General features: G+C 58.0%; 59 protein-coding genes (2 of these 59 cut by a window edge). 14 read left to right on the plus strand and 45 right to left on the minus strand.

Annotated features, from left to right (window positions below; translation table 11 throughout):
• The 30 genes from nuoL to AC2FHX_RS10190 all read right to left on the minus strand — a co-directional run.
• Nucleotides 1-493, minus strand: partial view of an NADH-quinone oxidoreductase subunit L gene (gene nuoL, locus AC2FHX_RS10045; protein ID WP_282021421.1) — the 5' end (the start) only. It extends 1,658 nt beyond the left edge of the window; the window shows 493 of its 2,151 coding nt (coding positions 1-493); the start codon lies at nucleotides 491-493; the stop codon falls past the left edge of the window.
• A 6-nt stretch (nucleotides 494-499) separates the two neighbouring features.
• A complete protein-coding gene (gene nuoK / locus AC2FHX_RS10050) occupies nucleotides 500-805 on the minus strand; it encodes an NADH-quinone oxidoreductase subunit NuoK (protein ID WP_050602759.1) in 306 nt (101 codons plus the stop codon).
• Nucleotides 802-1,293, minus strand: a complete 492-nt coding sequence (locus AC2FHX_RS10055; RefSeq protein WP_496730692.1) for a hypothetical protein — start codon at nucleotides 1,291-1,293, stop codon at nucleotides 802-804. The genes nuoK and AC2FHX_RS10055 overlap by 4 nt, the downstream gene beginning before the upstream one ends.
• A 92-nt stretch (nucleotides 1,294-1,385) precedes the next feature.
• On the minus strand, nucleotides 1,386-1,988 hold the full coding sequence (locus AC2FHX_RS10060) for an NADH-quinone oxidoreductase subunit J (protein WP_480636068.1): 603 nt from the start codon (nucleotides 1,986-1,988) through the stop codon (nucleotides 1,386-1,388).
• Complete coding sequence (locus AC2FHX_RS10065) at nucleotides 1,985-2,395, minus strand: carboxymuconolactone decarboxylase family protein (protein ID WP_496689758.1); 411 nt, start codon at nucleotides 2,393-2,395, stop codon at nucleotides 1,985-1,987. Before AC2FHX_RS10065 ends, AC2FHX_RS10060 begins: the two co-directional genes overlap by 4 nt.
• Nucleotides 2,388-2,624: a hypothetical protein gene (locus AC2FHX_RS10070; protein WP_496689757.1), complete on the minus strand. Its 237-nt coding sequence runs from the start codon at nucleotides 2,622-2,624 to the stop codon at nucleotides 2,388-2,390. The genes AC2FHX_RS10065 and AC2FHX_RS10070 overlap by 8 nt, the downstream gene beginning before the upstream one ends.
• A gap of 12 nt (nucleotides 2,625-2,636) precedes the next feature.
• Nucleotides 2,637-3,131 carry an NADH-quinone oxidoreductase subunit NuoI gene (gene nuoI / locus AC2FHX_RS10075; RefSeq protein WP_496689756.1) on the minus strand — a complete coding sequence of 165 codons (495 nt, stop codon included), beginning with the start codon at nucleotides 3,129-3,131 and terminating at the stop codon, nucleotides 2,637-2,639.
• A gap of 1 nt (nucleotide 3,132) precedes the next feature.
• The gene (gene nuoH / locus AC2FHX_RS10080; protein WP_496690845.1) at nucleotides 3,133-4,170 is read right to left on the minus strand and encodes an NADH-quinone oxidoreductase subunit NuoH; all 1,038 of its coding nucleotides are present in this window, start codon (nucleotides 4,168-4,170) and stop codon (nucleotides 3,133-3,135) included.
• 204 nt (nucleotides 4,171-4,374) lie between these two features.
• Complete coding sequence (gene nuoG, locus AC2FHX_RS10085; RefSeq protein WP_496701748.1) at nucleotides 4,375-6,396, minus strand: NADH-quinone oxidoreductase subunit NuoG; 2,022 nt, start codon at nucleotides 6,394-6,396, stop codon at nucleotides 4,375-4,377.
• A gap of 8 nt (nucleotides 6,397-6,404) precedes the next feature.
• Nucleotides 6,405-6,830, minus strand: a complete 426-nt coding sequence (locus AC2FHX_RS10090; RefSeq protein ID WP_271950187.1) for a DUF5333 family protein — start codon at nucleotides 6,828-6,830, stop codon at nucleotides 6,405-6,407.
• 20 nt (nucleotides 6,831-6,850) lie between these two features.
• Nucleotides 6,851-7,255, minus strand: a complete 405-nt coding sequence (locus tag AC2FHX_RS10095; protein ID WP_271950189.1) for a DUF5333 domain-containing protein — start codon at nucleotides 7,253-7,255, stop codon at nucleotides 6,851-6,853.
• 98 nt (nucleotides 7,256-7,353) lie between these two features.
• Nucleotides 7,354-7,737: a hypothetical protein gene (locus AC2FHX_RS10100; RefSeq protein ID WP_142634885.1), complete on the minus strand. Its 384-nt coding sequence runs from the start codon at nucleotides 7,735-7,737 to the stop codon at nucleotides 7,354-7,356.
• Nucleotides 7,737-8,153: an MAPEG family protein gene (locus tag AC2FHX_RS10105; protein ID WP_496701745.1), complete on the minus strand. Its 417-nt coding sequence runs from the start codon at nucleotides 8,151-8,153 to the stop codon at nucleotides 7,737-7,739. The genes AC2FHX_RS10100 and AC2FHX_RS10105 overlap by 1 nt, the downstream gene beginning before the upstream one ends.
• 5 nt (nucleotides 8,154-8,158) lie before the next feature.
• Nucleotides 8,159-9,457, minus strand: a complete 1,299-nt coding sequence (gene nuoF, locus AC2FHX_RS10110) for an NADH-quinone oxidoreductase subunit NuoF (RefSeq protein WP_496701816.1) — start codon at nucleotides 9,455-9,457, stop codon at nucleotides 8,159-8,161.
• 12 nt (nucleotides 9,458-9,469) lie between these two features.
• A complete protein-coding gene (locus AC2FHX_RS10115; RefSeq protein WP_142634889.1) occupies nucleotides 9,470-9,691 on the minus strand; it encodes a DUF5337 domain-containing protein in 222 nt (73 codons plus the stop codon).
• Nucleotides 9,692-9,723: 32 nt separating this feature from the next.
• Nucleotides 9,724-10,824 carry an NADH-quinone oxidoreductase subunit NuoE gene (gene nuoE, locus AC2FHX_RS10120; RefSeq protein ID WP_496701743.1) on the minus strand — a complete coding sequence of 367 codons (1,101 nt, stop codon included), beginning with the start codon at nucleotides 10,822-10,824 and terminating at the stop codon, nucleotides 9,724-9,726.
• A complete protein-coding gene (locus tag AC2FHX_RS10125; protein WP_496701741.1) occupies nucleotides 10,824-11,240 on the minus strand; it encodes a hypothetical protein in 417 nt (138 codons plus the stop codon). Before AC2FHX_RS10125 ends, nuoE begins: the two co-directional genes overlap by 1 nt.
• Entirely contained in the window at nucleotides 11,237-12,460 is a 1,224-nt protein-coding gene (locus AC2FHX_RS10130) for an NADH-quinone oxidoreductase subunit D (RefSeq protein ID WP_271950197.1), read from the minus strand. The genes AC2FHX_RS10125 and AC2FHX_RS10130 overlap by 4 nt, the downstream gene beginning before the upstream one ends.
• Nucleotides 12,460-12,585: a hypothetical protein gene (locus AC2FHX_RS10135; RefSeq protein WP_496689750.1), complete on the minus strand. Its 126-nt coding sequence runs from the start codon at nucleotides 12,583-12,585 to the stop codon at nucleotides 12,460-12,462. Before AC2FHX_RS10135 ends, AC2FHX_RS10130 begins: the two co-directional genes overlap by 1 nt.
• Nucleotides 12,586-12,592: 7 nt before the next feature.
• The gene (locus AC2FHX_RS10140; RefSeq protein WP_170433422.1) at nucleotides 12,593-12,766 is read right to left on the minus strand and encodes a hypothetical protein; all 174 of its coding nucleotides are present in this window, start codon (nucleotides 12,764-12,766) and stop codon (nucleotides 12,593-12,595) included.
• Complete coding sequence (locus tag AC2FHX_RS10145; protein WP_496701738.1) at nucleotides 12,766-13,371, minus strand: NADH-quinone oxidoreductase subunit C; 606 nt, start codon at nucleotides 13,369-13,371, stop codon at nucleotides 12,766-12,768. The genes AC2FHX_RS10140 and AC2FHX_RS10145 overlap by 1 nt, the downstream gene beginning before the upstream one ends.
• A 10-nt stretch (nucleotides 13,372-13,381) precedes the next feature.
• Nucleotides 13,382-13,915: a NuoB/complex I 20 kDa subunit family protein gene (locus tag AC2FHX_RS10150; protein WP_138842137.1), complete on the minus strand. Its 534-nt coding sequence runs from the start codon at nucleotides 13,913-13,915 to the stop codon at nucleotides 13,382-13,384.
• Nucleotides 13,906-14,271, minus strand: a complete 366-nt coding sequence (locus AC2FHX_RS10155) for an NADH-quinone oxidoreductase subunit A (protein ID WP_496690852.1) — start codon at nucleotides 14,269-14,271, stop codon at nucleotides 13,906-13,908. The genes AC2FHX_RS10150 and AC2FHX_RS10155 overlap by 10 nt, the downstream gene beginning before the upstream one ends.
• Nucleotides 14,272-14,453: 182 nt before the next feature.
• A complete protein-coding gene (locus AC2FHX_RS10160; RefSeq protein ID WP_496701736.1) occupies nucleotides 14,454-15,236 on the minus strand; it encodes a crotonase/enoyl-CoA hydratase family protein in 783 nt (260 codons plus the stop codon).
• A 3-nt stretch (nucleotides 15,237-15,239) separates the two neighbouring features.
• Nucleotides 15,240-16,094: a hydroxymethylglutaryl-CoA lyase gene (locus AC2FHX_RS10165; RefSeq protein WP_496701735.1), complete on the minus strand. Its 855-nt coding sequence runs from the start codon at nucleotides 16,092-16,094 to the stop codon at nucleotides 15,240-15,242.
• Between the two features lie 64 nt (nucleotides 16,095-16,158).
• Nucleotides 16,159-18,090, minus strand: coding sequence for an acetyl/propionyl/methylcrotonyl-CoA carboxylase subunit alpha (locus AC2FHX_RS10170; RefSeq protein WP_496701733.1), 1,932 nt, complete (start codon nucleotides 18,088-18,090; stop codon nucleotides 16,159-16,161).
• 10 nt (nucleotides 18,091-18,100) lie between these two features.
• Nucleotides 18,101-18,769: a hypothetical protein gene (locus AC2FHX_RS10175; protein WP_496701731.1), complete on the minus strand. Its 669-nt coding sequence runs from the start codon at nucleotides 18,767-18,769 to the stop codon at nucleotides 18,101-18,103.
• Between the two features lie 5 nt (nucleotides 18,770-18,774).
• Nucleotides 18,775-20,379, minus strand: coding sequence for a carboxyl transferase domain-containing protein (locus AC2FHX_RS10180; protein ID WP_496690856.1), 1,605 nt, complete (start codon nucleotides 20,377-20,379; stop codon nucleotides 18,775-18,777).
• The gene (locus AC2FHX_RS10185; protein WP_142634912.1) at nucleotides 20,376-20,888 is read right to left on the minus strand and encodes a hypothetical protein; all 513 of its coding nucleotides are present in this window, start codon (nucleotides 20,886-20,888) and stop codon (nucleotides 20,376-20,378) included. The genes AC2FHX_RS10180 and AC2FHX_RS10185 overlap by 4 nt, the downstream gene beginning before the upstream one ends.
• Nucleotides 20,889-20,893: 5 nt before the next feature.
• The gene (locus AC2FHX_RS10190) at nucleotides 20,894-22,420 is read right to left on the minus strand and encodes an AMP-binding protein (protein ID WP_142634914.1); all 1,527 of its coding nucleotides are present in this window, start codon (nucleotides 22,418-22,420) and stop codon (nucleotides 20,894-20,896) included.
• Between the two features lie 136 nt (nucleotides 22,421-22,556).
• Here AC2FHX_RS10190 and AC2FHX_RS10195 point away from each other — a divergent pair, with 136 nt between their 5' ends.
• Nucleotides 22,557-23,162, plus strand: a complete 606-nt coding sequence (locus AC2FHX_RS10195; protein ID WP_271950306.1) for an OmpW/AlkL family protein — start codon at nucleotides 22,557-22,559, stop codon at nucleotides 23,160-23,162.
• A gap of 54 nt (nucleotides 23,163-23,216) precedes the next feature.
• On the opposite strand, the gene AC2FHX_RS10200 is transcribed toward AC2FHX_RS10195, so the two are convergent.
• Complete coding sequence (locus AC2FHX_RS10200) at nucleotides 23,217-24,380, minus strand: isovaleryl-CoA dehydrogenase (RefSeq protein WP_496690857.1); 1,164 nt, start codon at nucleotides 24,378-24,380, stop codon at nucleotides 23,217-23,219.
• A gap of 175 nt (nucleotides 24,381-24,555) precedes the next feature.
• Between AC2FHX_RS10200 and AC2FHX_RS10205 the strand changes: the two genes are divergently transcribed.
• The gene (locus AC2FHX_RS10205) at nucleotides 24,556-25,626 is read left to right on the plus strand and encodes a Hint domain-containing protein (protein ID WP_496690858.1); all 1,071 of its coding nucleotides are present in this window, start codon (nucleotides 24,556-24,558) and stop codon (nucleotides 25,624-25,626) included.
• Here the strand turns inward: AC2FHX_RS10205 and AC2FHX_RS10210 are convergent, their stop codons facing one another.
• Both AC2FHX_RS10210 and AC2FHX_RS10215 read right to left on the minus strand, forming a co-directional pair.
• Nucleotides 25,627-26,817, minus strand: a complete 1,191-nt coding sequence (locus AC2FHX_RS10210) for a DegT/DnrJ/EryC1/StrS family aminotransferase (protein WP_271950215.1) — start codon at nucleotides 26,815-26,817, stop codon at nucleotides 25,627-25,629.
• 40 nt (nucleotides 26,818-26,857) lie between these two features.
• Nucleotides 26,858-27,529, minus strand: coding sequence for an HAD-IA family hydrolase (locus AC2FHX_RS10215; RefSeq protein ID WP_142634920.1), 672 nt, complete (start codon nucleotides 27,527-27,529; stop codon nucleotides 26,858-26,860).
• Between the two features lie 134 nt (nucleotides 27,530-27,663).
• Between AC2FHX_RS10215 and glmU the strand changes: the two genes are divergently transcribed.
• The 4 genes from glmU to AC2FHX_RS10235 are packed head-to-tail and all read left to right on the plus strand — an operon-like array spanning nucleotide 27,664 to nucleotide 32,075.
• The gene (gene glmU / locus AC2FHX_RS10220; protein ID WP_496701727.1) at nucleotides 27,664-29,016 is read left to right on the plus strand and encodes a bifunctional UDP-N-acetylglucosamine diphosphorylase/glucosamine-1-phosphate N-acetyltransferase GlmU; all 1,353 of its coding nucleotides are present in this window, start codon (nucleotides 27,664-27,666) and stop codon (nucleotides 29,014-29,016) included.
• Nucleotides 29,017-29,019: 3 nt separating this feature from the next.
• Nucleotides 29,020-30,840 carry a glutamine--fructose-6-phosphate transaminase (isomerizing) gene (glmS, locus tag AC2FHX_RS10225; RefSeq protein ID WP_281994883.1) on the plus strand — a complete coding sequence of 607 codons (1,821 nt, stop codon included), beginning with the start codon at nucleotides 29,020-29,022 and terminating at the stop codon, nucleotides 30,838-30,840.
• A 3-nt stretch (nucleotides 30,841-30,843) separates the two neighbouring features.
• Nucleotides 30,844-31,389 carry a pyridoxamine 5'-phosphate oxidase family protein gene (locus AC2FHX_RS10230; RefSeq protein WP_496701725.1) on the plus strand — a complete coding sequence of 182 codons (546 nt, stop codon included), beginning with the start codon at nucleotides 30,844-30,846 and terminating at the stop codon, nucleotides 31,387-31,389.
• Nucleotides 31,386-32,075, plus strand: coding sequence for a DNA alkylation repair protein (locus AC2FHX_RS10235; RefSeq protein ID WP_496701723.1), 690 nt, complete (start codon nucleotides 31,386-31,388; stop codon nucleotides 32,073-32,075). The genes AC2FHX_RS10230 and AC2FHX_RS10235 overlap by 4 nt, the downstream gene beginning before the upstream one ends.
• On the opposite strand, the gene AC2FHX_RS10240 is transcribed toward AC2FHX_RS10235, so the two are convergent.
• A complete protein-coding gene (locus AC2FHX_RS10240) occupies nucleotides 32,063-32,479 on the minus strand; it encodes a hypothetical protein (RefSeq protein ID WP_496701721.1) in 417 nt (138 codons plus the stop codon). The two genes, AC2FHX_RS10235 and AC2FHX_RS10240, sit on opposite strands and share 13 nt — an antisense overlap.
• A 90-nt stretch (nucleotides 32,480-32,569) precedes the next feature.
• Between AC2FHX_RS10240 and moaA the strand changes: the two genes are divergently transcribed.
• Nucleotides 32,570-33,577 (plus strand): GTP 3',8-cyclase MoaA, encoded by a 1,008-nt coding sequence (gene moaA / locus AC2FHX_RS10245; RefSeq protein WP_496701719.1) that lies wholly within the window; start codon nucleotides 32,570-32,572, stop codon nucleotides 33,575-33,577.
• Between the two features lies 1 nt (nucleotide 33,578).
• Nucleotides 33,579-34,889, plus strand: a complete 1,311-nt coding sequence (locus AC2FHX_RS10250; RefSeq protein ID WP_496701717.1) for a 3-deoxy-D-manno-octulosonic acid transferase — start codon at nucleotides 33,579-33,581, stop codon at nucleotides 34,887-34,889.
• A gap of 28 nt (nucleotides 34,890-34,917) precedes the next feature.
• On the opposite strand, the gene AC2FHX_RS10255 is transcribed toward AC2FHX_RS10250, so the two are convergent.
• From AC2FHX_RS10255 to AC2FHX_RS10285, 7 genes are all read right to left on the minus strand, one after another.
• Entirely contained in the window at nucleotides 34,918-36,081 is a 1,164-nt protein-coding gene (locus tag AC2FHX_RS10255) for a M20 aminoacylase family protein (protein ID WP_496701715.1), read from the minus strand.
• A gap of 15 nt (nucleotides 36,082-36,096) precedes the next feature.
• Nucleotides 36,097-37,245, minus strand: a complete 1,149-nt coding sequence (locus AC2FHX_RS10260) for an MFS transporter (protein WP_496690867.1) — start codon at nucleotides 37,243-37,245, stop codon at nucleotides 36,097-36,099.
• 68 nt (nucleotides 37,246-37,313) lie between these two features.
• On the minus strand, nucleotides 37,314-38,591 hold the full coding sequence (locus AC2FHX_RS10265; protein ID WP_142634941.1) for a DUF3422 family protein: 1,278 nt from the start codon (nucleotides 38,589-38,591) through the stop codon (nucleotides 37,314-37,316).
• 108 nt (nucleotides 38,592-38,699) lie between these two features.
• Nucleotides 38,700-39,056, minus strand: coding sequence for a VOC family protein (locus AC2FHX_RS10270; RefSeq protein WP_142634943.1), 357 nt, complete (start codon nucleotides 39,054-39,056; stop codon nucleotides 38,700-38,702).
• 160 nt (nucleotides 39,057-39,216) lie between these two features.
• Nucleotides 39,217-40,671, minus strand: a complete 1,455-nt coding sequence (locus tag AC2FHX_RS10275; protein WP_282021433.1) for an NAD(P)(+) transhydrogenase (Re/Si-specific) subunit beta — start codon at nucleotides 40,669-40,671, stop codon at nucleotides 39,217-39,219.
• 13 nt (nucleotides 40,672-40,684) lie between these two features.
• Nucleotides 40,685-42,256: a Re/Si-specific NAD(P)(+) transhydrogenase subunit alpha gene (locus AC2FHX_RS10280; protein ID WP_496701713.1), complete on the minus strand. Its 1,572-nt coding sequence runs from the start codon at nucleotides 42,254-42,256 to the stop codon at nucleotides 40,685-40,687.
• Between the two features lie 128 nt (nucleotides 42,257-42,384).
• Complete coding sequence (locus tag AC2FHX_RS10285) at nucleotides 42,385-42,837, minus strand: methyltransferase family protein (protein ID WP_496701711.1); 453 nt, start codon at nucleotides 42,835-42,837, stop codon at nucleotides 42,385-42,387.
• A 183-nt stretch (nucleotides 42,838-43,020) separates the two neighbouring features.
• On the opposite strand from AC2FHX_RS10285, the gene kynU reads away from it, so the two are divergent.
• Nucleotides 43,021-44,214 (plus strand): kynureninase, encoded by a 1,194-nt coding sequence (gene kynU, locus AC2FHX_RS10290; protein WP_496701709.1) that lies wholly within the window; start codon nucleotides 43,021-43,023, stop codon nucleotides 44,212-44,214.
• Here the strand turns inward: kynU and AC2FHX_RS10295 are convergent.
• Nucleotides 44,207-44,785: a TetR/AcrR family transcriptional regulator gene (locus tag AC2FHX_RS10295; RefSeq protein WP_496730700.1), complete on the minus strand. Its 579-nt coding sequence runs from the start codon at nucleotides 44,783-44,785 to the stop codon at nucleotides 44,207-44,209. The two genes, kynU and AC2FHX_RS10295, sit on opposite strands and share 8 nt — an antisense overlap.
• 102 nt (nucleotides 44,786-44,887) lie before the next feature.
• Between AC2FHX_RS10295 and AC2FHX_RS10300 the strand changes: the two genes are divergently transcribed.
• Together AC2FHX_RS10300 and AC2FHX_RS10305 are read left to right on the plus strand one after the other, a co-directional pair.
• Nucleotides 44,888-45,352, plus strand: coding sequence for a (2Fe-2S)-binding protein (locus AC2FHX_RS10300; protein WP_142634955.1), 465 nt, complete (start codon nucleotides 44,888-44,890; stop codon nucleotides 45,350-45,352).
• 3 nt (nucleotides 45,353-45,355) lie between these two features.
• Complete coding sequence (locus AC2FHX_RS10305) at nucleotides 45,356-47,596, plus strand: xanthine dehydrogenase family protein molybdopterin-binding subunit (RefSeq protein WP_496701705.1); 2,241 nt, start codon at nucleotides 45,356-45,358, stop codon at nucleotides 47,594-47,596.
• Nucleotides 47,597-47,638: 42 nt separating this feature from the next.
• Here the strand turns inward: AC2FHX_RS10305 and AC2FHX_RS10310 are convergent, their stop codons facing one another.
• The 3 genes from AC2FHX_RS10310 to AC2FHX_RS10320 all read right to left on the minus strand — a co-directional run bounded on the left by AC2FHX_RS10310 (nucleotide 47,639) and on the right by AC2FHX_RS10320 (nucleotide 51,222).
• Nucleotides 47,639-48,418, minus strand: coding sequence for a gamma-glutamyl-gamma-aminobutyrate hydrolase family protein (locus tag AC2FHX_RS10310; RefSeq protein WP_496701703.1), 780 nt, complete (start codon nucleotides 48,416-48,418; stop codon nucleotides 47,639-47,641).
• A gap of 220 nt (nucleotides 48,419-48,638) precedes the next feature.
• Entirely contained in the window at nucleotides 48,639-49,064 is a 426-nt protein-coding gene (locus AC2FHX_RS10315) for a GlcG/HbpS family heme-binding protein (protein ID WP_271950308.1), read from the minus strand.
• A 25-nt stretch (nucleotides 49,065-49,089) separates the two neighbouring features.
• Entirely contained in the window at nucleotides 49,090-51,222 is a 2,133-nt protein-coding gene (locus AC2FHX_RS10320; RefSeq protein WP_496701701.1) for a malate synthase G, read from the minus strand.
• Nucleotides 51,223-51,441: 219 nt separating this feature from the next.
• Between AC2FHX_RS10320 and pepN the strand changes: the two genes are divergently transcribed.
• From pepN to AC2FHX_RS10335, 3 genes are all read left to right on the plus strand, one after another.
• Nucleotides 51,442-54,051 (plus strand): aminopeptidase N, encoded by a 2,610-nt coding sequence (gene pepN / locus AC2FHX_RS10325; protein ID WP_496701699.1) that lies wholly within the window; start codon nucleotides 51,442-51,444, stop codon nucleotides 54,049-54,051.
• Nucleotides 54,048-54,476: a hypothetical protein gene (locus AC2FHX_RS10330; protein ID WP_142634964.1), complete on the plus strand. Its 429-nt coding sequence runs from the start codon at nucleotides 54,048-54,050 to the stop codon at nucleotides 54,474-54,476. The genes pepN and AC2FHX_RS10330 overlap by 4 nt, the downstream gene beginning before the upstream one ends.
• Nucleotides 54,477-54,605: 129 nt before the next feature.
• Nucleotides 54,606-55,657, plus strand: the 5' portion of a protein-coding gene (locus AC2FHX_RS10335; protein WP_496701698.1) for a hypothetical protein. The gene runs 208 nt beyond the window's last position; the window shows 1,052 of its 1,260 coding nt (coding positions 1-1,052); it begins with the start codon at nucleotides 54,606-54,608; its stop codon lies beyond the right edge, outside the window.

A 55,657-nucleotide genomic window follows, 5' to 3' on the forward strand; every position in this document is an offset into this window, starting at 1 on the left:
CGCTTGGCTTGCGGTAATAGAACCCGATCAGCAGATAAGACGCGACGCCCACACCTTCCCAGCCAAAGAACATTTGAACCAGATTGTCGGCTGTCACCAGCATCAGCATGGCAAAGGTAAAGAAGGACAGATAGGCAAAGAAGCGTGGCTTATAGCTTTCGCCTTCGCGCCATTGCGGATCGTGATCCATGTAGCCAAAGGAATACAGATGCACCAGCGCCGAGACGGTCGTCACCACGATCAACATAATCGCGGTCAGCCGGTCCAGACGAATGGCCCAACTTGTCGACAGCGAGCCGCTTTCGATCCAGCGCATGATCTCGATCTGCTGGGTGTGGCCGTCGAATGTCAGGAACACGATCCACGACAGCAGACAGGCCAGAAACAGCAGGCCCGTGGCGGTCCACATGGCGGCTTTCTCGCCTATGAACTTCCAGCCGAACCCGCACAGGATCGCGCCCACCAGCGGGGCAAAGAGGATGGTGGTTTCCATGTGCCCTTACCCCTTCATCATATTGACGTCTTCAACCGCGATCGAGCCGCGGTTGCGGAAGAAGCAGACCAGAATAGCCAGCCCGATCGCCGCCTCGGCCGCCGCCACGGTCAACACGAACAGCGTAAACACCTGCCCGACCAGATCGCCCAGGAAGCTGGAAAACGCCACAAGGTTGATATTCACCGCTAGCAGCATCAGTTCGATGCTCATCAGCAGGATGATGACGTTCTTGCGGTTCAGGAAGAGACCGAAGATGCCGATGACGAACAGCGTCGCCGCGACCGTAAGATAGTGTTCAAGTCCGATCATAGCTTCGCTCCTGGCGAGTCGGGGTAGTAGAGTTTGCAGCCGCAAAAAGCGTCCATCTGATTTCGCTTTTTCATGCTACCTATTAGCTCCAGCCGGTTGGTCGAAATCCCGTATCCGTTTTTGTTTGCCAATTCTTGGATTTCAGGAATCGTAGACTTGGAGGTCAATTTTAGATTTCCGTATGGAGGAAACAACAAATCTGCCGACGTCGATTTTCCTTTAAGATCGATGCCAGGGTGATTGTTTTTGTTTGCCGGACATACTCCACTGACTTCGACGACCTCTTTCGAATTACAGTCGGTAATGACTACACTTTCGTAAGTACCACAACCGCTTGATATCCAACGCTGACCAACCCGACCGCCTCCTATGTCGACAGCAGAGCTAGCCTCCAAGAAGTGTCCCCATTCATCACCAGCGTTCTTGAACGAACAGTCTGTCGAAACACGAATCCTCTTATCGACATGCCAAAAAGGTTTGGAGGCCATTTCACAAACAATAACGTTGCAATCCTCCGCCAAAGCTGGACCCACCGACCACAGCATTGGCGCTAGCGCTGCGACTATTTGCAAAGCGCGGTTCACAACCCCTGCCCCGGTTTCACGTCCTTCAACTCCATCGCCTTGGCCGGGTCGCGCATCATCTGGCCGATGATGTCCTGACGCTTGATGTCCTGACGGTGGCGCAGCGTCAGCACGATGGCACCGATCATGGCCACCAGCAGGATCAGGCCCGCCAGTTGGAAAAGAAGGAAGTATTGGTCGTAAAGGATGACACCCAGTGCCTCGGTATTGTGACGATCCACTGGAACCGGCTGTGCCAGATTGGCCGCCGCACCCTGCGCGCTGTCCCAAGCCCCAAAGGCCATGACAAACTGCATCAGGATGACCAGACCGATCAGCAAGGCCAGCGGCATATAGCGTGCCATCTCGGCCTTGAGCTCAGCAAAATCCACGTCCAGCATCATCACGACGAACAGGAACAGAACCGCGACCGCGCCGACATAGACGATGATCAGCAGCATCGCCACGAACTCAGCCCCCAGCAGCACAAACAATCCTGCCGCGGACAGGAAGGACAGGATCAACCACAGCACGGAATGCACCGGCTGGCGGCTGATCACCGTGAACAGCCCGCCGGTGATGGCGCTGATGGCGAACAGATAGAAGGCAAAGACGGTCATTGATCCTCATCCTCGTTATCGCCCATGACCTCTTGCGCCAATTCCAGCGCGCGGGTCATGGCCGGGATGCCGGCAAAGACCGACATCTGACCGATCGTTTCCACGATCTCTTGTTTCTTGGCACCGGCTTCCACAGCGTGGCGCACGGTCTGACGCACCGCCGCATCCGCCTGCGCGCCCTGACAGGTCAGCCCGGCCAGTGTCAGCAACAGGCGCGTTTTGGCATCCAACCCGTCTTTGTTGACGGTGTTGCCGAACATCATCTCCATGACTTCTTTTGGCATGGTCGGCCATAGAGTTTCGAACCCTTTGGGCGAGAAGCTCTCCATCGCAGGGTTCATCGCCTTGGCCATGTCCTGCGCCTGCTTCATCATCAGCTCAAACGGATTTGTCGGGGCGTCATTCATTGATCAATTTCCCATCAACCTTGGGCCAGGGAGAGTTCGCAAAAACCCAAATGACAATGATGTTCACGAATGGGATACACATCAGAAGTGCCAGCCATTTCGATGAACCTGTTCTTTTCGCAATCTTTAGCGAGGGAATACCAACGGCCAAAAATGCTATGCCCAATATTAACAACAGCGCCGGCAGACCGGACACATGAAATTGGAAACTTTCTGTTGCGTCATTCATTAGTTTTCTCGCTTAGCGATACGGCGCGTCTATTTCCAGATTGCGGGCGATCTCGGCTTCCCAGCGTTCGCCGTTATCCAGCAGTTTTTCCTTGTCGTAGAACAACTCTTCGCGGGTTTCCGTGGCGAATTCGAAATTAGGACCTTCGACGATGGCATCGACCGGGCAGGCCTCTTGGCAGAAACCGCAATAGATGCACTTGGTCATGTCGATGTCATAGCGCGTGGTACGGCGGCTGCCATCTTCGCGCGGTTCGGCGTCGATTGTAATGGCCTGTGCAGGGCAGATCGCCTCGCAGAGTTTGCAGGCAATACAGCGTTCTTCACCGTTGGGATAGCGACGCAGGGCGTGTTCACCGCGAAATCGCGGAGACAGAGGACCCTTTTCATGCGGGTAGTTCAGGGTAGCCTTCGGTGCGAAGAAGTACTTCAGTCCCAGCTTCATGCCGACCCAGAAGTCCTGTAGCAGGAAGTACTTGGCGGCGCGGGTGTAGTCGATTTGGGTCATGTCAGCCTCCTACGCTCCAGCGGGCGAAAGCACCCCAGAACCAGTCGAATTTCGCCGCAAAGGCCACGAAGACTACCCAAGCCAGCGAGAAGGGCAGGAACACTTTCCAGCCCAGCCGCATCAGCTGGTCATAGCGGTAGCGCGGCGTGATCGCCTTGACCATTGCGAAGAGGAAGAAGAAGAACGCCATCTTCGCGACCATCCACAACACGCCGTCGGGCAGGCCCGGGATCGGGGACAGCCAGCCGCCGAAAAACAGCAGCGTGGTTAGCGCGCACATCAGGAAAATGGCGATATATTCGCCAGCCATGAACAACAGGAAAGGCGTGGCCGAGTATTCGACCTGATAGCCCGCGACCAGTTCGGATTCCGCCTCTGGCAGGTCAAACGGTGGGCGGTTGGTTTCGGCCAGCGCCGAGATGAAGAACAGGAAGACCATTGGGAAATGCGGCAACCAGTACCAGCTGAAGAACCCAAAGCGCCCGTCTTGCGCATGCACGATGTCACCGAAGTTCATCGACCCGGTCGACAGGATCACACCGATGATGATCAGACCAATCGAGACCTCGTAGGAAATCATCTGAGCGGCAGAGCGCAATGAGCCAAGGAAAGGGTACTTTGAGTTCGACGCCCACCCCCCCATGATCACGCCATAAACCTCCAACGAGGACACGGCGAAGACATACAGGATGGCGACATTTATATCCGACAGCACCCAGCCGTCGTTGAACGGAATCACGGCCCAGGCGATCATCGCCAGAACAAATGAGGTCAACGGCGCGAGGATAAAGACGGTGCGGTCTGCACCCGCTGGGATAACCACCTCTTTAACCACATATTTCAGCGCGTCGGCCACCGTTTGCAGCAGGCCATAGACGCCCACCACATTGGGGCCACGGCGCATCTGAACCGCCGCCCAGATCTTGCGGTCTCCATAGACAAGGAACAACAGCGAAATCATCACAAAGGCCACAACGGCAAGCACTTGTGCCAGAATGATGAGGGCTATTCCGCCTGGGGTGTTAAAGAATTCAGCCATTGGTCCTCACACCGTGGGTATTCCGTTTTCCGCACGAAATGCTAAGGCCATGTGCCTGCGCAAAGTGCGTCTGGGTCGGCGCGTTGGTGTAAACAGCATCTGCAGCCGCTACGCCACCCTTTTTATTCCGTTTCATAGGCAAAACAGGGGCGAGCCCCTGTCCGACCAGCACAGGGTCGAGATGCGATATGACAGAGTTTCGGTTCATTCCGCCGCGATCTTTTCGCCTTTGCGAGCCTGCGTCTGCGCCGATAGCTCAGCCATCAACTGCGAGGCCCGTGCAATCGGGTTGCTCAGGTAGAAGTCCTTCACGGTGTGACGGAAGCTCGCCTTGCCCAGAGGGCCGAGCTTCAGCGCCTGAACCTCGTTTTCGATCACCTCGTCGATACGGGCCAGATGCGGCACCGCCTCGATCAGCGCGGTGCGTAGTTGCGCCAGCGAGTCATAAGGCAACGTCACACCCAGTTCGGCAGACAAAGCGCGCAGGATCGCCCAGTTTTCCTTCGCCTCACCTGGTGCAAACCCGGCACGCATCGCCAGTTGCGGGCGGCCTTCGGTGTTCACGAACAGGCCGTTTTCCTCGGTATAGGCTGCGCCCGGCAGGATCACGTCGGCGCGGTGCGCACCTCGATCGCCATGGCTGCCCTGATAGATGACAAAGGCGCCGTCGCCGATTTCAACTTCATCGGCACCGAGATTATAGATCACATCCGCCGCGCTGATTGTATCCATGCCACCTTCGTTGGTTGCATCGACATCCATAGAACCAACACGTGAGGCGGCTGTGTGCAGGACAATCAAACCGCTTTCGGTATTCGCCGCAATGGTTTGCGCAGCGCCCAAAACCGCAGCGCCATCCGCTTCCTGCAATGCACCCTGACCAATGATGACCAACGAGCGTTTGCCTTTGACCTCATCATCTCCGCCCATATCCACCACCTGCTGCAATGCCGCACGATCATCGCCGACATGGTGGTAGTCATAGGTCAGATCAACTGCCGGGCCGACCACAGCAATCTCAGCCCCATGCGCCCAGGCTTTGCGAATGCGCGCGTTCAGCACCGGCGCCTCATCGCGCGGGTTGGTTCCGATCAGCAGAATGCGCTCGGCGCTGTCGATATCTTCGATCGCAGCGGTCCCGGCATAGGCTGCGCGGTTGCCCGCTGGCAGCTTGGCGCCATCGGTACGGCATTCGACAACCCCACCTTGCCCTTCAATCATCTGCTTCAGAGCAAACGTAGCCTCGACCGGGGCCAAGTCGCCCACGATACCGGCGGGCTTTTCAGCCCCTTTCAACGCCTCGGCCGCTTTGGTCAACGCCTCGGGCCACGTCGCCGGGCGCAGCTTACCGTTTTCACGCAGGTATGGCTTGTCCAGCCGCTGACGACGCAGGCCGTCCCACACAAACCGCGTCTTATCACTGATCCATTCTTCGTTCACGCCATCATGATTGCGCGGCAAAAAGCGCATGACTTCGCGCCCTTTGGTATCCACGCGAATGTTCGAACCCAAGGCATCCATCACGTCGATGCTTTCGGTCTTGGTCAGTTCCCAAGGGCGCGCGGTGAAAGCATAGGGTTTCGAGGTCAGCGCCCCGACGGGGCACAAGTCGATGATATTACCTTGCAGATTCGAATCTAGCGTCTGGTTCAGATATGACGTGATCTCGGCGTCTTCGCCCCGCCCGGTTTGACCCATCTGAGTGATCCCGGCCACTTCGGTTGTAAAGCGCACGCAGCGGGTGCAACTGATGCAGCGGGTCATCGCGGTACCAACCAGCGGACCCAGATCCAGATCATCGACCGCGCGCTTGGCTTCCTTAAACCGCGTGCCCGACATGCCATATGCCATCGCCTGATCCTGCAGATCGCACTCGCCACCCTGATCGCAGATCGGGCAATCCAGTGGATGGTTGATCAGCAAGAACTCCATCACTCCTTCGCGGGCCTTCTTGACCATGGGCGAGTTGGTTTTGACCACCGGTGCCTGCCCTTCCGGCCCTGGACGAAGATCGCGCACCTGCATGGCACAAGAGGCCGCAGGTTTGGGCGGCCCCCCAACAACTTCGACCAGACACATCCGGCAGTTCCCGGCAATCGACAGACGCTCGTGATAGCAAAAGCGCGGCACTTCGACCCCGGCCTGTTCGCAGGCCTGAATCAGGGTCATCGCACCATCGACTTCGATTTCCTGTCCGTCGATGTTAACTTTGCGGAGGTCAGACATGATTTAAACTACCCTTTCAGGAATGTGCCGATAGCAGATTTTTTGGCGATTTCGCTTCGCCCTGCCGAGCACATCGTATCTGGAACGCCAATCACGATGCCGTTTCCTTGGATATAACGAATAGCGTCGTCCTGTATCCGCTTCCGCGGCAAATTTCTTTCGAGATAGACAAAATCACTTTCCCGATACCCCTTGGCTTCTAGGTCGTCAGCTACCGTTTTCATGCTTTGCCTGATCTGCGAACGATTGAGCGACAAATTCGGACAACCGCCTGCAATCTGCTCTGCCATAGCGTTGGCAAAGGCCACATCATAGAGGCTCTGCGGAACCTGAGTACGAAACTGAGCGCGAGATGTGTCAGCGTCCAAAGCTTGGCTGGATGTTGACTCGCATCCAGCTAAGACCAAAAGCAAAACACCAGCAAAGCCCGTCATCAAAGCTCTGAAACCCATACTCAATTCGCCCTCAAATACACGCCGATGGCGCTGTTTCTTTCAATTTCCGCGCGACCAAGCGTACAGAAGGAATTCGGCCGGTCATACGACACGCCATTTTGGGCCAGATAGGCCTCGCCCTTGGCGCGCATTCGGTCTTTTTCTGCATCCGAATCGACATAGGAGCGGATTTCACTGTCGGAATAGCCCAACTGGTTCGCTTTCGACCGCAAGCCCCACATCACACCAATCGCCTTCATACGCCGCCCGCTGATGGAGGGGCAGTATTCCGAAATTTCGTTCGCGATAGCGATGTAATAGAGTTCGTTGTCGATCTCTTTGACTTCGCGCAAGGGAGGTTTAGCCAAAGCAACCGCAGGCAGTGTCAGCGCCGTTGCAACGGCAAGCATTTTGATACCAGACATGACAAATCCTTTCGTCTTGGAAAGACCAAGACGACGGAGGCCAGCATTGCTATGCAATAGCAATGGGCCTGTCACGGCGTGATATGCAAAAACCCGCTTCATGGACGGCGGCAGCTCCCGGCAAAGGTTAGTCTGTCATCGTTGATCTGAAGGTTTTGTGGTTCGGTATCCGGCCCGACCTTCCAGTCGATCCTGGAGGATCCGAAATTCGCGATGCAAAACTTGGTGCCCTCATAACGGCCAGCCTCGCGTGCACCATCCAATGAGGCAGATACTCCTTTGATCACAACGGTGAAATCCGAAGGAGACGCTTTTTTGTTGATGTGCTTTGCTTTGGCTCTGAACGACTTGCCATCGAATAGAATACGATCTTCCGAAGGCTTAATCAGCCCGCAGGCCGAAACCGCCACCAGCAGTAAAACTGCGCCGATGAGGGAAACATTCTTGGTTCTGGTCACAAGATCAACAGTTCGTTCAATCATTAAAACGCCGCCACCAATGCCATGATCCCCATCACGAACATGCAAAGCCAGGCAACCACGTAAAGAACCGAGCGCAAGCCAGAGTTCGGCTTACCCAGTCCACGCAGATGAACAAACAGCATTGCCAGACGCGAAACCAGTGCCACCGAGGCGAGCAAGTTTACCCAAAACGGGCTGACCCCCAACAAAATTGCCGCGACCGTCACCGCCGCAAAAGCAGGAAGCGTTTCAGTGCCGTTCAGATAGGCACGGTTCAACCGATAGGCCCTGTCTGAATAATCTTGCTCGGGCGTGGCGCCTGGCGCCAGCCCCTTACCCTGTTTGGCCATTGCCGAAAATGGGGCTAGGAACAGGACGACGAGGGTGAAGATCATCACCGATGCAAGTGCATGGCCATAGTCCGAGAATACTTCCATTTGAATCACTCCGCTGCCATCGCACCCGTGCGGCCCGATTTCTGGGCCTTGATGCGGTCTTCGATTTCTTCCCGGAAATTGCGGATCAGGCCCTGGATTGGCCAGGCTGCCGCATCACCGAGGGCACAGATCGTGTGGCCTTCGACCTGTTTGGTCACGTCAAACAGCATGTCGATCTCTTCCAACTCGGCCTCACCGCGCACAAGGCGATCCATGACGCGCATCATCCATCCGGTGCCTTCACGACACGGTGTGCACTGACCGCAGCTTTCATGTTTGTAAAACTTCGACAATCGCCAGATCGCTTTAATTATATCGGTGGATTTATCCATCACGATCACCGCAGCCGTACCCAGGCCCGAGCCCAGATCGTTGCGCAGGTGGTCAAAGTCCATGATCGCGTCGCGCATGTTCTCACCGCGCACACAGGGCACCGACGAACCACCCGGAATAACCGCCAGCAAATTGTCCCAGCCGCCGCGAATGCCGCCGCAATGGGTTTCGATCAGCTGTTCAAACGGAATCGACATCGCCTCTTCAACGACGCAAGGATTGTTCACATGGCCCGAGATCGCAAACAGCTTGGTGCCCGCGTTGTTCTGACGGCCAAAGCCTGCGAACCAGTCGGCCCCGCGACGCAAGATCGTCGGCACTACCGCAATGGATTCCACATTGTTCACCGTGGTTGGGCACCCATACAAACCTGCGCCCGCCGGGAACGGCGGCTTCATCCGCGGCATGCCCTTTTTGCCCTCAAGGCTTTCGATCAGGGCAGTTTCTTCACCACAGATATAGGCGCCCGCCCCGTGATGCAGGAACAGATCGAAGTCCCAGCCTGACCCAGCGGCGTTCTTGCCCAACAAACCGGCGTCATAGGCTTCGTCAATCGCGGCCTGCAGCGCCTCACGCTCGCGGATGTATTCACCGCGCAGGTAGATATAGCAAGTATGCGCATTCATCGCGAAAGAGGCGATCAGGCAGCCTTCGATAAGCGTATGCGGATCGTGGCGCATGATTTCACGGTCTTTGCAGGTGCCAGGCTCGGATTCATCCGCATTTACCACCAGATAGGACGGGCGACCGTCACTTTCCTTGGGCATGAAGGACCACTTCAGACCGGTTGGAAAACCCGCGCCGCCCCGGCCGCGCAGCCCTGAATCCTTCATCGTCTGGATGATCCAGTCGCGCCCGTTGCCGATCAGGCCAGCAGTGCTGTCCCAATGCCCCCGGGTCTGTGCACCGCGCAAAGTACGCTCGTGCATCCCGTAGATGTTGGTAAAGATCCTGTCCTGATCCTTCAGCATCATGTGTTACCTTCAGCTGTCCTGACGCATGCGCCAGAGTTGAAAAATGTTGACGCCCGCATAGATGAACCCGGCCAGCGCGGCAAAATCAAACAGCAGCGCATAGCGTCCCGGCAGTTCCATCGCAGGGCCAATGAACATGGTCATGGCAAGCCAGACCAGCATGGTCACGGCGATGACCACTCCGATATGTCGACCCTTGCGGGCCATGGCCTGTTCCTTGTCCTTGTCCATCTTGTCCTAAATGCCCAGAGCGGGCACACATCCTAGTCTTCGTATGTACCGTCGTCCTTGGCCCGCTTGGCGAACTCGGTTTCTTCACCCGCCGCCAGCTTGGTGGCCTGATCAATCCAGCCGTCTCTCTCGATCCGGCCTTTGAACTTCAGCCGCGCATCAACCCAGGCAACCTGCTCAGGCGTCCATTTGGCGATCTGATCATAATGATAGAAGCCCAGCTCGTTCAGCGTCTTCTCAAGCTTAGGCCCGACACCTTTAAGCAGCTTCAGATCGTCCGACTTGCCGTCCCGCGCATCCGAAAGCGTGTCGGGCTGGTCTTCTTTGACCGCCTTCGCTTCAGCCGCTTGTTTCACCGCAGGTTTGGCAGGTGCGGGGGCCTTGGGAGGATTCGGAGCAGCCTTGGTCGCCGCCGCCTTGCCATCCTTGCCCAGCCATGGCGTCAGGATCGGAACCTCGGTCCCGTCGATGCGCTTGACGGTATCCCCCAGATCAGTCGCCAACTGAACGCTGGCGTTATACTGGGTTCGGCCGCTGTCATATTCTGACAGGCTGGTCAGCCCCTTCAAAGGCTCTGCCGCATAGCGCCCGTTCTGAGGGCCCGGTGTCGGCACCTTGCCAGCGGCCAGATCGTCGATGATCTTGCCAAAACCCTCGGCGGTCAGGTCTTCGTAATAGTCCTTGCCGATCTGCGCCATTGGCGCGTTGGTGCAAGAGCCAAGGCATTCGACCTCTTCCCAGCTGAGCTTGCCATCGGCGGACAAAGCATGCGGCTTGGCGGCGATCTTGTCCTTGCAGACCGCAATTAAATCCTCGGCCCCGCAGATCATGCAGGACGTGGTCCCGCACACCTGAACATGCGCCACCGAGCCAACCGGCTGCAGCTGGAACATGAAATAGAACGAGGCGACTTCGAGCACGCGGATATAGGCCATGCCCAGCATGTCAGCGACGGATTCAATCGCCGGACGGCTCAGCCAGCCCTCTTGTTCTTGCGCGCGCCATAGCAGAGGGATCACCGCGCTGGCCTGACGGCCCTCGGGATACTTGGTGATCTGCGCTTCGGCCCATTGCCGGTTGGCAGCGGTGAAGGCAAAGCTTTCGGGTTGTTCTGGATGAAGGCGGCGGAGCATTAAGCACATTCCCCATTTTCTGCCAATCCAAGTTTCCATAAATTTGGATCATTTGAATTATTGGACGAGATCACTTTGGCGTCCACTAGATCAAAAATGGCCCACAAAAATGGCTCTTGTCCGGCGGGACAGTTCTCAACGCCTGACCCCGCCAACAATCTAGAATACACCATGCAGCTTTCTGATGAGCTAAGTTTGCTCAACACATAGTTCGAAGCGCGCTCTTCAAGCGATCTGTAGTGCTCGAACACCTCCGGAAACTCGTCAACCGGATAACAACCTTTCGTTGCGCTACAGTCGGCTACTTTCTCCAGAAGGTCTGGGGATAGAAAGAGGCAAAAATCACTCAAAGGCGCCGCCGATACCGCATGGCCCATAGGAAGGATAGCTAAGGTAAACGCTAAGAGCTTCTTCACCGATCAATCTCCCCGAACACAACGTCCATGGTGCCGATGATGGCTGCGACGTCGGCCAGTTGGTGGCCTCCGGCGATGTGATCCATGGCTTGCAGGTGCAGGAAGCCCGGCGCGCGCAGTTTGGCCCTGTAAGGCTTGTTGGTGCCATCGGCGACCAGATAGACGCCGAACTCACCCTTCGGGGCCTCGACGGCGGCATAGACCTCGCCCGCGGGCACGTGGAAGCCTTCGGTATACAGCTTGAAGTGATGGATCAGGCTTTCCATCGAGGTCTTCATATCCGAGCGTTTCGGCGGGGTGATCTTGCCGCGGGCCAGCACATCTCCGGGGCATTCGCGGATTTTGGCGATGGCCTGACGGATAATCAGCAAGGACTGGCGCATCTCTTCCATGCGGCAGAGATAGCGGTCATAGCAGTCGCCGTTCTTGCCGACCGGAATCTGGAACTCGAATTCGTCATAGCATTCATAGGGCTGCGCGCGGCGCAAATCCCAGGCCAGCCCCGATCCGCGTACCATGACACCCGAGAAACCGTATTTCTGGATGTCATCCTCGGTCACCACGCCAATATCGGCGTTGCGCTGTTTGAAGATGCGGTTTTCGGTCAGCAGACCATCAATGTCGTCGAGAATGGTAGGGAATTCGTGGCTCCACGCCTCGATATCGTCCAGCAGTTCCGGCGGCAGGTCCTGATGCACACCGCCGGGGCGGAAATAGGCCGCGTGCAGACGTGCTCCGCAGGCGCGTTCATAGAACACCATCAGCTTTTCGCGCTCTTCAAACCCCCAGAGCGGCGGGGTCAGCGCGCCCACATCCATCGCCTGCGTGGTCACGTTCAGCAGATGGTTCAGGATGCGCCCGATCTCGGAATACAGAACCCGGATCAGCGAACCGCGGCGCGGAACCTCGACCCCGGTCAGCTTTTCGATGGCCAGACACCAGGCATGTTCCTGGTTCATCGGCGCCACGTAGTCCAGACGGTCGAAATACGGCAGGTTCTGCAGATACGTCCGGCTTTCCATCAGCTTTTCGGTGCCACGATGCAGCAGACCAATATGCGGGTCGCAACGCTCGACAATTTCGCCGTCCAGCTCAAGCACCAGACGCAAAACTCCGTGCGCCGCAGGGTGTTGCGGGCCGAAGTTAATGTTGAAATTGCGGATCTTCTGTTCTCCGCTCAGCGCGTCCGTGCTGCCGTCATCATATCTTGAGCCGTCCATCAACGCCCCCGCTTATTCTTTTTTGCATCAGCCCGAACCCGGACCTTTTCGGCCTCGGCCGCCTTGGCTGCAGCCCCCGCCAGAAGGACCCCCAGCGCACCCAGCACGATCAGTTCCCCCAGCATCATCATCTCAGCGGCGCTCCAGCTCTTGCAGTTTCAGCCCGACCCACCACAGCAACGCGATCGTGCCAAAGGGGATCAGACAGAGCAGGCACCAGTATTTGTTGATCCCGAAAAACGGCAAAATCTTCACCATCGGGATGATGGTCAGTGCAGATAGGATCAGCCACCAAATGCCACCCATTATTCGTTCTCCTGTTTCTCATCGCCGGGCAGGATGTAATTCGCACCCTCCCACGGAGACATGAAATCAAACTGACGGTATTCCTGCACCAGATTGACCGGCTCATAGACCACACGCTTTTGCGCCTCGTCATAACGGACCTCGGTATAGCCGGTGGTCGGGAAATCCTTGCGCAGCGGATAGCCACGAAAGCCATAGTCGGTCAGGATTCGCCGCAGATCAGGATGGCCCGAGAAAAGGATGCCGAACATATCGAACACCTCGCGCTCGAACCAGTTGGCCGAGGGGTGAACGTCGACAATCGACGGCACCATGTCATCCTCACGGATCGACACGCGCAGGCGGATACGCTGGTTCTGGTACATCGACAGGAAGTGATAGACCACATCGAACCGCTTGGCCCGTTCGGGATAGTCAACGGCTGTGATGTCCACCAGGGTCGAAAACTTGCAACTGGCATCGCCCTTCAGGAATTCGATAAATTCCACAAGATTCGACGGGGCCACGTCCACGTTCAACTCATCATGGGTGACATCCCAGGACAGAACGCAATCGGTCCGTTTAAGTTCCAGCTGCGCGCCGAGTTCTTTGAGTGCTTCGCTCATTGCCCCCTCCTCAGCGTACTATGGTGCCGGTGCGGCGGATTTTGCGCTGCAGCTGCATCAGACCATACAACAGCGCCTCAGCCGTTGGAGGGCATCCAGGCACATAGATATCGACCGGCACAATGCGGTCACATCCGCGCACAACAGAATAGGAATAATGGTAATACCCGCCGCCGTTGGCGCAGGATCCCATCGAGATCACATAGCGCGGCTCGGGCATCTGGTCATAGACCTTACGCAGCGCAGGCGCCATTTTGTTGGTCAGCGTTCCGGCCACAATCATAACGTCTGACTGACGTGGGGACGCGCGTGGCGCGATACCGAACCGTTCTGCATCATAACGCGGCATCGAGGTGTGCATCATCTCAACTGCGCAACAGGCCAGCCCGAAGGTCATCCAGTGTAACGACCCGGTTCGGGCCCAGTTGATGATGTCCTCCGTCGAGGTCAGCAGAAAGCCTTTGTCCTGCAGCTCGGCATTGAGGGCCTGGGTGGCGACTTCTTTGTCGACGCCGGCGGTGTTTGAACCCGTCATCACTCCCATTCCAGGGCCCCTTTCTTCCATTCATAGGCAAAGCCGATGGTCAGAACGCCCAGGAACACCATCATCGACCAGAATCCGACATCGCTGATGTCTTTGAAAGCCACGGCCCAAGGGAACAGGAACGCAATTTCCAGATCGAAGATGATGAAAAGAATCGCGACCAGATAGAATCGGACGTCGAATTTCATCCGCGCATCGTCGAAGGCGTTGAAGCCGCATTCATAAGCGCTGACCTTTTCAGGGTCGGGATTGCGGACGGCCAGCACCACAGCGGCAAGAATCAAGACGATTCCAAGGCCCGCAGCGACGACCAGAAACACCAGGATCGGGAGGTACTCCCGCAGCAGGTCTTCCACGAATAGCTCCTTTCCTGCGCGTGCCCCGTAGGGGAGCGCCGTCAATTAGCGTGTTGACTGGACATTCTCTATCCGCGCGGGGTCAGAGGGTCAACCAAACACAACCGCATGGCACCCTAATATCCCGTTTCATTCCAGCCGAACTTCGATCCGTGAAACGCACAGACCGACAGAACGTAAACCTAACTATTCCATACAGGTTTTCGCTTGTCGAAGAATGCGCTGATTCCCTCATGCGCCTCGTCGGTTTCCCAGCGCGCAACAAGCGCCCGGATCGTTTGGTCGATAACGGGATCGTCAACACGCGGCCCCAAACCATGGACCAAGGCCTTGGCCGAGGCCACCGCACCAGGCGCACATGACAGATAGGGTTCAACCTCGGCCTCGACAGCGTCGGCCATATCTTCTGCTGATACCGTTTTTGCCAATAGGCCCAAATCGACGGCCTCGGCCGCGTCAAACAATCGGGCCGACATAAAGACCCGTCTCGCACGTGCCGCCCCCATCCGAGCGACGACATAGGGGCCGATGGTGGCCGGGATCAGACCCAGTCGCGTCTCGGTCAGGCCCATTTTCAGGGTCTCGACACCTATTGCCACGTCGCAGACGGCGGCAAGGCCCACGCCGCCACCAAAGGCGTTGCCCTGTAACGCTCCAATCAGCGGTTTGGGCATCACGTTCAACGCCTGCAACATCTCGGCCAGTTTGCGTGCTTCGACAAAGCGTGTCTGAGAATCCGCTGCCATCTGGTCCTGCATCCAGCCCAGATCCCCACCGGCACAAAAGCTTTTGCCTGCTCCGGTCAGAACGACGACGCGCACAGTGCCATCGCGGCCCAACTGCACCGCCGCTTGTGTCAGTTCCCGGATCATCTGCGCGGACATCGCATTATGCTTCTCCGGGCGGTTCAGCGTCAGGGTTGCAATGCCACGTGGATCAACCGTGACCGAGATCGTTTCAAACATCGCCTACTCCGCCCTCATGGCCAGTGCCATTTGTGCCGCTTGTTCCACGATCCCCAGATCAAGCCCCGTTTCGTATCCAAGACGCTCTAGATGCGCGACCACGGCTTCGGTGGCCACGTTCCCTGCGGCGCCGGGTGCATAGGGGCAACCGCCCAGCCCCCCGACTGCTGAGTCAAATGTCCGCACGCCCAGCGCCAATGCAGCGTCGATATTGTCGATGGCCCGACCATTGGTGTCGTGGAAATGTCCCGCCAAGCGGGTAACAGGCACCGTCTCACGCACCGCCAGAAGCATATGGGCGATAGTGTCCGGTGTTCCCTGCCCGATCGTATCCCCCAGCGATACCTCATAGCAGCCCAGCGCAAATAATGTGTCCGCAATCTCGGCCACCTTCTCGGGTGGGGTCGGACCATCATAGGGGCAGTCGGTCACGCAGGACACGTAACCGCGCACCGGCAGGTCAATATGGCGCGCAGCCTCTAGGATCGGTTTGAACCTCTCAATGGATTCGGCGATGGTCGCGTTGAGATTGGCCTTCGAGAACCCTTCCGAGGCAGATGCGAATACGGCAATCTCATCCGCTTTGGCAGACAAGGCGTCCTCGTACCCGCGCATATTCGGCGTCAGCGCCGCATAGCGCACCTTACCAACCCGCTGGATCCCGGCCAGAACATCGGCACTGCCAGCCATCTGGGGCACCCATTTCGGAGACACAAAACTGGCAACTTCGATCCGATTGAAGCCCGCCTTGCTCAGGCAATCGATCAGAGCGACCTTCTCGGCAACAGGAATTTCCCGCAGTTCGTTCTGCAGCCCATCACGTGGCCCTACTTCAAAAATGTCGACCCGTTCACCCATAGCTTTCGCCTCCCGTTATGCCGTGTTGTCCCGACTGTGCCACGTTGCGGCGCAGCGGGACAGATCATTCCTCCTCCAGCCGGACCAGCGCCGCGCCGGCCTCGACCTGAGCGCCCGTTTCGGCCAGCACCTCGGCGATCACGCCATCACGGGCAGCCAGCAAGGAATGTTCCATTTTCATCGCTTCCAGAATGGCCAGTCGATCACCCTCTGAAACGGCTTGCCCTACGGTGGCGAACATGGCCTTGACCAGACCGGGCATCGGCGCCTCGACCACATTGGTATCACCCAAGGCGCTTGCATCGCGATCCAGCGGATCGACATGCTCAAACACTTGCCCATAGTCATCGAATACTGTGATTGTCGCACCAGCCAGTGCCACGGGCGGCATCGGGCGGTCATCAATGTACCAGCCTCCATTGCGCCGTTGCGCCAGAACCGTTGTGTCCTTGATCTGCCAGACCTGCCGGTCAGGTCCTTCGACCTGTACGTCTAGATCAATGAGCTCGCTATCGCACTTCAACTGGACGGCCCGGTGCAGCGGCGCCCACAGGCTGAAACCCGTGTCGGGCCCGGTCTCGACCAGATCAAGCGCCGTCATGGCTGCTGCAACAATCAAGCGCGCGCGCGCATCAGAAGTTCGGACCAGCCCGTCGATATCCCGACCGATCAGCCCGGTATCGACATCGCCCGCCGCAAATCCAGGGTGCCGGGTCAGCGCGCCAAGAAACGAGAGATTCGTGACCGTCCCGGCAACCTCGGTCCGCCGCAGAACCCGGTGCAGGTTTTCCAGCGCCACTGCACGCGTCGGGCCATGCACCACGACCTTGGCAATCATCGGATCGTACCAGGGGCTGATTGTATCGCCGGACCGCACTCCGCTATCGGCGCGGCATTCCGCAGGAAAGCGCAGATGTGTCAGCGTACCTGTTGCGGGCAGAAACCCTTTGGGCACGTCCTCGGCGTAAAGCCGGGCTTCGAAGGCATGCCCGTTGATCGTCAGGTCATCCTGCGTTTTTGGCAACGCCTCACCCGAAGCGACTCGCAACTGCCATTCGACCAGATCAACGCCGGTAATCGCCTCGGTCACGGGGTGTTCCACCTGCAAGCGCGTGTTCATCTCCATGAACCAGAACCGATCCGGGCGCAGCCCGTCCGATGCATCAACGATGAACTCAACTGTACCTGCGCCCTTGTAGCCAATCGCCTCGGCGGCGCGCACGCCAGCCTGCCCCATGGCCTCGCGCATTTCGGCTGTCATTCCAGGGGCCGGGGCCTCTTCGATCACCTTCTGGTGCCGCCGCTGCAGCGAACAATCGCGTTCGAACAAATGTACCGCTTGGGTGCCATCGCCGAACACCTGCACCTCGATATGCCGAGGCTTGGAAACGAATTTTTCGACCAGAACGGCATCGTTGCCAAAGGCGGTTTTCGCCTCTCCCCGCGCACTGTCTAGAGCCTCAGTAAAGTCTTCGGGGTGCTCTACCAGCCGCATCCCCTTGCCGCCGCCCCCAGCAACGGCCTTGATCAGCACTGGATAGCCGATGGTCTGGGCCGCGCCCGCCAGATGATCAGGGTCTTGGTTATCGCCGTGATAACCCGGAACCACGGGCACGCCCGCCAGCTCCATCAACACTTTTGCCGCGTCTTTGAGGCCCATCTTGCGGATCGCATCCGCCGAGGGCCCGATAAAGATCAGACCCGCAGCCTCAACCGCGTCAACGAAACCGGGGTTTTCAGACAGAAACCCATAGCCGGGGTGGATCGCCTGCGCGCCTGTATCCAACGCTGCCTGAATGATCACATCACCCTTTAAATAGCTGTCCGCCGGGGCCGCTCCACCGATATGCACCGCCTCATCCGCCATTTGCACATGCTTGGCCGAGGCGTCCGCGTCCGAATACACTGCAACACAGGACACACCCATTTTCTGAGCCGTTTCCATCACCCGACAGGCAATCTCGCCCCGGTTAGCAATCAGGATTTTGTTGAACATTGATCGCCTCCTACCACCATGACCCACTCTTTTCGTCTGTCAAATGCACGCGAACAAAGTTCGGCAACGGCCATGCATCCCGATCCATGCCGCTAATCTTGCCAAGATGACCATCGCGATATGCGTGGTGATAAAGTTCGGGGTGAATAGTGATCTCGATCTCAGCCAGCGCGCCTTCGACCTTAGTCTTTGTTCTGTCAATTTCGTCCGCAAGCTTGGCTTCATCGCTTTTACCCATCAAGATGCGTGGCAAAGCGATGTCACCGAACACTTTCTTCCCTACGGATAGGGCGATTGCCAAAATTAAATTACCGACCAATCCGCCAACGATATCCACAGCCGAGTTCAATCCGAAACTCCAACTCAACCAACCACGCTTACCCTTCTCGGCTGCGAGTTCTGCACGCATCCGATCAAATTCACGCGCAAAAACCTGGCGAAATTCGCGCGCAAACCGAACGCGACTGAAATCGTCTCGCCCAGAGAATATCTTTAACGCCGGGCGAACGAAGTAGCCGCCATTCGACCGATCAACAAATTCCTCGAAATCAAAGAGAAAAAAGTAGTCCTCCGGATCGCGAGAGTTGTGCACCAGAAAAACAGAAATCTCGGCTCTTTTAGTGAGGTCCGGCACTTTGACCTCAGGCATGGTATCAAGAATTTTCTTTTTTAGATTCATCGTATCTACATCCTGAACACGCCGAAACGTGTCTCCTCAATCGGGGCATTCAGGGCGGCACTCAGCGACAAGGCCAGAACATCGCGACTTTTGCGCGGGTCGATGATGCCGTCGTCCCATAGGCGCGCCGAGGCATAGAGTGGGTGAGATTGTTCCTCGAACATATCCAATGTTGGGCGCTTGAATTCGATCTCTTCCTCAGCCGACCAACTGCCACCCTGCCGCTCGATCCCGTCTCGTTTGACGGTGGCCAGCACGCCCGCCGCCTGCTCGCCCCCCATTACGGAAATACGCGAGTTCGGCCAAGTCCACAGGAACCTGGGCTGATAGGCCCGCCCGGCCATGCCATAGTTCCCGGCCCCGAACGAGCCCCCGACAAGCATGGTGATCTTGGGTACCGAAGTCGTAGCAACGGCTGTCACCATCTTTGCCCCGTGCCGCGCAATGCCTTCGTTTTCGTATTTGCGGCCCACCATAAAGCCGGTGATATTTTGCAGGAAGACCAGCGGGATTTTGCGTTGCGAACACAGCTCAACAAAATGCGCGCCCTTTTGGGCCGCCTCCGAGAACAGCACGCCGTTGTTGGCGATGATCCCAACGGGGCAGCCTTTGACATGGGCAAACCCGGTCACAAGCGTCTCACCAAAGCGCGGTTTGAATTCATCGAACCGAGAGCCATCGACGAGCCGCGCGATCACCTCGCGGATATCATAGGGCGTGCGCAGGTCGGCGGGAACAACGCCCAGAATTTCCTCGGGGTCATAAGCCGGGTCTTCGGGGCTGGCCCAATCCACGGTCTGCGGTTTGCGCAGATTCAGAGAACGCACCGCCTGCCGCGCCAAGGCCAGCGCGTGGGCGTCGTCCTCAGCCAGGTAATCGGCCACGCCGGACAGACGGGTATGGACGTCGCCACCGCCCAGATCCTCGGCGCTGACAACCTCCCCGGTCGCGGCCTTGACCAAAGGCGGACCTGCCAGAAAGATCGTGCCCTGATCTTTGACGATGATCGTCACATCCGACATCGCGGGCACATAGGCCCCGCCCGCCGTACACGAACCCATGACCACCGCGATCTGAGGGATACCCTTCGCGCTCATCCGGGCCTGATTATAGAAGATGCGGCCAAAGTGGTCGCGGTCGGGAAAGACCTCATCCTGGTTGGGCAGGTTCGCCCCGCCGCTGTCGACCAGATAGATACAGGGGAGTTGGCTTTCCTCGGCAATCTCCTGCGCGCGCAGGTGTTTCTTGACCGACATCGGATAATAAGTGCCGCCCTTCACGGTGGCGTCGTTGCAAACCACCATGACCTCGCGCCCCTGCACCCGGCCAATGCCCGCAATCACACCAGCGCTTGGCGCGGCATCGCCATACATCCCATGCGCCGCCGTCGCGCCGATTTCCAGAAACGGGGACCCTGGGTCCAGCAGGTTCGCAACCCGGCGCCTGGGGAGCATCTTGCCACGGGATTCATGCCGCGCGCGGGATTTTTCACCCCCGCCCAGACGGGCCGCTTCCGCAGCGGCAGAGATTTGCGCCAGCGCGTCGAGATGGGCCGCGCGGTTTGCTTTGAAACCCTCGGAGGCGGGCATGGATTTGGATGTGAGTTTCATTCCTGAACCTCTCTTTGAGCGTAAATCTGGAGTCGCTGCGCCGTACGCGCGTCTGCGAGGCGCATCGCCTCGGACAGCACACTGGTCAGTTGCGGTGGAACCGTAGGGCTTGGATCAAGGCGTATTGCCGGTTCTTTTGCGCGGGCAAATGCGAATCGGTAACTTCGGGATCGAAATGTGCCAGAGATGGTCTCGGGAAGATTCGTGATCGTTTTTTGTCGAATTTCGTCGATACTCATTTCGAGTTTAGAAAAGCACTGGTCCTGACTTTCCAGAATACCAACAGAACAAACATCGATTGCGAGCCCCGCACAAAGCGCCACATCCTGAGACGCTGCACCACGAACGTCAATCAATGTGCTTTCATCGGTCACTTTTTCCAGTGTCTCAATTAGGACCTCCGAAAAGGTTTGAAGGCATGATTTCATCAACGCATCAGCAAGGCGAAAATCTCCAGCTGCAACGAAAGACGGAAATGTTGCAAAGAAAAATGCGATGCTGACTAACATTCGACTCATTGCCTTACCTCACCCACCGCACGCGCCTTCAAATCCTTCCGGATCACCTTCCCCGTCACCGTCATCGGCAATTCTTCCAGAAACGCCACTTCGCGCGGATAGGAATACTGCGCCAGACGATCCTTGACCCAATCCTGCAACTCTCGCTCCGCAACCGTGGCTCCCGGTTTCAACACGACATAGGCCTTCACAATCTCAGTCCGCAAAGGATCAGGTTTACCGACCACACCAACTGTCGCCACCGCCGGATGGGTCAACAGGCAATCCTCGATCTCAGCAGGGCCGATGCGATACCCGGCGGAAGTGATCACATCGTCATCGCGGCCAACAAAGCGTAAGTACTCACCCTCCCACATGCCGCGATCTCCGGTGATCAGCCAATCGCCGCGGAACTTCTCGGCCGTGGCCTCAGGTCGGTTCCAGTATTCCAGCAGCATCGAGGCCGAGCCTCGGCGGATGGCCACGTCGCCCTCTTGATCTGTGGGCTGGCCATCCTGGTCGATCACTGCAACTTCATGCCCAGGAACCGGTTTACCGATGCAACCCGGGCGCACCGGAAAATCCTCAGCGCAGGAAGACACGACCATGTTGCATTCGGTCTGACCGTAGAATTCGTTGATCGTCAGGCCGAACGCCTGCTTCCCCCATTCCAACATCTCGGCACCCAGCGGCTCCCCTCCGGAAGCGACCGAGCGCAGACCGGGGATCGCCTGATCCGTGGCCTTGAGCATCCGCAATGCGGTAGGCGGAAAGAACACGTTCCGTACCCCGCCACGTGCGATCACATCCGCACAGGCCTCGGGGGTGAATTTCTCGAGCCGGGCCGCGACCACCGGAATGCCCAGCGCCAGCCCTGGCATCAACACATCGAACAACCCGCCAATCCATGCCCAGTCGGCGGGCGTCCACAGAAAGTCACCTTCGCGCAGATGGTTGTGGCTGATCGAGACCCCCGGCAAATGGCCGGTCAAAACCCGATGCCCATGCAGCGCGCCTTTGGGGCTGCCCGTGGTGCCGGAAGTATAGATCAGAACTGCCGGATCCTCGGGGCCGGTATCCGCAAAGGGCACCGGATCATCAGACGGAGCTATCTGATCGACCCGAACCGGTACGGCCAAATCCCCCAGCAGCGCAGCACCCTCTGCGTCTGTCAACACCAGTTGCGCCCCTGCATCCGCGACACGCGAGGCCAGCGCGTCATGTTTGAACAATTTAAACAAAGGCACCGAAATCGCGCCGATCTTCCAGATCGCAAGATGCGCCGCCGCGCAGCCGGGTGACTGGCTGAGCAGTACTCCAACGCGATCCCCAGGCCGCACCCGATCGAGCAAGGCGAGTGCGATGTCATCGGCCAAGCGTCCGAGTTGTGCAAACGTGACGACCTTGCCCTCACCCCCGGTCAGATCGATGATCGCCGTCTGCTCTGGGGGCTGTTCCAAGCATTGCCGCGCCATGTTCAACCGGTCCGGCAGATCCCAGCCCCCACCCTGATGCAAACCAGGTATGCCTTCAGCGGGACACATTACCGAAACCCTTTGTTTTTCTATGTCTTTTCTGAATCGAGCCACCAAAGACGGTCACGGGAATTTGATGCAGATCAGAGTCGGCGGGCTCTGCTTCATGCAAAACCCGGTCATCAACAAATCCAAAGGCCGTAAAATGACCAAGAAACTCGCCGCTTTGACTCTTTCGACCGCGCTCGTCGCGTTTGCTGCGCCCGTTTTCGCCCAAAATCAGGGCGACTGGACCGTTGGTGTCGGTGTCGGCTATCTCGACCCGAAATCCGACAATGGGTCCCTCGCCGGGCTGGATGCAGATGTCGATTCCGACACACGCCCGATCTTTACTGCCGAGTATTTCGTTCGGGATAATCTGGGTATCGAGCTGCTGGCCGCCACACCGTTCAGCCATGAGGTCACACTGGGTGGCAGCCTCGACGCAGGGACCGTCAAACACCTGCCGCCCACACTGTCGCTGAACTATCACTTCCCGACCAACTCGGTCTGGAAACCCTATGTCGGCGCGGGCATCAACTATACCATCTTCTTCGACGAAAAATCGGCTCTGGGTGATCTCGAACTCGACAACTCGGTCGGCCTCGCACTGCAGGCCGGTCTGGACTATATGGTCACCGAAAAAGGCGCCGTGCGTTTGAACGTACGCTGGTTCGACATCGACTCGGACGTCAAACTGAACGGCACCGATATCGGCACCGCTGAAATCGATCCTTGGCTGGTCGGCGTATCCTACGTTCACCGCTTCTGATCCTTTACACAGAACGCCCTGCCGTTCCCTCGTCGGCGGGGCGTTTTTTTTTGCTCAGAGCATTTCGTTCATTAATTCCCGTCCGATCAGCATCCGGCGGATTTCGCTAGTGCCGGCGCCGATTTCCATCAGCTTGGCGTCGCGGAAAATGCGGCTGACCGGCGAATCCGACAGGAACCCCGCGCCGCCCATAGCCTGGACTGCCTGATGGGCCTGCGTCATGGCCTGTTCCGAAGCATACAGACAGCACGCTGCCGCATCTTGCCGGGTCACATCCCCACGGTCACAGGCCTTGGCGACCTCGTAGACATAAGCCCGGGCAGAATTCGTGGCCGTGTACATGTCAGCAATCTTGCCTTGCATCAGCTGAAAGCTGCCAATCGGTTTGCCGAACTGCTTGCGCTCGGCCAAATACGGCATGACTTCGTCCAGACAGGCGGCCATGATTCCGGTTCCGATCCCGGCGAGCACAACGCGTTCGTAGTCCAGCCCTGACATCAGAACCGCGACACCCTTACCCTCTTCGCCCAGAACATTTTCAAAGGGCACCTCGACGTCATCAAAAATCAATTCCGCCGTGTTTGATCCGCGCATGCCCAGCTTGTCGAAATGGGGCGACGTGGAAAAGCCCGTCATCTCTTTTTCGACCAGAAAGGCGGTGATCCCTTTGGATCCAGCATCAGGATCCGTCTTGGCGTAAACGACCAGAGTATCCGCGTCCGGCCCGTTCGTGATCCAGTACTTGCTTCCGTTCAGCCGGTAGTGGTCGTTGCGCTTTTCCGCCTTCAGCTTCATCGAAACGACGTCTGATCCGGCGGACGCCTCAGACATGGCCAGCGCGCCCACATGTTCGCCGGAAATCAACCGAGGCAGATATTTCGCCTTTTGCTCTGGGCTGCCGTTCAGCTTGATCTGATTGACGCACAGGTTTGAATGCGCCCCGTATGACAATGAGATTGAGGCAGAGGCCCGGGCCACTTCTTCGACCGCGACGGTATGGGCCAGATAGGACATGGCCGCGCCACCATATTCCTCGGACACTGTAATTCCCAGCAGGCCCAACTCACCCATCTCGCGCCAAAGTTCATTCGGAAACGCGTTCGAGGCATCGACCTTCGCGGCCATCGGCTTCACCCGCTCTTGCGCCCAGCGATGCACCATTTCACGCAGTGCGTTCACATCTTCACCCAGATCGAATTGCATGGCCGCCGTGAACATCGAACTCTCCCAGTAAATGAACGATTGTTCAAATAATCTGCCATGACCATGAACCCGGGTCAAGCGCTGACCGAAAAAGGTTCACCCGCGAGCCGATCCGGAGCGTCACAAATTCACCATACTCGACGATTAGATCGCCAAAGCCGTTAAGGTTTTTGCTTCAAGGATTCTGCGAATGGCCCCAACCAACGTCATCGTAAATGGTACTTTTAATAGCGGTTCCGCAAATTGGTCTGGTACGGATATCGAAGCTGACCACACTGAGGGCGCCTATCTCGGGAATGGTTCATCGAATCGTGTGGCCGAAATGGATGGCAACGCAAGCCAAGTCACGGTGATGGAGCAAACCTTTACGCTGGATGACCCCAAATCCGGCGAGCTTAGCCTGGATTCCGCACTTAGGACGGCATCTAACTCGAATGCAGGCAGCGAAGGATTTACCGTCGAGATTCTGGACAGCAACGGCGTCGTTATCGCCTCGATGACTGTTCTGCCGACTGCGAACAGCTTTTCCACATTCACCATGCAGGTCGATTTCCCTTCCGCCGGTGACTATACTCTGCGCCTTACCGAACTTGGCCTTAATGATAGCCTTGGCGCCATTGTCGATAACATCGAGTTACTGGTGTGTTTTTGTCAGGGCACCCTGATCGAGACGGAACTCGGGGAACGTCCCGTTGAAACCTTGCGTGAAGGTGATCTTGTGCTGACCCGATCGGGGCTGAAACCTGTCAGATGGATCGGACAGCGGCATCTTTCGGCAACCGATCTGGCAATCAATCCAAACCTGAATCCGGTTCGAATCGCGAAATCCGCATTGGGGGACGGTTTGCCGAAACAGGATCTATTGGTTTCCCGGCAGCACAGAATGCAAATCTCTTCGGCGGTGGCGCAGCGCATGTTCGGATCGCCGGATGTGCTGGTCGCGGCCATCAAGCTGTCGGAATTGCCGGGGATCGATATAGAAAACAGCCTTGATCAGGTTGTGTATTACCACCTGCTGTTCGACAACCACGAAATCGTTTTTGCAAATGGCGCCCCGAGCGAAAGCCTGTTGCTGACCGACACGTCACTGGCATCCGTTACGGCGCAGGCCCGCGAAGAAATCCAAATGATCTTTCCAAATCTGCTGGAAGCCAAAAATACGGTGCCGTCTTATCCGATCCCTGAAAATCGGCTGCAAAAACGACTGGTCGAGCGGCTGCGGAAGAACCAAAAATCCCCGCTCGAATCACAGGCAATGTGATCAGGACTGGAACACCGCGCCGACCTCGGAGCGAATGATCCGTGCGATCAACCGGCAATCATCCAGTGAAAAAGTCAATGGCACCCGCATATCCATGATCCCGGTCAAAATGCGGTCACTCGCAGGCAGAGGCGCGCTTTCCACATATCGCCAACTGTCATAGCGCGAGGTAAACCCGGTGGGCTCTGCTCCGCCGAACCATTTCAGATCCACACCACGCGCCGCGCAGCGCTGCATCACAAGAGCAATCCGTTCGGGTGACCAGTCCAGCAGCAAGAACTGAATAGACGAGCCCACATAAGTTTCCGCCTCGGGTCGTTCGACAATGGTAAGACCCGGCGTGCCGCGCAGCCCTTTTTCGATCTCGACATAGCGCTCATTCCACCGGTCAATCTGTTGTTCCAGGTTGCGAAGTTGCGGCCTAAGGATCGCGGCCCTCAAATTGTCCATGCGCCCTGAGACATTGGGCGTGGTGTACTTGATCCGCTCGAACACCTCTGGGCCCGGCGCTGCAAGGTGGCGCTCATACAGCATGTAGGATCCTGAAAGGACCGTCGCCTTGGCAGCCAGTTCCTCGTCATCGGTAATCAACAACCCGCCTTCACCGGAATTTATGTGCTTGTAGGTCTGGCAGGAATAACACCCGATAACGCCCTGCCGTCCGGATTTTTGCCCGCGCCATGCGGCGCCCATCGTGTGCGCGCAATCTTCGATCACGGCCACACCGGCGGCATCGCAGATTTGCATCAACCGATCCATGTCGCACAGATGCCCGCGCATATGGCTGAGCATCAGCACATCTGACTGATCCAGTTTGCTTTCGAGATCATCCAGATCAATCGTCAGCGCTTCGGTCACACCGACAAATACCGGCTTGGCTCCGATCGAGGCAATCGCCCCCGGCACCGGCGCCAGGGTGAAAGCGTTGGTCAGAACCGTATCTCCGGGCTGCACCCCTATCGCGCGCAATGCTGTCGCCAGTGCATAGCCGCCCGAAGAGACCGCCAGACAATATTTTGCGCCGGTCTGCGCGGCAAATTCCTGTTCTAACAGGGCGGTCTCGGCCAGTTCGCCGGGCGAGACGTTATATCTGTGCAGCCGGCCATGACGCAAAACGGCCAGAGCCGCCTCGATCGCCTCATCCGGGATTGGTTCCTGCTGGGTGAAATTGCCAGTAAACTTCTCAGTCATCTTTTCGCTCTTGAGGCCGCGATGGGCCGGGGTCAAGGGGTCAGGCTGCAGCTCCGACCAAATCAAAAACAAGTTTCGGCAGGTCATCAAAATGATGCAACAGCGCTTCGGGTTTCAGCGCAGCCATGTCGTCGCCAGATGGCCCGAATGTTACAAGCACCGAAGGTACACCTGCAGCACGCGCCGTATTCCGGTCGGTGTCGGAATCCCCGATCAGAACGCACAGATCCGGGTGTCCGCCGGCCCGGCGGGCAGCTTCACGCAGGGGCTCCGGATCGGGTTTGCGAACCGGCAAAGTATCCGCACCGACGAGTGAGCCGAACCGGTCGCGCACACCCATTTGGGTCAGCAGCTGATGTGCCAGAGCCTCGGGTTTATTAGTGCAGATACCAACGCCATAGCCTGCCTCTTTCAACTTTCCAACCGCGTCCAGCGCGCCCGGATAAAACCGGGTATGGGTGTCAATCGCCTCCGAGTACGCTTCTAAAAGCATCGGGTAATAAGCGTGAACAGCCTGCTCGTCATAGGCCCCAACCCGCTTCAAACCGTGGGTCAGCATCATCCGCCCACCACGCAAAGCGATACCAGCATCCTGCCCGTGGACCAGCACATCGCCGTGCCCCATATCGCGAAAACAATGGTTTGCGGCCTCCAGCAAATCCCCGGAAGTATCCGCCAGTGTCCCGTCCAGATCAAAGATGACTGTTCGCATTACGCCTCCTGCCTCGGCGGGTTTTCGCCACGTCTTGTTGCAAACGGCAATCTAGTTTGATGGCTGAACCGCTTGCGACTTTACCCTCAGCGGATAAAACGGACTGCAACAAAACACAAAGAGAAAACGATTTCATGAGTATCGCCCTTGTCATCCTTGCTGCCGGTAAAGGCACCAGGATGAATTCGGATATCCCGAAAGTCCTGCACCCGATTGCTCAGGCGCCTATGCTGGTCCATGCCATGCGCGCTGGTGCTGTTTTGTCGCCCGAGCGGACCGTCATTGTCACCGGGCACGGGTCCGAAGCCGTTGCCAAAGCGACCCTGGCCGAGGACGAGACCGCACAAATCGCCATTCAGGCCGAACAGCTGGGCACCGCCCATGCTGTCGCACAGGCGCGCCAAGCGCTGCAGGGTTTCAACGGCGACGTGGTTGTTCTGTACGGGGACACGCCCTTTTTGCAACCCGATACGTTGGAACGTATGATCGAAGCGCGGGCCAAGAACGATCTGGTTATTCTGGGTTTTGAGGCCGCAGATCCTGCACGCTATGGCCGGTTGGTCATGAACGGACAGGCCCTTGAACGCATCGTCGAATACAAAGACGCCTCGGATAAAGAGCGCGATATAACACTTTGTAACTCTGGTCTTTTGGCCTGTGACGCTGAATTACTGTTTTCGCTGATCGACAGCGTGGGAAATGACAATGCCGCCGGTGAATATTACCTGCCGGATGTCGTGGCAATCGCCCGATCCCGTGGCCTGAATGTCACCGCAGTCGCCTGTGACGAGGCACAGACGCTGGGTGTGAACTCACGCGTTGACCTGGCCGCTGCGGATGCGGTTTTTCAGGCCCGTGCCCGCGCCGAACTGCTGGATTTGGGGGTCACGCTGATGGCGCCGGAAACCGTCTATCTGGCCGCTGATACCGTCATTGGCCGCGATACGGTGATCGAACCCAACGTGGTCTTTGGCCCCGGTGTCACGGTGGAAAGCGGTGCAACGATCCGCGCGTTTTCGCATCTTGAGGGCTGCCATGTCAGCCGCGGCGCCATCGTCGGCCCCTATGCCCGCCTGCGCCCCGGCGCTGAGCTGGCAGAAAACACCCGCGTCGGAAATTTTGTTGAAATCAAGAATGCTGAGATCGCCGAAGGCGCCAAGGTCAACCATCTCAGCTATATCGGGGACGCAACGGTTGGGGCGGCGACAAATATCGGCGCGGGCACGATCACCTGCAACTATGATGGCGTGATGAAGCACCAAACGACCATCGGCCAGAACGTCTTTGTCGGATCGAACACCATGTTGGTGGCACCTGTCACCATTGGTGACGGCGCGATGACGGCCACCGGAACCGTGGTGACGCGCGATGTGGAAGCGGATGCTTTGGCCGTTGCGCGCGCCAAGCAGGACAACAAGCCCGGTTATGCGCGTAAATTGTTTGACATGTTGACGGCGAAGAAGGCTCGTCGCGACAAAGGAGCCTGACAGATGTGTGGGATTGTAGGCGTATTGGGCAAGCACGAAGCTGCCCCTATCCTGGTCGAGGCCCTAAAACGGCTGGAATACAGGGGGTATGACAGTGCAGGCATTGCTACGGTCAATGGCGGATCCCTGGGTCGGCGTCGGGCTGTAGGCAAGCTGGTAAACCTCAGCGACCTGCTGGTGCATGACCCGCTTCCGGGTAAATCCGGTATCGGCCATACCCGCTGGGCCACCCATGGCGCGCCGACAGTTTCGAATGCGCATCCCCACCGGGCCGGGCCGGTTGCCGTTGTTCACAACGGCATCGTTGAAAACTATCGGGAGCTGCGGACAGAGCTGGCGGAACACGGGATCGGGTTCGAAACCGAAACCGATACGGAAACCGTCGCCCTGATGGCTGAACATTACCTCAAATCAGGGCTGCCCCCGGTTGAAGCCGCCTATAAAACCATCGACCGGCTGGTCGGCGCATTTGCCCTGGCCTTTCTGTTTGACGGCGAAGATGACCTGATCGTGGCCGCGCGCAAAGGCTCGCCACTGGCAATCGGGCACGGGGACGGAGAGATGTTTGTCGGCTCGGACGCCATCGCGCTAGCGCCGCTGACGGATCGCATCACCTATCTGGAAGAAGGTGACCGTGCGGTTCTGACCCGCACATCGCTGGAAATCCGCAACGAGGCAGGTGAGCTTGCCAATCGCGAAACCCGCAAGATCAAAGTGGATCACAGCCGCGCCGACAAGGCCGGGCACAAGCATTTCATGGCCAAGGAAATCGCGGAACAGCCGATTGTGGTTGCCGAGGCGATCCGGTCCTACCTGCCCTCTGCCGGGGATCAGGTCGTTCTGCCGGGGGATCTGGATTTCACCAAGCTGGACCGTCTGACGATGGTCGCTTGCGGGACTGCTTTCTACGCCTGTTTGACCGCCAAATACTGGTTCGAGCAACTTGCCAGAATACCGGTCGAAGTCGATATCGCCAGCGAATTTCGCTATCGTGAACCTCCGATCCCGGAACGCACTATGGCGCTGTTTGTCAGCCAATCGGGTGAAACCGCCGATACGCTGGCCGCCCTGCGGTATTGCGACGGCAAAGCGGACAAGGTCGTCTCAGTCGTCAATGTTCCAGAAAGCTCGATCGCACGTGAAAGTGACATCGCCCTGCCGATCCATGCCGGGGTCGAGATAGGCGTCGCCTCGACCAAAGCCTTCACCTGTCAGCTGAGCGTGTTGCTGATGCTGGCGCTCAAGGCTGCCGCGGACCGTGGCACGTTGAGCGACGAGGAACTTGCCGATCACGCCGCCGCATTGCGCGGGCTGCCTTCGGTGCTGAACACCGCGTTGGATCAGAACCGGGCTATCAGGAAATCCGCCCAGCGCTTGTCCGAGGCGCGCGATGTTCTGTTTCTGGGACGCGGCCTGATGTACCCGCTGGCGATGGAAGGGGCGCTGAAACTCAAGGAAATAAGCTATATCCATGCCGAAGGTTATGCTTCGGGTGAGCTAAAGCACGGCCCCATTGCCCTGATCGACAAACACATGCCCGTGGTGGTTCTGGCCCCGCGAGACACGGTGTTCGACAAAACCGTGTCGAATATGCAAGAGGTCATGGCACGCAAGGGTAAAGTCATCCTGGTGTCCGATGATGACGGCATCGCCGAGGCCGAAGACGGGGTCTGGAGCACGATCCGCATGCCGCATGTGCACCCCAGCCTTGCGCCGATCCTCTATTCGGTGCCCGCTCAGCTGCTGGCCTATCATACGGCGGTGGCCAAGGGCACGGATGTGGACCAGCCGCGCAATCTGGCGAAATCCGTAACGGTGGAGTGACACATGTCCAAGAAATTTCCGGCGCTGGATGACGCCCATCGCAAGTTTATCGAGGATCAGCATCTGTTCTTCGTCGGCACCGCCGGACCTGAAGGACGGGTCAATATCTCTCCCAAAGGGATGGACTCGCTGCGGGTACTGGGGCCGAATCGGATTGTCTGGATGAACCTGACCGGCAGTGGCAATGAAACCGCCGGGCATTTGCTGGAGGTCAATCGCATGACCCTCATGTGGTGTTCCTTCACCACACGCCCGCTGATCCTGCGGACCTATGGCACCGCGCGTACATTGCATGCCGGGGACGAGGGCTGGGACGCGTTGGCCGGGCTGTTTCCCGACCACCGCAGCGCCCGCCAGATCTATGACCTTGCGATTGACATGGTTCAGACCTCTTGCGGATATGCTGTACCGTTCATGGAATACCAGTCCGAACGGGACACGATGCAGAAATGGGTCGACGGTAAGTCCGATGACGATATCCGCGATTATTGGGTTGAGCGGAACCATCAGACGATCGACGGCAAGCCAACACGCGCTGCGGACCTATGACGCCCGTCACCTATCTTGACCAGATCCGGGCCCATGCCGACCCCGAGCGCGCCGTGCAGATGGCGGCTTATCACAAGGTCGAACGCCTCTATCTGGGCGTTGCAAATCCGGTTCTGAACGACCTGACCAAACTATGGCGACAGGAACTGGACGTTGCTGCGCGGGTGGATCTGGCTGACGCCCTCTGGCAGACCGATATCCACGAGGGCCGTCTGGCCGCAGCCAAGTTGCTGACCCAAGCCCGTATCCGCCCCGATGAGGCTGCTTGGGACCTGCTGCAAAGCTGGTTGCCAGATTTCGATGCCTGGGCGGTGGCAGATCACGCCTGTATGGCGATGCAGAAACGCTTGTCTGCGGACCCGGCGCGGTTGGATCAGGTCGAAAGCTGGACAGCGTCAGACCACATGTGGACACGGCGCGCCGCGCTGGTGGCCACCCTGCCCTGGACCAAGCAGAACCACCCCAAGCCAGAAGACCTGAACCGGCGCGACCGTATTCTTGGCTGGGCAGCGGGCTATGTGCCCGACCGTGACTGGTTCATCCAGAAAGCAATCGCATGGTGGCTGCGCGAGCTGTCGAAACATGACGCGGACCGAGTGGTTAACTTTCTGCGCAACCATAGTTCGGCCATGAAGCCCTTTGCCCGGCGTGAAGCTGGCAAATATCTGAAAGGTCAGTTGGAATAAACTTCCAGCTCGACAAGTTCGTCATAAGGCAAAAGCAGTGCCCGCATCGCATCCAGCGACAGCCTGCTGCCACCGCTTTCGGGCCCACGGGCCGGGACCAGCGTGATATAGGCCTGCGCCCCTGTTCTGGGCACGACAACGCGACCCGTGAACTCTGTCTCGACCAAAGGCGTTTCCATCCAGCGTCCCGGCGTTGTCGGATCACCTAAGCTGGCAATGGTGGTCTTGGCGCCAACCCAACCAGCGGCGGTTGCGGGGACCGGAACGGATTCGGCAACGTCTGCTTCCGCGGCGACCTCTGGTTCAGCCGCAGGTTTGTCGCGACCGAAAACCCGATCAGTTGTCGAGCGGACAGTGTCACAGCCCGCAACAAGGATACAAATGGTCAGCAGAGCGTATTTCATGGCCTGAACTTAGCCCCCCTCACAGGACTGTGCCAGCACAAAGCACAGTTCAGGCTTGTCGCAGGCCAGTCGCCGCTTTACGTATGACGCATGACAGCTCCGCTTATCGACCCGTTCGCACGTGCCATCACCTATCTCCGCGTCTCCGTTACGGATCGCTGTGATTTTCGCTGTGTTTACTGCATGTCCGAAGACATGAAGTTCCTGCCGAAAAAGGACCTGCTGACGCTGGAAGAGCTGGACCGTATGTGCACGACCTTCGTGAAGATGGGCGTGGAAAAGCTGCGCATTACGGGGGGTGAGCCGCTGGTCCGCCGAAACATCATGTCATTCTTCAATGCCATGACCCGGCATCTGGACAACGGCGCGTTGAAAGAGCTGACGCTGACAACCAATGGCTCGCAACTGCACCGCTTTGCTGACGATCTCTATGCGGCGGGCGTGCGCCGGGTGAATGTGTCGCTGGACACGTTGGATGATGAGAAATTCAGCCAGATCACCCGTTGGGGCCGGTTGAAACAGGTTCTGAACGGAATTGATACTGCCCAAAAGGCTGGCCTGCGGGTCAAGATCAACGCTGTGGCCCTGAAGGGGTTCAACGAGGCAGAGCTTCCAACAATCACCCAATGGTGCGCTGAGCGCGACATGGATCTGACCTGGATCGAGGTGATGCCGATGGGCGATATCGGGAACGAGAACCGACTGGATCAGTACTGGTCGCTCAAGGATGTCCGCAAGGAATACGAAAGCCACTATACCGTGTCCGATCTGGCAGAACGCACCGGTGGCCCGGCGCGATATGCGCGGCTTGAAGAAACGGGCCAGAAGATCGGCTTTATCACACCGCTGTCGCACAACTTCTGCGAAAGTTGCAATCGTGTCCGCCTGACCTGTACGGGTGAGCTGTATATGTGTCTGGGGCAAGAGGATATGGCCGATCTGCGTGCCCCCCTGCGAGATCATCTCGATACCGAGGCGCCGCTGGAACAGGCCATCCGCGCGGCGATAAATCTTAAGCCCAAAGGCCACGACTTCGACTATTCCCGCCAGGCGGTCGACGGCAGGATGAGCCGCCACATGAGCCATACGGGCGGCTGACATGACCGCCCCCTCTGGCCAGCCGACGCTGCTTTACCGTTTGTATTGCAGCCTGACCGCCGTTGCTGCACCTTTGGCTTGGCGCACCGTGCGCAAGAAACTCCTGGCGGCAGATGTCCCGACAATTCGCCAGCATGAAAGGCTCGGCCATGCCAGCCTACCACGCCCCAAGGGCCGATTGATCTGGTTCCACGCTGCAAGTGTGGGGGAAACCCTGTCGGTCATCAGCCTGATCAAACGGCTGGGTGAACGCCTGCCGGATGCCCAGTTCCTGGTGACCTCGGGCACCCCAACTTCGGCGGCGCTGATCGAAAAACGGATGCCACCCCGTACGCGACACCAGTATCCGCCGCTGGACACCGCAGGGCCGGTCAGGCGATTTCTGGATCACTGGCGCCCCGAAGCCGGAGTATTTGTCGAAAGCGAAATCTGGCCACGCCTGATCGTTGACGCGGCTGGACGGGGAATCCCTCTGGCCCTGTTGAATGCGCGCCTGTCAGAGAAATCCGTCGAAGGTTGGAAGAAACGGCCACAAACCGCACGATTCATTTTGGACAATTTCAGCCTGTTCCTGACCCAGAATGGCAAAACCGCCGCTAATCTGGTGGACATGGGGGCTGTGGCGGACCGCGTGCAACCGGGAACCAACCTCAAAGCGATGTCCGATCCGCTTCCGGTCGATAATTCTGTGTTGGAAGATATTCAGACCCAGATTGCCGGACGCCCTCTCTGGATCGCCAGCTCGACCCATGCCGGAGAAGAAGAAATCGTTCTGGCCGCCCATGCGAAATTGCTGGAACGCTGGCCCGACCTGCTGCTGTTGTTGATCCCACGCCACCCCGAACGCAGACAGGATGTGGCCGCGCTGTTGAAACAGGCCGGTCAATCCGCAGTTTTCCGAACATCGGAGAGGCGGATCAAAACCGAAACACAGGTCTATGTTGCCGACACACTGGGCGAGACCGGCACGTGGTATGCGCTGTGCCCAATCGTATTTCTGGGCGGTTCGCTGCACGAGATCGGCGGCCATAACCCGTTCGAACCCGCTCAGGCCGGGGCGGCAGTAATAACCGGTCCCGGATACTTCAACTTTGCCGAGACCTTTGCGCCGCTCATCGAAACCGGTGGCGCGGTTGAGGTGAACTCGGCGCAGGCCCTGGCAGACGCGGTCGCGGTTTGGCTCAGCGATCAGGACGCGCTGGATACAGCGCGCGATGCCGCAAAATCCTGCGTCAACACGCAGAAATCCGCGCTCGATTCCATTGTCGAGACCCTGTGCGACCGGCTTGGCCTGAAGACCACCGGCGTTTAGGGGCAGAGCACCTGCCTGCCCCTTGGGATCACGCCGCTGGCATCCTTTGTTCCACGATTTCGGCCCACCAGCTGCATCCTGCAGGGATGGCCTCATCGTTGAAGTTGTATTCAGGGTGATGCACTGCAGCGGTGTCCCCGTTGCCCACCAGAATATAAGCGCCGGGGCGTTCTTCGAGCATAAAGGCGAAATCCTCGCCGCCCATGATCAGCGGTGCCTGGTCACAATCGCCCGAGACGGACCGCGCCACCTGGGCCGCGAAATCGGTTTGATCATCACTGTTCACCATCACCGGGTAGCCTCGGTAATAGGTCACCTCAACCGCTCCTCCAAATGTGGCGGCCACTCCGGTGCAGATCTCGGTCACGCGCTTTTCGGCCATATCCCGCATGTCCCGGCTCATTGTACGGACCGTACCGCGCAGCTTTACAGTCTGAGGGATCACGTTGAATGCGTTTGAAGAGGTTTCGAAGGAGGTCACCGAAACAACCACCTGATCCACCGGGTCAGCGTTTCGCGCCGCGATGGTCTGGAGCGCCAGAACCGCCTGCGCCGCCATCACCGTTGTATCCACGGTTTCATGCGGCTTGGCTGCGTGGCCGCCCTTGCCTTCAAAAACGATGTCGAACTGATCAGTAGCTGCGAAAAACGCGCCAGGACGGATGGCGAAACTGCCCACCGGACGGCCGGGCCAGTTATGCATTCCGTAGACTTCCTGAATGCCCCAGCGGTCCATCATCCCGTCTTCACACATCTCACGACCACCGCCGCCACCTTCTTCGGCAGGTTGGAAAATGACCACCACTGTCCCGTCAAAATTCCGCGTTTCCGAAAGGTATTTCGCCGCCCCCAACAACATCGCAGTATGACCATCATGGCCACAGGCGTGCATCGCCCCATCGGTATTCGAGGCATAGTCCAATCCGGTCGCCTCATGGATCGGCAGCGCATCCATATCGGCACGCAAACCGATAACCTTGCCGCCCGTGTCCGCCTTGCCCTTGATCATACCCACCACGCCCGTTCGGCCAATTCCGGTGACCACCTCATCGCAACCGAACTCTTTCAGCTTTTCCGCCACCAGCGCACTGGTGCGATGGGTTTCAAACAGGATCTCTGGATTTTGGTGGATATCACGCCGCCATTCCGTGATTTCACTCTGCAGTTCTGCGAACCGGTTTTTGATCGGCATGTGTATCTCCCAAAATCATCGTTCGTCGCTGTCACCGGGGCGCAACGCGCCGGATAACAGGACAATGAAAACAGCCAGCGGCAGCAAGGCCATGAATGCAAGACGCAATGTAAGCATCTCTGCCAGAAACCCAATAAGGGGCGGGCCAATCAACAACCCGCCATACCCTAATGTGGCCACGCTGGCGATGGCTTGACCAGGCGGGACATGCGGATCATTTGCCGCCCTGCTGAACGCAAGCGGCATGATCACTGCATATCCAAGCCCCATCAGTCCAAACCCAACCAGAGCAATCCCGGCATCATAGGCCGATACCACAGCCAGCACCCCCAAAGCGGCGCATACCCCTCCGAACCGGGCCGTCGCGGTTGGTCCGAACCGCGCGATCACGACACCACCCACCAGACGGAACGCGACCATTGTCACCGAAAAGACGGCATATCCCAGCGCTGCGACGCTTTCGGGTGCACCGGTCACATCCCGCAGGAAAATCGCGCTCCAGTCCGCGACGGCCCCTTCACCCAATGCCCCGCACAGGGCAATAAATCCGACAAGTATCAACGCACCCGACGGAAGTGCAAATATCGCCCCGCCCGCGGCCACAACACGGTGCGAATTCCACTGCACACGGGACAGAGCCAGTGTCAGCCCAACTACGATGCCACCGGCCAGTAAAAAGTGCTGTGACACCGTCAGGCCCATCTGTATCGCACCAAATCCGCTCAGCGCTCCCAGACCGGCCCCCAGGCTCCACATCGCGTGAAAAGACGACATAACGGGCCTGTCATAAGCGCGCTCAACCTCTGCTGCCCAGGCGTTCATCGCCACATCCATTGAGCCGTGGAAGGCCCCGAATACGAACAGGAAAAACGCCAATGCCCAAAAGCTTCCGGCAAAGGCCAGCAAGATAAGGGATGCGGTATAAAGAATGGCGATGATCCGTGTGATCACCACAGCCCCGAACCGATCTGTCAGACGTCCGGTAACCGGGAACGAACACACAGCCCCAGCCGCCATGAACAGCAAGCCGTAGCCAAGCGCTTCGTGCGACAGGTCCAGGTGATCCCTGACTGCGGGAATACGCGAGGCCCAGATCCCGAACAAAGCGCCGTTCAAAATGAACATGGCCGCCACGGCCCGCCAAGCGGCCATAATCCCGATCACGTATTTTCCTTTGCTCCGCGCCCGCCCCTGTCAGTTCTACAGCCTAGGGAAGGTTTAGCAAACGCGGATTAGGCCAACCGCTTTCGTATATGCCTGATACCCAGCCAGACACACAGGACAACCGGCAAGGTTGCCGCCGCGGTCAGCATCCCCTTGCTGATCCCGGTGGCGGTCAACGGGTACAACAGATAGCTGGCCAGTGAGACCGCATAATAGCTAATCGCCACCACGGAAAGCCCCTCGACTGTGTGCTGCAACCTCAGGGCCAGATCAGCACGGCGGTCCATACTTTCCAGCAAGGCCTGATTCTGGGCGCTGCGTTCCACATCTACCCGAGTCCGCAGCAACTCACCCCCCCGGATCGCCCGGTCGGACAAGGTCTGCAGCCGACTTTCCGTGGCTTTCACTGTCCGAATTGCGGGCTCATACCTGCGCATCATGAAATCGGCAAAGGACTGACGGCCCTCGAACCTTTCCTCGCGCAATACCTCGATCCGTTGGTTCACGATGGCCTCATAGGCCCCGGTAGCCCCAAAGCGAAATGCGCATCGGGCAGAAAGTGTTTCCAATTCGATGGATGTTGACAGCAGATCCGGCAGTAGTTCGTCAGGATGCGCCGAGTTATCTGTCATCTGCCCCATAAGCCGGGTCAGCTTTCCATCCAGCTCTCCGATTTTCGGCATCAGTTGCTTGATTCGAGCAAAGCCCAACATGGACATGGCTTTGTAGGTTTCGATCTCGCACAGGCGCTGGATGATGCGCCCGGTTCGGCGCTGTCCTGTTCCCTTGGTCACGAAGAGCGCGAACCGCATATGCCCAGCTGGATCAATCCGAAAGTCACTGGCACAAATCGCAGCATCATCCAGCACGCGCGCAACCGCAAGGCTTTCGGGTTCGAACCATTCGGCCAGCGCGGCTTTTACCGCCTCATCATCTGGTCTTTCAGTCACCCGAACCATGGCCGAGGTTATCCTCTGGCCCGGGCTGGCCATCAGCCAATCAGGTGGGAAAGCCTCAAAATCAGCGGGGTTGAAGGCCCGGTCACTGACATTCCGGGTGATCGCCGTATAGGTCACAAATTCCGTGTGCTGCTCCCACTTGAGCCAGTGACGGCCGATCTGACCCGCGTAATGCGTCGCGTCCGGCTGCGGGTGCTGCGCACCGTGACGGTCTAGAAGATTGACCAGATGGGCTATGTCTTCGCTCCGGTCCCGCGCAACCGCCGCCACGGGTTTCTTGATGGCCAAAAACGCAACGGTGCATGGCGTCGAGGCCACGGGAAACGGGCGCGCATGCAGCTCGTTGGCCAGCGAATAGCGCAATGGATGATCGTCGATCGGCGTCATTGAATGCTCCGGCGTTGTCCGGCGCACTATACGACAGTTCAAAAATACATCAATTATCTTTTTATTTCAATAGCTTACATGGATACTACGGTATACAAACCCCTTATGTCATTGATTTGGCTGCCACAGTTCGATTGGGTTGCCCTCAGGGTCGTGAATACGTGCGAATTTTCCAACCTCGCTATCCCATTCCGGATTGGTCTCGACGGCAATGCCTGCGGCTTGCAACTGGGTCGTCATGGCAGACAGATCGTCAACCCGAAAATTGATCATCCACTGCTGCTCGGCGCGGCCAAAATAATCGGTGTCCTGCGCAAACGGGGCAAAGACCGTATAGCCTTCGCGCTGTTTCCAGGGGACGGGATCGTAATGATGAACGCCAAGATGGGTCTCGTACCAATCCCGTAGCGCTTCCGGATCTCTGGCGCGAAAAAACACGCCACCTATGCCGTTGACCTTTTCCATGGGGCACCTCCTAGTCTCTCTATAATAGCCCAAGGATACCACATTCCGTCCGCCTCATCTGGCCAGAAATTTCCTGGAGGCTTGGGGGCAAAGCCCCCAACATGACAAACAAGAAAAGGGCGCCCGAAAGCGCCCTTTGCATTTTGGTTAAGGCTTTAGATCAATCGATCATCGGCAGCAGCTTGTCCAAGCTTGCTTTGGCGTCGCCATAGAACATGCGGGTGTTCTCTTTGAAGAACAGCGGGTTTTCGATACCCGAATACCCCGTACCCTGACCACGTTTGGACACGAACACCTGCTTGGCCTTCCAGCATTCCAGAACCGGCATCCCGGCGATGGGGCTGTTGGGGTCTTCCTGTGCTGCAGGGTTCACGATGTCATTCGAACCGATGACGATGGCAACATCCGTTTCCGGGAAGTCCTCGTTGATCTCGTCCATTTCCAGAACGATGTCATACGGCACCTTGGCCTCGGCCAGCAGAACGTTCATGTGGCCCGGCAAACGACCGGCAACCGGGTGGATCGCAAAGCGCACATTCTTGCCCTGCGCCCGCAGCTTGCGAACCAGTTCGGACACCGATTGCTGTGCCTGCGCGACGGCCATGCCATAGCCCGGAATGATCACCACGCTGTCGGCGTCATTCAGGGCTGCGGCAACACCGTCGGCCTCGATTGCAATCTGCTCGCCTTCGACAGCCATCTGCTCACCTTGCGGACCACCAAAGCCACCCAGGATCACACTGACAAAGTGCCGGTTCATCGCCTTACACATGATGTAGGAGAGGATCGCACCGGACGAGCCCACAAGCGCACCGACCACGATCAGCAGGTCGTTGCCCAACGAAAAGCCGATGGCCGCAGCCGCCCAGCCTGAATAGCTGTTCAGCATCGACACAACCACCGGCATGTCGGCACCGCCGATGCCCATGATCAGGTGATAACCAATAAACAAGGCGGCCAGCGTCATCAGGAACAGGGGCAGGAATCCGCCCGTGGACGTGTACCAAACCAGACAGATCAGCGAGAGCCCCGCCGCAGACGCATTCAGCGCGTGACCACCGGGCAGTTTGGTTGCCGTCGATGTAACCTTGCCAGCCAGCTTGCCATAAGCCACGACCGAACCGGTAAAGGTGATTGCGCCGATGAAGATGCCCAGGAACAGTTCCACGTGCAGGATTGCCAGCTCTGCCGCTGTCTTCTTGGCGATCAGCTTGGCAAACGCGCCCAGGTCGGACAGGTCGACGTCTTTGGCGGCATCAACAACCGCAAAAACTTCGGCGACATTCTTGATTTCAAAATGCGCGTTGAAACCCACGAACACAGCCGCCAAACCAACCAGCGAATGCATCGCAGCCACAAGCTGTGGCATCTCGGTCATCTGGACGCGCTGCGCCACATATTGACCGATCAGACCACCACCTATGATCAGCAGCAGTGACAGCAGCCACAAGCCCGAACCGGGGCCGACCAGCGTAGCGAAAACCGCCAGCGCCATACCGACGATGCCATACCAGACAGCGCGCTTGGCGCTTTCCTGGTTCGACAGGCCGCCAAGCGAGAGGATGAACAGAACAGCCGCAACAACGTAGGCGGCAGTGGTGAAGCCATAATCCATGTGCCCGGCCTCCTTAAGATTTCTGGAACATGGCAAGCATGCGCCGAGTTACGAGGAAGCCACCGAAGATGTTGATCCCGGCCATGAATACGGACAGAGCCGCCAGCAGAATAACCAGGAACGACCCGGATCCGATCTGCATCACTGCGCCAACGATGATGATCGACGAGATCGCGTTGGTAATCGCCATCAGAGGCGTGTGCAGGCTGTGCGCGACGCCCCAGATCACCTGGAATCCCACGAAGATCGCCAGCACAAAGACGATGAAGTGCTGCATGAAGCTGGCCGGAGCAATCAGACCGATCAACAGCATTAGCGCACCGCCGATACCCAGCAAGGTGAACTGCTGTTTGGTTTGCGCCTTGAAGGCCGCAACTTCCTGCGCCTTTTTCTCCTCCGGGGTCAGCTCCCTGACCTCAGGCTTTTTCTGAGCGGCAATCGCCTGAACTTTCGGCGGCGGTGGCGGGAAGGTGATTTCACCTGCATGCGTCACGGTTGCGCCGCGGATCACGTCGTCTTCCATGTCATGGTTGATCTGACCGTCCTTTTCAGGCGTCAGGTCTGTCATCATGTGACGGATGTTGGTTGCGTAAAGCGACGAAGACTGTGCCGCCATCCGGCTTGGGAAATCGGTATAGCCGATGATGGTCACGCCATTATCGGTCACGATCTTCTCGTCAGCAACGGTCAGCTTGCAGTTGCCGCCTTTTTCCGCCGCAAGGTCCACGATCACCGAACCCGGTTTCATCGCTTCGACCATGTCCTTGGTCCAAAGCTCGGGCGCTTCGCGGTTGGGGATCAACGCGGTGGTGATCACGATGTCCATTTCCGGAGCAAGCTCGCGGAACTTGGCCAGCTGTGCCTCGCGGAATTCATCGGACTGAACACTCGCGTAACCGCCGGTTGCCGCGCCGTCCTGCTGGTCTTCTTCGAAGTCCAGATAGACGAATTCGGCGCCCATGGATTCAACCTGCTCCGCCACTTCGGGGCGTACGTCGAACGCATAGGTGATCGCACCCAGAGAGGTCGAGGTGCCAATGGCGGCCAGACCGGCCACACCGGCACCTACGATCAGAACCTTGGCAGGCGGTACTTTACCAGCAGCCGTCACCTGACCGGTGAAGAACCGGCCAAAGTTGTTACCCGCTTCGATCACCGCGCGGTAGCCCGCTATGTTGGCCATCGACGACAGAGCGTCCATCTTCTGGGCACGACTGATACGCGGCACCATTTCCATGGCGATCACGTTGGCGCCCTTGGACTTGGCGGCCTCCATGCCCTTTTCATTCCCTGCGGGGTTGAAGAACGAGATCAATGTCTTGCCCTTGGCAAGACGCTTCAGCTCGGTTTCATTTGGCTGACGTACCTTGGCGACGATGTCGGCGGCTTTCCACAGCGCCGCCGCGGTTCCGATAACCTCGACACCCGCCTCTTTATATGTGGCGTCCGAGAACCCGGCCGCAGCGCCGGCCCCTTTCTCGATCAGGCACTCATACCCGAGCTTTTGCAGTTGACGGGCTGAATCCGGAGTCATCGCGACCCGGTTCTCACCGTCAAATGTTTCCTTTGGCGTTCCAATCTTCAACGGCGCGTCCCCCTAATTTTCGGTCAGTTCGCAAGGATAGTTGGCATTCTATCTGAAGAACCAGTTTTAACTGCGCAAGATTATTTCGCAAGCGCAGCATTGTTACGTCGTGTAAAATCCCGTCCACCTCAGATCCAGCGGCGGGTTTGCCTTTCATAACTGGCGAAATCCGTGCGAAAGGCACGGCGCATACGGTTTTCTTCCGGCACAATAAACCTGCGTTCCAAAATCCAGACAAAAACAGGCATCAACACCAAGGACAGCACCGCGTCGAAACGCAGAATCAAGCCGGCCAGAATAAGTACATCGCCAACGTAGATCGGATTGCGGCTGCGCTTGAAGATACCTGTTTGAACCAGACTCGATGGAGTTTCATGCGGCAGGACGGTCGTTCGATGCCGACGAAACTCGGCAATCGCCAGCACGACAAGAACGACGCCGCCCCCGATCAGAAGGCCGCTGAGCAGGTCGGTAAACCCGCTGGCCAGCGACAGACCGAAGGACGCATAGTTCGCCTGCAGCCAGGCGAGAACAGCAAAGGCCACCAACCAAGCGGGCGGAATGTCGAGTTTGCGCTTCATGCTTGTTCCTCTGATCCTGCGGTATGGATGTCGCATTTGTCGGGGTATGTACCGCTTTGCATCCACGAAAGCAAAACCACAGTTGGTCGCATCTGTGCATTTTCGGCCGAACGCGTAGACACGGCAGAACTGATCAGATAGCCCTTTAGTCAGACATTTGTCAGAATTCTGCACAGGACCTCCATGACTGATTTCGCTGCAACCAAAGCCATGTTCGATCTGCCGAATGGAACCATTTATCTGGACGGCAACTCGCTTGGCCCATTGCCACGTGCTGCCGCCGAGCGGGTGAGTGGAATGATGACACACGAATGGGGTCAAATGCTGATCACCGGTTGGAACAAGGCCGGGTGGATGGGGCTTCCGACCGGGCTTGGCGACCGTATCGGGCGGTTGATCGGGGCGGAACCGGGTACCATCGTGACCGGCGATACCCTGTCGATCAAGGTCTATCAGGCTGTTGCCTCGGCGCTGGAGCTTTGCCCCGACCGCAAGGTTGTGCTGTCTGATAACGGCAATTTCCCTTCGGACCTTTATATGGTCGACGGTCTGCTGCGTTCACTCGGATCGGAATACGAATTACGGGTGGTCGCACCCGAGGATGTTGCCGAAAACATCTCCAAAGACGTCGCGGTTCTGATGCTGACCGAGGTCGATTACCGGTCTGGCCGGATCCATGACATGAAGGCGCTGACGGAACAGGCCCATGCGAACGGCACAATAACCGTTTGGGATTTGGCCCATTCCGCAGGGGCGATCCCGGTTGAGCTGTCCAGCTGCAATGCGGATTTTGCCGTTGGCTGCAGCTATAAGTATCTGAACGGAGGCCCTGGCGCGCCGGCGTTCATCTATGTGGCGCCCCGCCATGCGGATCGCGTGCGCCCTGCATTATCCGGGTGGCTGGGCCATGAAGCCCCGTTCACGTTCGATCTGGATTACCGCCCCGGGCAGGGTATCGAGCGGATGCGTGTCGGCACACCTCCGATCATCCAGATGACCGCGCTGTCTGCGGCGATGGACATCTGGGACATGGCCAACATCAAGGACGTACGCGCCAAGTCAATCGAACTGACCGAGCTGTTTATTTCGGGCGTCGAGGCCAACTGCCCTGACCTGAAACTGGCCAGCCCCCGCGACCCTGCGCAGCGTGGCAGTCAGGTTTCATTCCGTTTCGCCGATGGCTATGCCGCAATGCAGGCCTTGATCGCGCGCGGCGTGATCGGTGATTTCCGCGCCCCGGACATCATGCGCTTTGGGTTCACCCCGCTCTATATCGATGAGCAGGATGTAAACGGCGCGGTGGACATTCTGGCCGACATCATGACCAACCGGTTATGGGACGCACCGGAATACAAAGTCAGACAGCGGGTTACCTGATTTCCAACGCTGCACCAATCATGGCGGCAAGGTTCGAGTTCATCCGGTCGAATTCTTGAAAATCCGTCGCGCTGATTTTGTTTCCCCGCAGCGCAGAGGCAATGGTCTCCGCAGTTTCTCTTGCGCCATCAAACAAACGGGCACGATCATTCGACGCTTCTTTCTGTAGCCACCCGGTATATAAAGATTGCAGCCGGACCTCGCCCTGCGTGATGATATCCGAGGCCAGCGACTTTCCTGCATCTAACAGTTCCATCCCGTGTGGAGAGGACATGATCTGAGCCATACCATCGGTCTGTACGTGGATTGCCTGGCCGATGATCTGCGAAACCGAGCCGTCTGCCTGCAGGGCTTTCGCAACGGCTTCGATCTTCTCCTCATAGTGCAACTCGGTGAGTCTGCGCAGGATCGCCTCTTTGTTGTCGAAATACAGATACAATGCCGGGCGCGAGATCCCCACGCCCTTTGCGATTTCATCCATCGACGTCTTTTTAAAGCCGTAAGCCGCGAATGCCTTACGCGCCGAATCCAGTATGGCAAGGCACTTTGCGTCTAGCACGAAATCTCTCATCTGAACCTTTTGACACTTTTCACTCAATTTGTCAGTTGACACTCTGACACTCACACCCATTTATGTCAGAACGTCACTAAATGCCAAGAGGGAGACGCAGCTATGACGGCCAGCTTAAAGATAAATGGGACGTCATATAAGGTCGATCTACCCGAGGATGTCCCCCTTTTATGGGTTCTGCGCGACGAGATCGGACTGACCGGCACCAAGTTTGGCTGCGGGGTTGCGGCATGCGGCGCCTGTACCGTTCATATAGACGGAGAAGCCGTGCGCTCTTGCCAGGTTGCCTTGTCCGATGTCTGGGGTGACGTCACCACAATCGAAGGTCTGGGCAGCCCGGATGCGATGGCCAAGATACAGCAGGCCTGGGTTGACCATCAGGTTGCGCAATGCGGTTATTGCCAATCGGGTCAGGTCATGCAAGCCGCCGCGCTATTGGCCGAGAACCCCAGCCCCACGGATCAGGACATAGACGATGCGATGCAGGGCAATCTGTGCCGCTGCGGCACCTATCCCCGTATCCGTGCCGCGATCCATGACGCAGCCTCCAGACTGAAGGAGGCATAAGCGATGGCTTCCGTAGGAAAAATTCTTCGCCGCACGTTTCTTATCGGCTCAGCCGCCATTGTTGGCGGCGTCGCGTTTGGCGCCTATTATGTCAGCCGCCCGACAGCCAACCCGCTGAAGCCTGGCGATGGGGAAACCGCGCTTAGCCCGTTCATCCTGATTGATCAGCAGGGCGTAACCCTGTTCGCGCCACGTGCCGAGATGGGACAGGGCGTAATGACCACTTGGGCAGCCCTAATTGCCGAAGAACTGGACGTCGAATTGGACGATATCCGGGTCCTTCACGGGCCTGCGGCAGCCGCCTATTACAACTCGGCCATTTTGGGTGAGAGCCTGCCGAACAAGGGATATGACATCTCGAATTTCCAGCACAATCTGGCACAGTCGCTGGGCGTTCTGGGCAAGGTTGTCAGTCTGCAGGTCACAGGCGGCTCGACCTCGATGCGCGATGGGTTCGAACGCATGCGGGAAGCCGGGGCCACAGCCCGGGAAACGCTGAAACAAGCAGCGGCTGATCGTCTGGGCCTGGAGCGTGACCAGTTGAAGACCGAAAACGGCGCCGTGATCGCGCCGGACGGGACGCGCATTCCCTATACTGAACTGGCTGAGGCCGCCGGACAGATCGAGCCCATGCAGGTCGAGCTGCGCGATCCCTCAGACTGGCGTTTGCTGGGACAGAACCTGCCACGAGTCGACATGGTTGGAAAATCCACGGGCACGGCTGAGTTTGGCATTGACGTGCGCCCCGAGGGTCTGAAATTCGCGTCGGTTCGGATGAACCCGAAACTGGGCGGTGCGATGAACGGCTTTGACGCCAGCGCTGCGGAATCCATGCCCGGCGTAGAGAAGGTGGTCGATCTGGGCAACGGCGTGGCCGTTATTGCCAATAACACCTGGCTGGCCATTCAAGCGGTTGAGGCAATAGACGTCGATTGGGCCGACGCCCCCTACCCGCCGGATACTGACGGTATATTCGCAAAAATTGCCGAGGCGTTTGACGACTCGCCAAATTCGACCATGCGTGACGATGGCGATGTTGACACCTTGCCCGAAGGGGCCACCGAAATTACCGCTGAATATCAGGTACCCTATCTGGCGCATTCCACGATGGAACCGATGAACGCCACCGCGCTGTTCACTGGTTCCAACCTCGAGCTGTGGTGTGGCAACCAGGCGCCGACCTTCCTTCTGACCCGCGCTGCAAACACGGCGAATTTGGATAAAGAAGCGGTCGAGATTCACACCACCTATCTTGGGGGCGGATTTGGTCGTCGTGGAGAGCTGGATTTCATCGAAATCGCCACCAAAGTCGCCATGGCCATGCCCAATACTTCGGTCCAGACCACCTGGAGCCGCGAGGAGGACATGCGCCATGACTTCTACCGGCCCGGTGCACTGGCGCGGATGCGTGGCGCGGTCAAAGACGGCAAGGCGGTTCTGATCGACGCCAGAGTTGCATCGCAATCCTGCACGCAACAGGCCGTGGAACGCATATCGGGCCTGCCCGGCGCTGGCCCCGACAAGGTCCTGGTCGAAGGTCTTTTTAACCAGCCCTATGCCGTGCCGAACTACCGCGTCAGCGGCCACATCGCCGATCTGGATGTACCTGTCGGGTTCTGGCGTTCGGTCGGCAATAGCCATAACGGGTTCTTCCACGAGACATTCATGGACGAGCTGGCCCTGGCCGCCGGTCGCGACCCGCTGGAGTTCCGTCTTGAACTGGCCCAAACCGAGCACGCGCCGTCGGCAGGTGTCCTGCAAGCCGTCAAGGAAATGTCAGGTTGGACGGGTGAAACGCCTGCCGGTTTTGGTCGTGGCGTAGCAATGACCTACAGCTTTGTCACCCCGGTAGCGCAGGTGATCGAGGTGGTCGATGAGGACGGCACCGTTCGCATCGCAAAAGCGTGGATTGCCTGTGATGTGGGTCTTGCTTTGGATCCGGGAACGGTCGAAGCGCAGATGTTCGGTGGCATGATCTATGGCCTGTCAGCAGCCGTGATGGGTGAGATCACCTTCGCCAACGGTGAGGTCGAGCAATTTAACTTCCCCGACTATGACGCGCTGCGAATGCATAACGCCCCGGTGACCGAGGTTCGTATTCTGGAAACCAACCGCCATCTGGGTGGTGTGGGCGAGCCGGGAACGCCTCCGTCGATGCCAGCGCTTGGCAACGCCCTGTTCGACCTTACCGGCAAGCGCGCCCGCAGCTTGCCATTGATCAATCAATTCAATCTGCTGGTTTGATAGCAAAGCGCCGGTCCCTTCAATCAGGGCCGGCGTAGGGACTCAGGCGGTTTGTTTAACCAATCCCGATCGCACTCCTGCGGACCAGTCGCGTGCCGCATCGCCAAACGCCTCAAAAAGCGGCCGCGAGACAGGGTCATTGACCGCGTCCCATTCCGGGTGCCATTGCACCGACAGGGTGAAACCGGGCGCGTCCTGCACATAAATCGCCTCGGGCGTGCCGTCTTGTGCAGCGCCGTCAATCACAATGCGATGTCCAACCGTTTTGATCCCCTGCCCGTGCAGCGTGTTGGTCATCACCTCGGCAGCGCCCATCAACCGATGAAACACGCCCCCCTCGGTCAGGCTGACCACATGGCGCAGGGCAAATTTTTCTTCCAACGTGCCGTCGGGTGGCATCCGGTGGTTCATTCGCCCCGGCAAATTCCGGATTTCTGGATAAAGTGTTCCGCCCATGGCCACGTTGACCTCCTGAAAGCCGCGGCAGATGCCGAAAAAGGGCTGCCCTCTTTCGACACAGGCCCGCACCAAGGGTAACGTGATCGCATCGCGAGCCCGGTCGAAATCACCGTGCGCTTCGGTTGCGGGTTCGCCATATTCCTCGGGGTGAACATTGGGACGCCCCCCTGTCAGCAGGAAACCATCACAGACCTCAAGCAGTTCCTCGACACAGACATACCGCGGGTCGGCAGGGATCAGCATCGGCAAGCAACCCGAGACATTGGCCACCGCGTCCGAGTTCATCGTGCCGCCAGCATGAGTCGGATATTGATCGTTCATCAAATATGAATTGCCGATGATACCGACGACAGGTCGAGCCATTATTCTTTCCTAGTTCTTTCCGCACGTTCCGGGAAAGGTATCGACAGGGTCACAGGCGCGCAATAGCACATAGCCTGTGTGTCAGCGCAAGTCTCTGTTCACCCCTGCACAACAAGGGGCCTGATCGGACCACCGCCGAATAGGCCCTATTCGCTTTGCGCGCCGCTTGTGCCTCGTAAAGATCGGAGAGCCTTTGCCGGCTCTCCGAGTTCACCAAAGGTCAAACTTCGCCAGTCAGCCCGGCCGCTTCGATCCCGGCCATGGCAGCGATGGCGTCGTTATCCGACGTGTCGCCGGTCACACCGACTGCGCCAATTACGGCACCTTTTCGGTCACGCAGCAGGACACCGCCCGGAACCGGCACGACCTGACCGCCATAAACACCGTTTACGGCGGCCATGAAATAGGCCTGCGCCTCGGCGCGTTGCATCTGGGCTGTGCCCGCCATCCCCAGCATGACCGAGCCGTAGGCCTTGCCCTGCGCAATCGCAAAACGACCAGGGGCAGCACCGTCTTCACGCTCAAACGCGATGACGTGGCCACCAGCATCAAGAACGATGACCGAGAGGGGTTTCAGCCCCAACTCGCGCCCTTTTTCAAGGGCTTTGCGGATAAGGGTACGGGCTTTGCGCAAAGAAATTACCATATTCGATCCAGTCATTTCTGTTGGGTTAAAGGCTGGCTTTCATCTCCAGTCGGCGGGCGTGCAGGACAGGTTCGGTATAACCCGAAGGCTGAACACGGCCTTTGAAAACCAAATCACAGGCCGCCTGGAAGGCGATCCCGTCGAAACCGGGAGCCATTGGGCGATACGCCGGATCGCTATCATTCTGCCGATCGACCACTACGGCCATTTTCCGCATCGCGGCCATGACTTGCGCCTCATCGACAGTGCCATGATGCAGCCAGTTGGCCAAGGCCTGAGACGAAATCCGGCAGGTGGCACGGTCTTCCATCAGGCCAACATCATTGATGTCCGGCACTTTCGAACAGCCAACGCCTTGATCGACCCAGCGAACCACATAGCCCAGGATGCCTTGCGCGTTGTTTTCGATCTCACGCGCAATTTCATCATCGCTGAGGTTGCGGCCGCCCAGCAAAGGCACAGTCAGCAGATCATCCAGCGTACCACGTGCGCCACCGGCAGCCAATTCGTCCTGGCGCTCTAGGACGTTGACCTTATGATAATGTGTTGCGTGCAGTGTCGCGGCAGTCGGCGACGGCACCCAGGCGCAAGTTGCGCCCGATTTCGGGTGACCGATCTTGGCGTCCAGCATGTCACCCATACGGTCGGGCATCGCCCACATGCCTTTGCCAATCTGTGCCTTGCCCTTCAAGCCACATGCCAGACCGATATCAACATTGCGATCTTCATAAGACGCAATCCACGGCGTGTTCTTGATGTCGCCCTTGGGCAGCATTGGTCCTGCCTCCATCGAAGTGTGGATTTCATCCCCGGTCCGGTCCAGAAAGCCGGTGTTGATGAAGGCCACGCGCGATTTGGCGGCGCGGATACATTCCTTGAGGTTCGCCGAGGTGCGGCGCTCTTCATCCATAATACCGAGCTTTACGGTATTCCGCGGCAGGCCGAGGATGTCCTCAACCATATCGAAAATTTCGACGGCAAAGGCAACCTCTTCAGGTCCGTGCATCTTAGGCTTTACCACGTAGACCGAACCAGTGACCGAGTTGCCGCCATCGCGCTGCAGGTCGTGCATCGCAATCAGAGTGGTACACAGCGCGTCCATCAGACCTTCGCCGATCTCGCGCCCTTCGGCATCCAGAACGGCGGGGTTGGTCATCAGGTGCCCCACATTGCGGACCAGCATCAGCGACCGGCCCTTAAGAACACCAGCGCCACCGTCCGCCGCGGTAAAAGTCAGGTCATCGGACAGTTTGCGTGTAAAGCTTTTGCCGCCTTTACTGACCTCTTCGGTCAGATCACCCTTCATCAGGCCCAGCCAGTTGCCATAGGCAACCACCTTGTCCTCGGCATCCACACAGGCGACTGAATCTTCGCAGTCCATGATCGTCGACAGCGCCGATTCAAGATGCACGTCAGCAATACCGGCCGGGTCGGTAGCGCCAATGGTGCTAGAGGTGTCAATCACGACTTTGACATGCAAACCGTTATTCTTCAGCAGAACAAAGTCCGGGTTTTCAGCGGCACCGCCAAAACCCACAAACTGCGCTGCATCTGCCAGCGCGGGCACCAGAACCCCATTTTCAACGCGCAGTTCTGACATTTCAGCCCACGATCCGCTGGCCAGCGGGGCGGCATCGTCCAGAAACCCTTTGGCCCAAGCAATCACACGTGCTCCGCGCGCATCGTCATAACCACCACCGACGGGAAGATCGCCCATCGCATCGGTGCCATAAAGCGCGTCATACAAGCTGCCCCAGCGCGCATTGGCAGCGTTCAGTGCAAAACGCGCATTGGTAATAGGAACCACCAGCTGAGGACCGGGAATCAACGCGATCTCGGGATCGACATTGTCGGTTTCGATCTGAAAATCCCCGCCTTCAGCCACCAAATAGCCGATCTCGCGCAAGAAATCCTGATAGGCGACAGCATTATGCGGCTGGCCATTGTTTTCCAAATGCCAGGCATCGACGCGCCCCTGGATATCGGCCCGCTTTGCCAAAAGTGTACGGTTCTTTGGACCCAACTCGTGAACCATCTGCGCAAGCCCGTTCCAGAAGGTGTCAGCCGCAACGCCTGTTCCAGACAGAGCACGCCCTTCTATGAATTCAGTCAGAATCCCGTCGACCTTGAGTCCGCTCCGCATCTGTCTGCTGCTCATGCCACATCCCCTCGTATGTACGCCGTTGTATACAGGCCCCAATTAGGGCGGATATTTCCGATAGGCAACATGTCTTGGTCAGTTTGGGTCTTTGGTCGTCAGGCCACTTCGACATCGACAGATGCTTATCGCCTATTGAGCAAGCTTACTTGCACCGCTTGCAGCCCATCGCAGCAACCCATAACGTCGCGCCTGATACCAACCCATTCGAGGCCACCGATGCGCGACGCAGCCCCCACGACGATCTATCTGAAAGACTACACACCGTTTGGTTATCTGGTGGACAGCGTACATCTGACCTTTGATCTGGCCCCAAATGCGACCCGAGTGACTTCGCGCATCGCCTTCCGGCCCAATCCTGATGCCTTAGACCGTCAGTTTTTCCTGCATGGTGAGCAACTGAAACTGATCCGTGCTACTGTTGACGGGGTTGAGATCACTCCAGACGTCACAGAGACCGGCCTGACAGCGGTTGTCCCCGACGCGGCATTTGTCTGGGAAGCCGAGGTCGAAATCGACCCAGGCAACAACACCGCGCTTGAAGGGCTTTACATGTCGAACGGCATGTATTGCACCCAGTGCGAGGCCGAAGGCTTTCGCAAGATCACCTACTACCCGGACCGCCCCGATGTGATGTCCACCTTTACGGTGCGCATCAATGGTGACCTTCCAGTGCTTCTGTCCAACGGCAACCCATCGGGTCAGGGCGATGGCTGGGCCGAATGGATCGATCCCTGGCCCAAACCTGCCTATCTGTTCGCGCTGGTCGCAGGCGACCTGATCGCTCATCCCAGTCAATTCACGACCAAATCCGGTCGTGACGTCGAACTGAATCTCTGGGTCCGTCCCGGAGACGAAGGCAAATGTGCCTTTGGGATGGAGGCGCTGAAGAAGTCGATGAAATGGGACGAGGACGTCTATGGCCGCGAATATGACCTGGATGTCTTTAACATCGTCGCCGTCGATGATTTCAACATGGGGGCGATGGAAAACAAGGGTCTGAACATTTTCAACTCGTCCGCCGTGCTGGCCAGCCCTGAGACATCCACCGATATGAATTTCGAACGGATCGAGGCGATCATCGCGCATGAGTATTTCCACAACTGGACTGGCAACCGCATCACCTGCCGCGACTGGTTTCAGCTGTGCTTGAAAGAAGGTCTGACGGTGTACCGCGATGCGCAGTTCACCTCGGACATGCGCTCGGCCCCGGTCAAACGTATCCACGATGCCATCGACCTGCGGGCGCGCCAATTCGCCGAGGATAACGGCCCGCTTTCACATCCGGTAAGGCCAGAGAGCTTTCAGGAGATCAACAACTTCTACACCGCGACGGTCTACGAAAAAGGCGCCGAGGTGATCGGCATGCTGAAACGTCTGGTAGGTGACGAGGCCTATGCGCAGGCGCTGGAGCTGTATTTTGATCGGCATGACGGTCAGGCCTGCACCATCGAGGACTGGATCAAGGTGTTTGAAGACACCACAGGTCGCGACCTGACCCAGTTCAAACGCTGGTACAGCCAGTCTGGCACCCCGCGCGTATCGGTGACCGAAGAATGGACTGATGGCATCTACACCTTGACGCTGAGACAGCGCACCGACCCGACCCCCGGACAGTCAGAAAAACTGCCGCAGGTTATCCCCGTTGCGGTCGGGCTGATTGGCGCGAACGGGGATGAAACCATGCCCACAACCATTCTGGAGTTCACGCAGGAAATCCAAAGCTTTGCTTTCGAATACACAGTAGAAGGCTGGCGCTTGCAGGGTTGCGAAGGACCGGAACGCGTGTCCGGTGCCAATCCGCCCAAACCCACGGCCTCAATCCTGCGCGATTTCTCGGCCCCCGTGATTCTGGAACATGACCAGAGCAGCGCTGAGCGAGCTTTTTTGCTGGCTCATGACAGCGACCCGTTCAACCGCTGGCAAGCAGGGCGATCTTTAGCCGAAGACACGCTGATCAAGATGATCTTGACGGATGCGGCACCGGAAACGGATTACCTCGATGGCATCCTCGCCGTATTGCGCGACAGCGATCTTGACCCGTCTTATCGTGCCTTGATGCTGGGGTTGCCGTCCCAATCTGAACTTGCTGCGATGATGCATGAACAGGGTGTCACGCCCGACCCGGTGGCCATTTGGACCGCTGTTGAAACGCTGCGGCAGGTAACGGCCCAGCACGTTCAGGATCTGCTGCCCCGCCTGCACAGCGAAACCAGCATCGAAGCCGCCTTTAGCCCGGACGCAGAACAAGCCGGCCAGCGGGCTCTGGGTGGGGCCGCACTGGCGTTGACCTCACGGCTGGACGGGGGTGCAAAAGCGGCCGAGGATTATCAGCGCGCCGATAACATGACCCTTCAGCTTTCGGCTTTGTCCTGCCTGTTGCGTGCGGGCAAAGGGGAACAGGAACTGAACGCGTTTTATGACCGGTGGCAAGATGACCGGCTGGTGATGGACAAATGGTTCGGCCTGCAGGTGGCGATGTCAGCCCCGGCAGAGACTGCAGATATCGTAAGCCACCTGACCGGGCATCCGGATTTCAACTGGAAGAACCCGAACCGTTTCCGGGCTGTTCTAGGGGCATTGGCGACGAATCACGCCGGTTTCCACCGTGCTGATGGAGCTGGTTATTCTCTGCTGGCGGACTGGCTGATCAAACTGGATCCGGTCAATCCGCAGACCACGGCGCGGATGTGTTCGGCATTCCAGACGTGGAAGCGGTATGACTCAGATCGCCAGGCCCTTATCCGCAACCAGCTGACCCGCATCGCCGAAACGCCAGACCTTTCACGGGACACGACCGAAATGGTGACGCGCATCCTGAACGCATGACCCCCTATTCCTATACACGGCATAACAGGTCACCGCAGGTCATCGCCATTCTGCTGTCGGTCTATTCCGCGCTGGCGGTGTTGTTCATCGCCTTTGATGCCGTCTGGTGGCTGATTGGCCTGCTGGCCCTGTTCACCCTGCCCGCATTATGGGACTTTGCACAAAACACCCGTTCGGGGCTCCGGCTGGATCAGGATGGGCTGCGGTGGTTCTCGGGGCGGCGCGAGGCTGGCGTAAGATTGAGCGAAATCGACCATGTGCGTCTGGATACACGCTGGGATTTCTCGGTGCGCATGTCGCTGGTGCTGACCTCGGAAAAGCGGATTCGCCTGCCCGATGAGTCGACCCCTCCGCATAAGGAACTCGAGTCCCGCCTGAAAGAGGCTGGTCTAAAGGTTGAACGGCATCATTTCGGCCCATTTTGAAACGATCCCGAGCCTCAGGGCGCATTGACCGGAACAAAGCGACAATAAGACGGTTGTAGCTTGAATTTGAGCCAAATAGAGGCCAGTCTTTAAAGCTAGGTTACGATTTTTTTTGTTTCGAGTGTAAGCATGTTCCGGTTTCTGATGGCCCAAAAGGCCCGCGTTCCACATCCATCCTTGAAAATTGCGTCAGATTTCGACGCCGCCGATGCAGTGCTGGCCGCTGCTTTGCCAGATCAGGGTTCGGTAAATATCCCCGTCGCAAATGTCTCGGCCGATGAACTGATCGGTCAGGACGTCATCGAACTTGGCCGCGATCTGGCCCGCCAGGATCGGTGGGCAGACCTTTCTGCAAAGATGCGTGCCGCCGATGAAGCGCGCGAAACTGCGCCCGATGGGATGCCAATCGCGGATTTGCTGGCATTCGGCGCTCGGTCCGATGTAGTGCTGGCGGTCGAACACGCTCTGTCCGATTATCGGGCATTGTCAGACTATGATCTTCTTGGCGGAATTTCTGAGCTAGAAGATGAAATGCGGGCGCATGAGGATGATCCGATGATCGCCCTTGTTGTGGCTATGGCGCATATTGACCTGGCCTGGGCGTGGCGCGGCACTGCGACAAACGCAGTTCTTCCCCCCTTGCACCGGTCTCGCTGCACCGCCCATTTCGACCGCGCGGCCGATATCCTGCCAAAATGCCGCGAAGCCGCGCCCAACAATGCGCTGGTTGCGGCTGTTGGCTGTGCTCTGCTGGCAGGTCAGCGCAAGTCCAATCTGCGCGTGGCTGATCAGTATGAACAGTTGATTACGTTGGACCCGCATAACCAACGCCATATGCGTGCAATGGGCACTCATCTGCTGCCACGCTGGTTCGGCAGCTATGAAGAGCTTGAGGTTCAGGCCCTGCGCAATGCAGCCCGTACCCATGACCTTTGGGGCGCCGGTGGCTACACGTGGGTCCAGTTTGATGCCATCGCCCTGGACGACGAAGCCTGCGCACGGCTGGATATCGAATATTTCCTGCAGGGTTTGCACGATATTCTGCGCAACCGCCCCGATCAGCAGATGGTCAATATGCTGGCTGCCTATTGTGCGATAACCATCCAGAACGGCCTTGGGGGGAATGAAAAGGCCGACGCGGTGCGCGCTCAGATCCACGACGCGGCCAACTGGCTGATCCG

The organism is Ruegeria sp. CDSC042, from assembly GCF_059610745.1.

Excerpts from the sequence above, each read along its gene's own strand:
- AC2FHX_RS10205 (WP_496690858.1), top strand. The coding sequence starts at position 24,556 with ATGGCCCCAACCAACGTCATCGTAAATGGTACTTTTAATAGCGGTTCC.
- nuoI (WP_496689756.1), bottom strand. The coding sequence starts at position 3,131 with ATGACCCAAATCGACTACACCCGCGCCGCCAAGTACTTCCTGCTACAG.
- AC2FHX_RS10175 (WP_496701731.1), bottom strand. The coding sequence starts at position 18,769 with ATGAATCTAAAAAAGAAAATTCTTGATACCATGCCTGAGGTCAAAGTG.
- AC2FHX_RS10170 (WP_496701733.1), bottom strand. The coding sequence starts at position 18,090 with ATGTTCAACAAAATCCTGATTGCTAACCGGGGCGAGATTGCCTGTCGG.
- nuoH (WP_496690845.1), bottom strand. The coding sequence starts at position 4,170 with ATGGCTGAATTCTTTAACACCCCAGGCGGAATAGCCCTCATCATTCTG.
- AC2FHX_RS10140 (WP_170433422.1), bottom strand. The coding sequence starts at position 12,766 with ATGGGTGGCATTTGGTGGCTGATCCTATCTGCACTGACCATCATCCCG.
- nuoF (WP_496701816.1), bottom strand. The coding sequence starts at position 9,457 with ATGCTGAAGGATCAGGACAGGATCTTTACCAACATCTACGGGATGCAC.
- AC2FHX_RS10055 (WP_496730692.1), bottom strand. The coding sequence starts at position 1,293 with ATGGCCTCCAAACCTTTTTGGCATGTCGATAAGAGGATTCGTGTTTCG.
- AC2FHX_RS10285 (WP_496701711.1), bottom strand. The coding sequence starts at position 42,837 with ATGAAGCGCAAACTCGACATTCCGCCCGCTTGGTTGGTGGCCTTTGCT.
- moaA (WP_496701719.1), top strand. The coding sequence starts at position 32,570 with ATGACAGCTCCGCTTATCGACCCGTTCGCACGTGCCATCACCTATCTC.
- AC2FHX_RS10195 (WP_271950306.1), top strand. The coding sequence starts at position 22,557 with ATGACCAAGAAACTCGCCGCTTTGACTCTTTCGACCGCGCTCGTCGCG.
- pepN (WP_496701699.1), top strand. The coding sequence starts at position 51,442 with ATGCGCGACGCAGCCCCCACGACGATCTATCTGAAAGACTACACACCG.
- AC2FHX_RS10315 (WP_271950308.1), bottom strand. The coding sequence starts at position 49,064 with ATGGTAATTTCTTTGCGCAAAGCCCGTACCCTTATCCGCAAAGCCCTT.
- AC2FHX_RS10275 (WP_282021433.1), bottom strand. The coding sequence starts at position 40,671 with ATGGATTATGGCTTCACCACTGCCGCCTACGTTGTTGCGGCTGTTCTG.
- nuoG (WP_496701748.1), bottom strand. The coding sequence starts at position 6,396 with ATGTCTGACCTCCGCAAAGTTAACATCGACGGACAGGAAATCGAAGTC.
- AC2FHX_RS10165 (WP_496701735.1), bottom strand. The coding sequence starts at position 16,094 with ATGGGTGAACGGGTCGACATTTTTGAAGTAGGGCCACGTGATGGGCTG.
- AC2FHX_RS10150 (WP_138842137.1), bottom strand. The coding sequence starts at position 13,915 with ATGGGAGTGATGACGGGTTCAAACACCGCCGGCGTCGACAAAGAAGTC.
- AC2FHX_RS10160 (WP_496701736.1), bottom strand. The coding sequence starts at position 15,236 with ATGTTTGAAACGATCTCGGTCACGGTTGATCCACGTGGCATTGCAACC.
- AC2FHX_RS10145 (WP_496701738.1), bottom strand. The coding sequence starts at position 13,371 with ATGAGCGAAGCACTCAAAGAACTCGGCGCGCAGCTGGAACTTAAACGG.
- AC2FHX_RS10210 (WP_271950215.1), bottom strand. The coding sequence starts at position 26,817 with ATGACTGAGAAGTTTACTGGCAATTTCACCCAGCAGGAACCAATCCCG.
- AC2FHX_RS10295 (WP_496730700.1), bottom strand. The coding sequence starts at position 44,785 with ATGAGAGATTTCGTGCTAGACGCAAAGTGCCTTGCCATACTGGATTCG.
- AC2FHX_RS10250 (WP_496701717.1), top strand. The coding sequence starts at position 33,579 with ATGACCGCCCCCTCTGGCCAGCCGACGCTGCTTTACCGTTTGTATTGC.
- AC2FHX_RS10070 (WP_496689757.1), bottom strand. The coding sequence starts at position 2,624 with ATGAATGACGCAACAGAAAGTTTCCAATTTCATGTGTCCGGTCTGCCG.
- AC2FHX_RS10065 (WP_496689758.1), bottom strand. The coding sequence starts at position 2,395 with ATGAATGACGCCCCGACAAATCCGTTTGAGCTGATGATGAAGCAGGCG.
- AC2FHX_RS10180 (WP_496690856.1), bottom strand. The coding sequence starts at position 20,379 with ATGAAACTCACATCCAAATCCATGCCCGCCTCCGAGGGTTTCAAAGCA.
- AC2FHX_RS10215 (WP_142634920.1), bottom strand. The coding sequence starts at position 27,529 with ATGCGAACAGTCATCTTTGATCTGGACGGGACACTGGCGGATACTTCC.
- AC2FHX_RS10100 (WP_142634885.1), bottom strand. The coding sequence starts at position 7,737 with ATGATTGAACGAACTGTTGATCTTGTGACCAGAACCAAGAATGTTTCC.
- AC2FHX_RS10130 (WP_271950197.1), bottom strand. The coding sequence starts at position 12,460 with ATGGACGGCTCAAGATATGATGACGGCAGCACGGACGCGCTGAGCGGA.
- nuoE (WP_496701743.1), bottom strand. The coding sequence starts at position 10,824 with ATGCTCCGCCGCCTTCATCCAGAACAACCCGAAAGCTTTGCCTTCACC.
- AC2FHX_RS10240 (WP_496701721.1), bottom strand. The coding sequence starts at position 32,479 with ATGAAATACGCTCTGCTGACCATTTGTATCCTTGTTGCGGGCTGTGAC.
- AC2FHX_RS10135 (WP_496689750.1), bottom strand. The coding sequence starts at position 12,585 with ATGCTGGGGGAACTGATCGTGCTGGGTGCGCTGGGGGTCCTTCTGGCG.
- AC2FHX_RS10200 (WP_496690857.1), bottom strand. The coding sequence starts at position 24,380 with ATGTTCACGGCGGCCATGCAATTCGATCTGGGTGAAGATGTGAACGCA.
- AC2FHX_RS10300 (WP_142634955.1), top strand. The coding sequence starts at position 44,888 with ATGACGGCCAGCTTAAAGATAAATGGGACGTCATATAAGGTCGATCTA.
- AC2FHX_RS10305 (WP_496701705.1), top strand. The coding sequence starts at position 45,356 with ATGGCTTCCGTAGGAAAAATTCTTCGCCGCACGTTTCTTATCGGCTCA.
- AC2FHX_RS10095 (WP_271950189.1), bottom strand. The coding sequence starts at position 7,255 with ATGTCTGGTATCAAAATGCTTGCCGTTGCAACGGCGCTGACACTGCCT.
- AC2FHX_RS10310 (WP_496701703.1), bottom strand. The coding sequence starts at position 48,418 with ATGGCTCGACCTGTCGTCGGTATCATCGGCAATTCATATTTGATGAAC.
- AC2FHX_RS10115 (WP_142634889.1), bottom strand. The coding sequence starts at position 9,691 with ATGGACAAGGACAAGGAACAGGCCATGGCCCGCAAGGGTCGACATATC.
- nuoK (WP_050602759.1), bottom strand. The coding sequence starts at position 805 with ATGATCGGACTTGAACACTATCTTACGGTCGCGGCGACGCTGTTCGTC.
- AC2FHX_RS10320 (WP_496701701.1), bottom strand. The coding sequence starts at position 51,222 with ATGAGCAGCAGACAGATGCGGAGCGGACTCAAGGTCGACGGGATTCTG.
- AC2FHX_RS10105 (WP_496701745.1), bottom strand. The coding sequence starts at position 8,153 with ATGGAAGTATTCTCGGACTATGGCCATGCACTTGCATCGGTGATGATC.
- AC2FHX_RS10330 (WP_142634964.1), top strand. The coding sequence starts at position 54,048 with ATGACCCCCTATTCCTATACACGGCATAACAGGTCACCGCAGGTCATC.
- kynU (WP_496701709.1), top strand. The coding sequence starts at position 43,021 with ATGACTGATTTCGCTGCAACCAAAGCCATGTTCGATCTGCCGAATGGA.
- AC2FHX_RS10230 (WP_496701725.1), top strand. The coding sequence starts at position 30,844 with ATGTCCAAGAAATTTCCGGCGCTGGATGACGCCCATCGCAAGTTTATC.
- AC2FHX_RS10090 (WP_271950187.1), bottom strand. The coding sequence starts at position 6,830 with ATGACGGGCTTTGCTGGTGTTTTGCTTTTGGTCTTAGCTGGATGCGAG.
- AC2FHX_RS10265 (WP_142634941.1), bottom strand. The coding sequence starts at position 38,591 with ATGACGCCGATCGACGATCATCCATTGCGCTATTCGCTGGCCAACGAG.
- glmS (WP_281994883.1), top strand. The coding sequence starts at position 29,020 with ATGTGTGGGATTGTAGGCGTATTGGGCAAGCACGAAGCTGCCCCTATC.
- AC2FHX_RS10190 (WP_142634914.1), bottom strand. The coding sequence starts at position 22,420 with ATGTGTCCCGCTGAAGGCATACCTGGTTTGCATCAGGGTGGGGGCTGG.
- AC2FHX_RS10270 (WP_142634943.1), bottom strand. The coding sequence starts at position 39,056 with ATGGAAAAGGTCAACGGCATAGGTGGCGTGTTTTTTCGCGCCAGAGAT.
- AC2FHX_RS10185 (WP_142634912.1), bottom strand. The coding sequence starts at position 20,888 with ATGTTAGTCAGCATCGCATTTTTCTTTGCAACATTTCCGTCTTTCGTT.
- AC2FHX_RS10060 (WP_480636068.1), bottom strand. The coding sequence starts at position 1,988 with ATGACCGTCTTTGCCTTCTATCTGTTCGCCATCAGCGCCATCACCGGC.
- AC2FHX_RS10235 (WP_496701723.1), top strand. The coding sequence starts at position 31,386 with ATGACGCCCGTCACCTATCTTGACCAGATCCGGGCCCATGCCGACCCC.
- glmU (WP_496701727.1), top strand. The coding sequence starts at position 27,664 with ATGAGTATCGCCCTTGTCATCCTTGCTGCCGGTAAAGGCACCAGGATG.
- AC2FHX_RS10255 (WP_496701715.1), bottom strand. The coding sequence starts at position 36,081 with ATGCCGATCAAAAACCGGTTCGCAGAACTGCAGAGTGAAATCACGGAA.